The organism is Laceyella tengchongensis (assembly GCF_900182735.1).
In the GTDB taxonomy this organism is placed as follows: domain Bacteria; phylum Bacillota; class Bacilli; order Thermoactinomycetales; family Thermoactinomycetaceae; genus Laceyella; species Laceyella tengchongensis.
In genome coordinates, this window is record NZ_FXTU01000011.1 from 1 (window position 1) to 57,671 (window position 57,671).

The 57,671-nt window shown below is 50.3% G+C and carries 53 protein-coding genes and 2 rRNA genes (1 of these 55 running past the window's edge); 45 read left to right on the plus strand and 10 right to left on the minus strand.

The features are described from left to right. Positions 1 to 9 precede the first annotated feature (9 nt). The 16 genes from rrf (QQZ12_RS15405) (at position 10) to purD (ending at position 18,841) form a co-directional block, all read left to right on the plus strand. A 5S ribosomal RNA gene (gene rrf / locus QQZ12_RS15405) occupies positions 10 to 124 on the plus strand. A gap of 897 nt (positions 125 to 1,021) precedes the next feature. Beyond that, positions 1,022 to 1,137 (plus strand): 5S ribosomal RNA (gene rrf, locus QQZ12_RS15410). A gap of 2,183 nt (positions 1,138 to 3,320) precedes the next feature. Continuing rightward, positions 3,321 to 5,012, plus strand: a complete 1,692-nt coding sequence (gene ggt, locus QQZ12_RS15415) for a gamma-glutamyltransferase (protein WP_284724655.1) — start codon at positions 3,321 to 3,323, stop codon at positions 5,010 to 5,012. A 465-nt stretch (positions 5,013 to 5,477) separates the two neighbouring features. Continuing rightward, entirely contained in the window at positions 5,478 to 5,963 is a 486-nt protein-coding gene (gene purE, locus QQZ12_RS15420) for a 5-(carboxyamino)imidazole ribonucleotide mutase (protein ID WP_262983048.1), read from the plus strand. Beyond that, on the plus strand, positions 5,960 to 7,150 hold the full coding sequence (gene purK, locus QQZ12_RS15425) for a 5-(carboxyamino)imidazole ribonucleotide synthase (RefSeq protein WP_284724637.1): 1,191 nt from the start codon (positions 5,960 to 5,962) through the stop codon (positions 7,148 to 7,150). The genes purE and purK overlap by 4 nt, the downstream gene beginning before the upstream one ends. An 83-nt stretch (positions 7,151 to 7,233) precedes the next feature. Next, positions 7,234 to 8,529 (plus strand): adenylosuccinate lyase, encoded by a 1,296-nt coding sequence (purB, locus tag QQZ12_RS15430; protein ID WP_102991398.1) that lies wholly within the window; start codon positions 7,234 to 7,236, stop codon positions 8,527 to 8,529. Positions 8,530 to 8,658: 129 nt separating this feature from the next. After that, complete coding sequence (purC, locus tag QQZ12_RS15435; protein WP_102991399.1) at positions 8,659 to 9,369, plus strand: phosphoribosylaminoimidazolesuccinocarboxamide synthase; 711 nt, start codon at positions 8,659 to 8,661, stop codon at positions 9,367 to 9,369. Between the two features lies 1 nt (position 9,370). Beyond that, positions 9,371 to 9,622: a phosphoribosylformylglycinamidine synthase subunit PurS gene (purS, locus tag QQZ12_RS15440; RefSeq protein ID WP_022735629.1), complete on the plus strand. Its 252-nt coding sequence runs from the start codon at positions 9,371 to 9,373 to the stop codon at positions 9,620 to 9,622. Next, the gene (gene purQ, locus QQZ12_RS15445; protein WP_284724638.1) at positions 9,623 to 10,306 is read left to right on the plus strand and encodes a phosphoribosylformylglycinamidine synthase subunit PurQ; all 684 of its coding nucleotides are present in this window, start codon (positions 9,623 to 9,625) and stop codon (positions 10,304 to 10,306) included. Positions 10,307 to 10,349: 43 nt separating this feature from the next. Continuing rightward, a complete protein-coding gene (gene purL, locus QQZ12_RS15450; RefSeq protein WP_223248091.1) occupies positions 10,350 to 12,581 on the plus strand; it encodes a phosphoribosylformylglycinamidine synthase subunit PurL in 2,232 nt (743 codons plus the stop codon). Beyond that, positions 12,545 to 13,966, plus strand: coding sequence for an amidophosphoribosyltransferase (purF, locus tag QQZ12_RS15455; protein WP_284724639.1), 1,422 nt, complete (start codon positions 12,545 to 12,547; stop codon positions 13,964 to 13,966). Before purL ends, purF begins: the two co-directional genes overlap by 37 nt. Then, positions 13,963 to 14,985 carry a phosphoribosylformylglycinamidine cyclo-ligase gene (gene purM / locus QQZ12_RS15460; RefSeq protein ID WP_102991403.1) on the plus strand — a complete coding sequence of 341 codons (1,023 nt, stop codon included), beginning with the start codon at positions 13,963 to 13,965 and terminating at the stop codon, positions 14,983 to 14,985. Before purF ends, purM begins: the two co-directional genes overlap by 4 nt. Beyond that, positions 14,982 to 15,572: a phosphoribosylglycinamide formyltransferase gene (gene purN / locus QQZ12_RS15465; RefSeq protein ID WP_102991404.1), complete on the plus strand. Its 591-nt coding sequence runs from the start codon at positions 14,982 to 14,984 to the stop codon at positions 15,570 to 15,572. Before purM ends, purN begins: the two co-directional genes overlap by 4 nt. A 48-nt stretch (positions 15,573 to 15,620) precedes the next feature. Beyond that, positions 15,621 to 17,165 (plus strand): bifunctional phosphoribosylaminoimidazolecarboxamide formyltransferase/IMP cyclohydrolase, encoded by a 1,545-nt coding sequence (purH, locus tag QQZ12_RS15470; RefSeq protein ID WP_102991405.1) that lies wholly within the window; start codon positions 15,621 to 15,623, stop codon positions 17,163 to 17,165. Between the two features lie 75 nt (positions 17,166 to 17,240). Then, positions 17,241 to 17,519 (plus strand): hypothetical protein, encoded by a 279-nt coding sequence (locus tag QQZ12_RS15475; protein ID WP_102991406.1) that lies wholly within the window; start codon positions 17,241 to 17,243, stop codon positions 17,517 to 17,519. Between the two features lie 62 nt (positions 17,520 to 17,581). Then, positions 17,582 to 18,841 carry a phosphoribosylamine--glycine ligase gene (purD, locus tag QQZ12_RS15480; RefSeq protein WP_284724640.1) on the plus strand — a complete coding sequence of 420 codons (1,260 nt, stop codon included), beginning with the start codon at positions 17,582 to 17,584 and terminating at the stop codon, positions 18,839 to 18,841. Between the two features lie 101 nt (positions 18,842 to 18,942). Here purD and QQZ12_RS15485 read toward each other — a convergent pair whose 3' ends face one another. Both QQZ12_RS15485 and QQZ12_RS15490 read right to left on the minus strand, forming a co-directional pair. Then, positions 18,943 to 19,164 (minus strand): hypothetical protein, encoded by a 222-nt coding sequence (locus QQZ12_RS15485; protein WP_284724641.1) that lies wholly within the window; start codon positions 19,162 to 19,164, stop codon positions 18,943 to 18,945. Between the two features lie 1,015 nt (positions 19,165 to 20,179). Beyond that, a complete protein-coding gene (locus QQZ12_RS15490) occupies positions 20,180 to 20,371 on the minus strand; it encodes a YgaP family membrane protein (protein ID WP_102991408.1) in 192 nt (63 codons plus the stop codon). A 134-nt stretch (positions 20,372 to 20,505) separates the two neighbouring features. Between QQZ12_RS15490 and QQZ12_RS15495 the strand changes: the two genes are divergently transcribed. Then, positions 20,506 to 22,269, plus strand: a complete 1,764-nt coding sequence (locus tag QQZ12_RS15495) for an adenine deaminase C-terminal domain-containing protein (protein ID WP_284724642.1) — start codon at positions 20,506 to 20,508, stop codon at positions 22,267 to 22,269. Then, positions 22,270 to 22,428: a hypothetical protein gene (locus tag QQZ12_RS15500; protein WP_154987171.1), complete on the plus strand. Its 159-nt coding sequence runs from the start codon at positions 22,270 to 22,272 to the stop codon at positions 22,426 to 22,428. 47 nt (positions 22,429 to 22,475) lie between these two features. Here the strand turns inward: QQZ12_RS15500 and QQZ12_RS15505 are convergent, their stop codons facing one another. Next, positions 22,476 to 23,315 (minus strand): ABC transporter ATP-binding protein, encoded by an 840-nt coding sequence (locus tag QQZ12_RS15505; RefSeq protein ID WP_102993744.1) that lies wholly within the window; start codon positions 23,313 to 23,315, stop codon positions 22,476 to 22,478. A 392-nt stretch (positions 23,316 to 23,707) separates the two neighbouring features. Between QQZ12_RS15505 and QQZ12_RS15510 the strand changes: the two genes are divergently transcribed. From QQZ12_RS15510 to QQZ12_RS15525, 4 genes are all read left to right on the plus strand, one after another. Further along, the gene (locus QQZ12_RS15510) at positions 23,708 to 25,045 is read left to right on the plus strand and encodes an O-antigen ligase family protein (protein WP_145958357.1); all 1,338 of its coding nucleotides are present in this window, start codon (positions 23,708 to 23,710) and stop codon (positions 25,043 to 25,045) included. Positions 25,046 to 25,139: 94 nt separating this feature from the next. Next, positions 25,140 to 25,769, plus strand: a complete 630-nt coding sequence (locus QQZ12_RS15515; RefSeq protein WP_284724643.1) for a 3D domain-containing protein — start codon at positions 25,140 to 25,142, stop codon at positions 25,767 to 25,769. 350 nt (positions 25,770 to 26,119) lie between these two features. Next, positions 26,120 to 27,010, plus strand: coding sequence for a DNA-3-methyladenine glycosylase family protein (locus tag QQZ12_RS15520; RefSeq protein WP_189318954.1), 891 nt, complete (start codon positions 26,120 to 26,122; stop codon positions 27,008 to 27,010). Between the two features lie 62 nt (positions 27,011 to 27,072). Further along, the gene (locus QQZ12_RS15525) at positions 27,073 to 27,222 is read left to right on the plus strand and encodes a hypothetical protein (protein WP_189318955.1); all 150 of its coding nucleotides are present in this window, start codon (positions 27,073 to 27,075) and stop codon (positions 27,220 to 27,222) included. Between the two features lie 88 nt (positions 27,223 to 27,310). Here QQZ12_RS15525 and QQZ12_RS15530 read toward each other — a convergent pair whose 3' ends face one another. Both QQZ12_RS15530 and QQZ12_RS15535 read right to left on the minus strand, forming a co-directional pair. Further along, positions 27,311 to 28,246 (minus strand): mechanosensitive ion channel family protein, encoded by a 936-nt coding sequence (locus QQZ12_RS15530; protein ID WP_102991413.1) that lies wholly within the window; start codon positions 28,244 to 28,246, stop codon positions 27,311 to 27,313. Positions 28,247 to 28,357: 111 nt separating this feature from the next. Beyond that, complete coding sequence (locus QQZ12_RS15535) at positions 28,358 to 29,341, minus strand: metal-dependent hydrolase (protein ID WP_284724644.1); 984 nt, start codon at positions 29,339 to 29,341, stop codon at positions 28,358 to 28,360. A 366-nt stretch (positions 29,342 to 29,707) separates the two neighbouring features. Here QQZ12_RS15535 and QQZ12_RS15540 point away from each other — a divergent pair, with 366 nt between their 5' ends. The 3 genes from QQZ12_RS15540 (at position 29,708) to QQZ12_RS15550 (ending at position 33,199) form a co-directional block, all read left to right on the plus strand. Next, positions 29,708 to 30,046 carry a hypothetical protein gene (locus QQZ12_RS15540; RefSeq protein WP_284724645.1) on the plus strand — a complete coding sequence of 113 codons (339 nt, stop codon included), beginning with the start codon at positions 29,708 to 29,710 and terminating at the stop codon, positions 30,044 to 30,046. Between the two features lie 273 nt (positions 30,047 to 30,319). Beyond that, entirely contained in the window at positions 30,320 to 31,402 is a 1,083-nt protein-coding gene (gene mutY / locus QQZ12_RS15545; protein WP_223248012.1) for an A/G-specific adenine glycosylase, read from the plus strand. Between the two features lie 84 nt (positions 31,403 to 31,486). Further along, complete coding sequence (locus tag QQZ12_RS15550) at positions 31,487 to 33,199, plus strand: VanW family protein (RefSeq protein ID WP_189318956.1); 1,713 nt, start codon at positions 31,487 to 31,489, stop codon at positions 33,197 to 33,199. A 61-nt stretch (positions 33,200 to 33,260) separates the two neighbouring features. Here the strand turns inward: QQZ12_RS15550 and QQZ12_RS15555 are convergent, their stop codons facing one another. Next, positions 33,261 to 33,467: a cytosolic protein gene (locus tag QQZ12_RS15555; RefSeq protein ID WP_102991417.1), complete on the minus strand. Its 207-nt coding sequence runs from the start codon at positions 33,465 to 33,467 to the stop codon at positions 33,261 to 33,263. Between the two features lie 81 nt (positions 33,468 to 33,548). Between QQZ12_RS15555 and pabB the strand changes: the two genes are divergently transcribed. The 16 genes from pabB to QQZ12_RS15635 all read left to right on the plus strand — a co-directional run bounded on the left by pabB (position 33,549) and on the right by QQZ12_RS15635 (position 50,809). Continuing rightward, entirely contained in the window at positions 33,549 to 34,991 is a 1,443-nt protein-coding gene (gene pabB, locus QQZ12_RS15560) for an aminodeoxychorismate synthase component I (RefSeq protein ID WP_284724646.1), read from the plus strand. A 67-nt stretch (positions 34,992 to 35,058) separates the two neighbouring features. Next, on the plus strand, positions 35,059 to 36,018 hold the full coding sequence (uvsE, locus tag QQZ12_RS15565; protein ID WP_102991419.1) for a UV DNA damage repair endonuclease UvsE: 960 nt from the start codon (positions 35,059 to 35,061) through the stop codon (positions 36,016 to 36,018). A gap of 100 nt (positions 36,019 to 36,118) precedes the next feature. Continuing rightward, on the plus strand, positions 36,119 to 36,835 hold the full coding sequence (locus QQZ12_RS15570) for a hypothetical protein (RefSeq protein ID WP_102991420.1): 717 nt from the start codon (positions 36,119 to 36,121) through the stop codon (positions 36,833 to 36,835). Between the two features lie 96 nt (positions 36,836 to 36,931). Next, a complete protein-coding gene (locus tag QQZ12_RS15575; protein ID WP_102991421.1) occupies positions 36,932 to 37,378 on the plus strand; it encodes a GNAT family N-acetyltransferase in 447 nt (148 codons plus the stop codon). 716 nt (positions 37,379 to 38,094) lie between these two features. Then, positions 38,095 to 38,922, plus strand: a complete 828-nt coding sequence (proC, locus tag QQZ12_RS15580) for a pyrroline-5-carboxylate reductase (RefSeq protein ID WP_106343222.1) — start codon at positions 38,095 to 38,097, stop codon at positions 38,920 to 38,922. Positions 38,923 to 39,309: 387 nt separating this feature from the next. Beyond that, positions 39,310 to 39,693, plus strand: coding sequence for a hypothetical protein (locus QQZ12_RS15585; RefSeq protein WP_102991423.1), 384 nt, complete (start codon positions 39,310 to 39,312; stop codon positions 39,691 to 39,693). A 64-nt stretch (positions 39,694 to 39,757) separates the two neighbouring features. Beyond that, complete coding sequence (gene lepB / locus QQZ12_RS15590; RefSeq protein WP_181353097.1) at positions 39,758 to 40,282, plus strand: signal peptidase I; 525 nt, start codon at positions 39,758 to 39,760, stop codon at positions 40,280 to 40,282. A gap of 218 nt (positions 40,283 to 40,500) precedes the next feature. Next, positions 40,501 to 41,280: a GTP-sensing pleiotropic transcriptional regulator CodY gene (codY, locus tag QQZ12_RS15595; protein ID WP_022735660.1), complete on the plus strand. Its 780-nt coding sequence runs from the start codon at positions 40,501 to 40,503 to the stop codon at positions 41,278 to 41,280. A 550-nt stretch (positions 41,281 to 41,830) separates the two neighbouring features. Then, positions 41,831 to 43,639 (plus strand): ABC transporter ATP-binding protein, encoded by a 1,809-nt coding sequence (locus QQZ12_RS15600; RefSeq protein ID WP_102993746.1) that lies wholly within the window; start codon positions 41,831 to 41,833, stop codon positions 43,637 to 43,639. Continuing rightward, positions 43,632 to 44,033, plus strand: a complete 402-nt coding sequence (locus QQZ12_RS15605; RefSeq protein WP_102991427.1) for an ATP-binding protein — start codon at positions 43,632 to 43,634, stop codon at positions 44,031 to 44,033. The genes QQZ12_RS15600 and QQZ12_RS15605 overlap by 8 nt, the downstream gene beginning before the upstream one ends. A 544-nt stretch (positions 44,034 to 44,577) precedes the next feature. After that, the gene (cyoE, locus tag QQZ12_RS15610) at positions 44,578 to 45,537 is read left to right on the plus strand and encodes a heme o synthase (protein WP_054095615.1); all 960 of its coding nucleotides are present in this window, start codon (positions 44,578 to 44,580) and stop codon (positions 45,535 to 45,537) included. A 130-nt stretch (positions 45,538 to 45,667) separates the two neighbouring features. Next, positions 45,668 to 46,651: a cytochrome c oxidase subunit II gene (coxB, locus tag QQZ12_RS15615; protein WP_102991428.1), complete on the plus strand. Its 984-nt coding sequence runs from the start codon at positions 45,668 to 45,670 to the stop codon at positions 46,649 to 46,651. A gap of 69 nt (positions 46,652 to 46,720) precedes the next feature. Then, positions 46,721 to 48,640, plus strand: coding sequence for a cytochrome c oxidase subunit I (gene ctaD, locus QQZ12_RS15620; RefSeq protein WP_284724647.1), 1,920 nt, complete (start codon positions 46,721 to 46,723; stop codon positions 48,638 to 48,640). Further along, positions 48,640 to 49,263, plus strand: coding sequence for a cytochrome (ubi)quinol oxidase subunit III (locus tag QQZ12_RS15625; protein ID WP_022735667.1), 624 nt, complete (start codon positions 48,640 to 48,642; stop codon positions 49,261 to 49,263). The genes ctaD and QQZ12_RS15625 overlap by 1 nt, the downstream gene beginning before the upstream one ends. A 3-nt stretch (positions 49,264 to 49,266) precedes the next feature. Further along, a complete protein-coding gene (locus tag QQZ12_RS15630; RefSeq protein ID WP_284724648.1) occupies positions 49,267 to 49,572 on the plus strand; it encodes a cytochrome C oxidase subunit IV family protein in 306 nt (101 codons plus the stop codon). 523 nt (positions 49,573 to 50,095) lie between these two features. Continuing rightward, positions 50,096 to 50,809 carry a hypothetical protein gene (locus QQZ12_RS15635; RefSeq protein ID WP_102991431.1) on the plus strand — a complete coding sequence of 238 codons (714 nt, stop codon included), beginning with the start codon at positions 50,096 to 50,098 and terminating at the stop codon, positions 50,807 to 50,809. 50 nt (positions 50,810 to 50,859) lie between these two features. On the opposite strand, the gene QQZ12_RS15640 is transcribed toward QQZ12_RS15635, so the two are convergent. After that, on the minus strand, positions 50,860 to 51,087 hold the full coding sequence (locus tag QQZ12_RS15640) for a hypothetical protein (protein WP_102991432.1): 228 nt from the start codon (positions 51,085 to 51,087) through the stop codon (positions 50,860 to 50,862). A gap of 323 nt (positions 51,088 to 51,410) precedes the next feature. Here QQZ12_RS15640 and QQZ12_RS15645 point away from each other — a divergent pair, with 323 nt between their 5' ends. After that, the gene (locus tag QQZ12_RS15645; RefSeq protein ID WP_154987861.1) at positions 51,411 to 51,563 is read left to right on the plus strand and encodes a hypothetical protein; all 153 of its coding nucleotides are present in this window, start codon (positions 51,411 to 51,413) and stop codon (positions 51,561 to 51,563) included. 7 nt (positions 51,564 to 51,570) lie between these two features. Here the strand turns inward: QQZ12_RS15645 and QQZ12_RS15650 are convergent, their stop codons facing one another. From QQZ12_RS15650 to QQZ12_RS15660, 3 genes are all read right to left on the minus strand, one after another. Continuing rightward, positions 51,571 to 52,620: an alpha/beta fold hydrolase gene (locus QQZ12_RS15650; RefSeq protein ID WP_102991433.1), complete on the minus strand. Its 1,050-nt coding sequence runs from the start codon at positions 52,618 to 52,620 to the stop codon at positions 51,571 to 51,573. 244 nt (positions 52,621 to 52,864) lie between these two features. Continuing rightward, complete coding sequence (locus QQZ12_RS15655) at positions 52,865 to 53,248, minus strand: globin domain-containing protein (RefSeq protein WP_102991434.1); 384 nt, start codon at positions 53,246 to 53,248, stop codon at positions 52,865 to 52,867. 89 nt (positions 53,249 to 53,337) lie between these two features. Continuing rightward, positions 53,338 to 54,636: a glutamate-1-semialdehyde 2,1-aminomutase gene (locus QQZ12_RS15660; RefSeq protein ID WP_284724649.1), complete on the minus strand. Its 1,299-nt coding sequence runs from the start codon at positions 54,634 to 54,636 to the stop codon at positions 53,338 to 53,340. 199 nt (positions 54,637 to 54,835) lie between these two features. Here QQZ12_RS15660 and QQZ12_RS15665 point away from each other — a divergent pair, with 199 nt between their 5' ends. The 3 genes in view from QQZ12_RS15665 to QQZ12_RS15675 are tightly spaced (at most 57 nt apart) and all read left to right on the plus strand, a layout consistent with a single transcriptional unit that may run on beyond the window. Next, positions 54,836 to 56,686: a coiled-coil domain-containing protein gene (locus QQZ12_RS15665; protein ID WP_284724650.1), complete on the plus strand. Its 1,851-nt coding sequence runs from the start codon at positions 54,836 to 54,838 to the stop codon at positions 56,684 to 56,686. Between the two features lie 46 nt (positions 56,687 to 56,732). Next, positions 56,733 to 57,491 carry a sporulation protein gene (locus QQZ12_RS15670; protein WP_102991437.1) on the plus strand — a complete coding sequence of 253 codons (759 nt, stop codon included), beginning with the start codon at positions 56,733 to 56,735 and terminating at the stop codon, positions 57,489 to 57,491. 57 nt (positions 57,492 to 57,548) lie between these two features. Then, a protein-coding gene (locus tag QQZ12_RS15675; RefSeq protein WP_022735676.1) for a sporulation protein crosses the window boundary here: on the plus strand, positions 57,549 to 57,671 show its 5' end (the start). Its footprint extends 636 nt past the window's final position; the window shows 123 of its 759 coding nt (coding positions 1–123); the start codon lies at positions 57,549 to 57,551; its stop codon lies beyond the right edge, outside the window.

A 57,671-nucleotide genomic window follows, 5' to 3' on the forward strand; every position in this document is an offset into this window, starting at 1 on the left:
AACATAACGTCTGGTGATGATGGCGGAGGGGACCCACCCGTTCCCATACCGAACACGGAAGTTAAGCCCTCCAGCGCCGATGGTACTTGGGCTTAAGCCCTGGGAGAGTAGGTCGTTGCCAGGCCACCAACCCCCACTTCAAAATGAAGTGGGGTTTTTGCTTTGTTTTGTGTTGGTAAGTGACTTCATCAGATGGCACTGCGAGTGGCCAAGGGGCAGAGTCGTTCGGAAACAAGTTCACTCTTGCTTAGGACAGGGAAACAGAGCTCTCTCATGTACATAACTTCGTCGCATGGGTGGATGGCTCGGAGTTGTTCCGGTGTCCTCATCCAGGCGTTTAGCCAATCACTGAGGTGCCATTCATCGTAGCCGAGACCATGCAAACACACACATATTCACATCTCTTCCACATCTCATCTAAGAAACGGATCAAAAACAGATCCGTTCTAGCGAACTATACCTATAGCGCAAAAAAACAATAAGCATGACTCGTAGTGGAACGACCTATTTCTATCACTTGAATGGACATGGAAAGAAGTCGTGCTACCGACTGATAACACAGATGTAGTGTTATGACGCGTTTGGGAATCGAGTCAACCAAACGGGCACTGTCGTAATCCCTATATGTACACTGGCTTTCATTAAGGAAACAGATAGAGAGCAAGTGACAAGGTGTTTGATGCGCTTATGGCGGAAGTATAGTAAAAAATAATAAACCTTTTCGAGGTGTATGATGAGTGGTTATCATATTTTTTTCATCATCGTTGGAATAATATTAATATGCGTGGGAATCTTTATGTCACGGAAACAGATAGAAGAACTGAAAGAAACGACGGGCTTAGGCTATGATCCAACCAACTTCTTGTGGAGGTTTATTTTATATTTACTGATTGTAAAATTACCTCCTATTTTCACAAGAATTTATTTCATTTTAGCTGGGGCCAGCTTGATCATTATAGTGTTGTTTCTTGCATATTATTAAATATAAGAGTGGTTCATACCTTGAAATAACCGCATGACGTCTGGTGATGATGGCGGAGGGGATCCACCCGTTTCCCATACTGAACACGGAAGTTAAGCCCTCCAGCGCCGATGGTACTTGGGCTTAAGCCCTGGGAGAGTAGGTCGTTGCCAGGCCACCAAACCCCACTTCAGAATGAAGTGGGGTTTTTGTATAGTTTTGTATTGGCAAGTTGTTTCATCATATAGCACTACCAGTGGCTAAAGGGCAGTGCTGTTCGGGAATTGGCTCACTTTTGCTTAGGACAAAAGAAGCAGAGTGGTCTCATGTGATAACTCCAGCGCATGGGTGAGTTGCCGGAGTTGTTCCGGTGCCCACATCTAGGCGTTTAACCAATCACTAAGGTGCCAAAGCTCATCATATAGCCGAGACCATGCAAACACACACATATTCACATCTCTTCCACATCTCATCTAAGAAACGGATCAAAAACGGATCCGTTCTAGCGAACTATACCTATAGCGCAAAAAAACAATAAGCATGACTCGTAGTGGAACGACCTATTTCTATCACTTGAATGGACATGGAAAGAAGTCGTGCTACCGACTGATAACACAGATGTAGTGTTATGACGCGTTTGGGAATCGAGTCAACCAAACGGGTACTGACGTAAACCCCCTATATGTACACTAGCTTTCATTGAGGATGCAGGATGAAATTATCTACAGAGCGGATTTGATCATCTAGATCCGAAATCTTGTTGACCAAAGAACATATTAAGGAGACCCGAACAATCTACTAACACAATACAAGGAGGTTTATGTTACTAACAATCCGGTACAAAAAGTAGATTTTGACGGGTATTGAGAAATTCACTATGAAAGGGGCTACGACTATTTTGGTTACGGGTTTCATTATGAGTGCAAACGGTGGTTCAATGGCTAGAGCCATTTTGACAGCAATTGACAAGGTGTTTAATGTGCATATGGCGGACGTATAGTAAAAAATAATAAACCTTTTCGAGGTGTATGATGAGTGGTTATCATATTTTTTTCATCATCGTTGGAATGATATTAATAGGTATAGGTATATTTATGTCACGGAAACAGATAGAAGAACTGAAAGAAATGATGAGATTTGACCTTGATCCAACTAGCTTTGTGAAGATGATTGTATATGTACTGATTATAAAGTTGCCCCCTATTTTTACGAGAATTTATTTTATATTACTTGGAACCGGCTTGATCATTTTCGTTTTGTTTTTTGTTTATTATTAAAAATAAGAATGGAGATCATATCCTGTTTAAATCGCTCTGGAGTTATTTACTCACAGGGCTTTTTCATTTTGCTTTGCTCCCTATCACTCGCCGAATGATCCCTCGTCCCACTTAGGATGAGGGGATCTAGGTGATGATAGATCTTTGTCTAGATACAAAATATCTTTCTGACCAAACCTATATTGTAGTCGGACAAGGAGGTAAGAGCGGAATGATTGATATCTAGTTGTAGCAGCTTTTCTGCATCCAAAAATAACACATAGCCAGTCTAAGATGTTTGCTTTGTTCGTGGTCATGATCGGGCGGTATTGCTGATGCTAGCACAGATGATTGATGCGAGCTGTGGACAATCTAGCTAGTCATCTAGTTCAGCCAACAGATAGGGAAAGCCAGTCAAGTTGGCAGAAGAGGACGGATGTCTAGTGAGATGAGTGATGGTGAGACCAGTTCGTATAAGTGCCGGCACAGTCAATCGCTGTGGATGTTTTAAGAATGAGGAGCCATGCTTTTTTGATTGAAGTGTGGGCAACCTTTGCTTTGAGGAAGTTTTTTAGGGAGCCAAAGGGCGCGAATGCCTGCCACTTGTAAGGTTGATTAGCAACAAGGATGTTAATGAACAAATTAAAAAATCAAGAAGGAATTATTATCTGTAAATTAAGAATAAAATTTTATATCAGATGGATTGTAAGTAGGATGAACAAAAAGGCGGCGTTGTTGGCTTTCCCTTGGGTGTATCTGACAAATTAGGCTGATGGGTGGGGATGCTGAAAAAAATCTTAAACGCTGATGGGCAGGTAATACGATGAGATAACCGTTTTGGAGCAGTTGGCTCATATATCAAACACACTTTATCCCCGCTTTGTCGTCTGCACAGAAATGCGGTGATCACGCTTTTGTGTTCTTTCTTGTAAGAGGTGCTGCCAACTTGGCTGTGAATGAACGGTAGGCACGCCGTCGCTTTTTTCGTCATCCACGCGTGAACCTCTATGGTGGAGCCATCGACCAAACACGAGGAGGGGATTTATTTGCGGCTTAGGAAAGTGTGCTTTGCCATCGGGCTGAGTCTACTTCTCGTCTTGGGTATGACTGTCGAATCGCCAGCCAAGATGAAGCTGCATGGACAGGACTTAGCGGCGGGAGACGGGATAGCAACTGGCAAAACCGGAATGGTGGTGACAGCCCACCCCTTGGCGTCAAAGGTGGGGGCAGATGTGTTGCGCAATGGGGGCAATGCAGTGGACGCGGCAGTGGCCATTCAATTTGCTCTCAATGTGGTGGAGCCGATGATGTCTGGCATCGGCGGTGGCGGATTTATGATGGTTTATGATGCAGATAGGAGCCAGGTAAGCATTGTCGACAGCCGTGAACGGGCACCTATGGCGGCCCACCCCCGGATGTTTCTAGATGAAAATGGAAAGGAAATCCCCTTCTCCGTCCGTGCGCATGAAGGGTATGCTGTCGGCGTTCCCGGCACATTGAAAGGGCTTGATGTAGCGCTAAACCGATGGGGTACCCGTCCTCTGGAGGAGTTGATCGATCCGGCGATCCGATTGGCGGAAAAAGGGGTTAGGGTGAACCGAACGCTGGCTCGGTCCATCGCTGAGAATCAGGAATGGCTGTCTCGAACCGCGGCGCGCGATTTATTTGTGCCTGATGGGAAACCCCTACAAGAAGGGGATTGGTTGGTGCAACGCGACTTGGCCCGCACGTTTCGCTTGATCAAAGCGAGAGGGATTGACGCGTTTTATGGTGGGCCTATTGGAAAAGCGCTTGTTAAGGAAGTGAACAAGCGGAACGGAGCAATGGAGTTATCCGATTTGGCGCGATATGAAGTAACCATCGACAAACCGCTCTGGGGATCATTGAATGGGGTAAAAGTGGCTATCATGCCTCCCCCCAGTTCGGGAGGTGTGGCAGTTCTTCATATCTTAAAGCTGTTGGAACGCGTGGATGCCAAGGATGTGGATTTGCGTTCTGCAGAGAAGTACCATCTGTTCACCGAAGCAATGCATCTAGCTTATGCCGATCGGGCCGCTTATCTGGGGGATCCCGAATTTGTTGATGTTCCCATCAAAGGGATGCTGGATTCGCGTTATATTGCCGAGAGAGCTGCGCTAATCAACAGGGAGCAAGCTAACAAGGATGTGAAACCGGGCGACCCCTGGAAGTATGAAAAAGAAAAGGGGATGAGGTCGGATGTATGGGAGGACCAGGAAAGCGGACAGACCACCCATTTCACGGTGGCTGACCGTTGGGGGAATCTGGTGTCTTACACCACCACGATTGAACAGGAATTCGGTACGGGCATCATGGTTCCGGGATATGGTTTTTTTCTCAACAATGAGCTGACTGATTTCGACGCTAAGCCGGGAGGCCCCAACGAAGTGCGACCGAATAAACGACCGCGGAGCAGCATGACTCCCACCATTATCTTTCGAAACGGAAAACCGCTGATGACGGTGGGGTCACCTGGAGGGGCGACGATTATCGCGTCTGTCTATCAGGTGATATTTAATAAGCTGAGCAAGGGTTTAGATTTGAAGCAGGCAATTGAAGAGCCACGCATTTACAGCTCTCGTTATCCCACCATCCGTTGGGAAAAAGGGGTTCCTGATCAAGCGCGAGAAGCGCTGACGCGAATGGGTCACCGTTTTGAAAGCGAGCCAACGGAGATAGGCAATGTAAACGCGATTTGGATTGACTGGGGAAAAAAACGGTACTATGGAGCTGGAGATTCATCGCGCGATAGCACAGCCATTGGACTAAATCGGTAAAAAGATGCCCCCTCCCTCAAGTACGCTTGTGGGGAGGGGGTATCTTTTTTGGGATGCAGAGTTCCGAAAGAGACAGGTGGTTGGCCGCAAACCAGGGGGATGACTGATCATCTGATCCTCATGCAGTAACAGGAAAACCTTCAACGATCATTTTCATTTCATTAGGGAATGTTCATGAATTTATTTAGCTTACCGCTTTCATGACCGATAGACAACAGAAAATCACATATAAACACGAACGCTGATAGTTGATGATTGGTTAATGTTCGTTTTTACCGTTGACTTTTTCACGGGTTCATTGTTACACTGGAAATGTGGTTGAGGAGGAAATCTCACATCCACACATCGTCTGTAGAAAGTTGGATGAAGCTAAGCCTAAGTAGTAGACTTCTATCACTCACATCTAAGAAAGGCTGTTGATTAGGCTTGTCTTCATCAAGAATAGATAGAAGGAGACGGATCAAGGTGAAACCAAAAGTTGGAGTCATAATGGGGAGCACTTCAGATTGGCCGACGATGCAAAAGGCATGCGACGTATTAGCCGAGTTGCAAATTCCGCACGAGGCGAAAGTCGTTTCCGCTCACCGGACACCGGATGAGATGTTTCGATACGCGGAAACGGCGGAAGAGCGAGGCATTGAAGTAATTGTCGCTGGTGCAGGCGGTGCGGCGCATCTGCCAGGCATGGTCGCTTCAAAAACGGTTTTGCCGGTGATCGGAGTACCGATCAAGACATCCGCTCTAAACGGGATGGATTCGTTGCTTTCAATTGTGCAGATGCCAGGGGGTGTTCCGGTTGCAACCGTAGCCATCGGCGATGCCGGGGCGGTCAACGCCGGATTGCTCGCGGCGGAAATGCTGGGCATTCAAGACAAAGCGTTGCGCGAGCGTTTAGCCAAACGGCGTGAACAAATCCGTAGTCGCGTGCTAAAGGAAAGTGAATTGAAATGATTGAGACGATGAAGCAAAAGACAGCGGGCTTGATCAAGCCAGGCCAGACGATCGGCATTTTGGGAGGCGGGCAACTGGGGCGCATGGTGATTCTCGAGGGGCGAAAGTTGGGATACCGCTTCGTCACATTGGACCCAGCGGCTGATTGCCCCGGAGGCCAAGTATCCGACCGGCATGTAAGCGCCCCTTACGATGATCAGGAGGCGGCAGCAAGCTTGGCAGAAGCCGCTGATATGATCTTGTATGAATTTGAAAACATCGACCCTGAGATCGTTAAAAAGCTAGAACAACAAACGTTGGTTCCGCAAGGTAGCCGCTTGCTTGAATTGACGCGACATCGTCTCATGGAGAAGCAAGCGCTCACTCGGGCTGGCATTCCGGTGGCACCCTATGTCGCCGTTGAAACAGAAGCCGACTTACGGCAAGCTTTGGCTGAGCTGGGGCTTCCGGCCGTGTTGAAAACAGCGACAGGCGGATATGATGGCAAAGGCCAGTGGATGCTAAAAACAGACCAGGACGTGGCCGCATTGCCAGCTGAGCTGTTTCAGCAAGGGAAAACCTTGGTTTTGGAGCAATTCATCCCTTTCCAAAAAGAATGTTCGGTCGTGGTGGCACGAAGTGTTCATGGCGAAGTGAAAGCTTTTCCGCCCTCTGTCAATTTGCACCGTCATCATATCCTGCATATGTCGGTGGCTCCCGCACCTCTGGCTGAAGGCGTGGCTGAACGGGCTGTGCGCCTAGCTGAGCAGGTGGCTGACTCGCTTGGGGTGGTGGGATTGGTGGCTGTAGAAATGTTTGTGCTCGCGTCCGGCGAATTGCTTGTCAATGAGCTGGCGCCGCGTCCGCACAATTCCGGCCATTATACGTTTGACGCTTGCCTCACGTCCCAATTTGAGCAATTTGTACGGGCTGTTGTCGGTTTGCCGTTGGGGCCGACTACGCTTACTTCCCCGGCGGTGATGGTGAATATTCTGGGGGAGCATGGCGAAGCATTTAACCAAGCATACGGCTTGTTGCCCGGACAGGTGAAAGTGCACTGGTATGGCAAGGAAATAGCGAAAAAAGGACGCAAGATGGGGCATGTCACGGTGGTGGATGATTTGGAGAGCGCAATCGCGTGGATCGACGCGTCGGGAATCTGGCCACCTTTGACGGAACAAGAAAAAAAGGTTATTTATGATAGATAATCATTTTTGCAGTCGGTATATGTGCCGGCAGTGAAATGGTTGTTAGTATCAATGAGGTTTTCTTAAAAAGGTGGGACAAGCAAATGATCGAACGTTATTCACGCCCAGAGATGGCAAAGATCTGGACGGAGCAAAACAAATTTGAAGCTTGGTTGGAAGTGGAAATCTTGGCCTGTGAAGCGTGGGCGGAGCTCGGCGTCATCCCCAAAGAAGATGTGGCGCAGATCCGCAAGAACGCCAAGGTGAACATTGATCGGGTGCATGAGATTGAACAAGACACCCGGCATGATGTGGTCGCCTTCACCCGTGCGGTGTCAGAAACGCTCGGACCGGAATCGAAATGGGTCCACTACGGCCTGACTTCAACGGACGTTGTCGACACGGCGCTTTCTTATCTGCTCAAACAAGCCAACGAAATCCTGCTCAAAGATATTGATAACTTAATCGAAGTGATCAAAGCGAAAGCGGAAGAACACAAAACGACGGTCATGATGGGCCGGACGCACGGCGTTCACGCGGAACCGACGACTTTCGGGCTCAAGCTGGCGCTGTGGTATGCGGAGATGAAGCGCAATCGGGAGCGCTTCGTACGGGCGATGGAAACGGTGCGTGTGGGCAAAATCTCCGGCGCGGTAGGTACGTACGCCAACATTGATCCGTTTGTAGAAAAGTATGTGTGCGAGAAGCTGGGCCTTGAGGCTTCGCCGATTTCCACACAAACCCTGCAACGCGACCGTCACGCCGAATACATGGCGACCTTGGCACTGATCGCCACATCACTTGATAAGTTCGCGACGGAAATCCGGGGCTTGCAGAAGAGTGAGACCCGCGAAGTGGAAGAGCCCTTCAGAAAAGGACAAAAAGGGTCTTCGGCGATGCCGCATAAGCGAAACCCAATCGGATGCGAAAATATCAGCGGATTGGCCCGCGTGATCCGTGGACACATGGTTTCTGCTTATGAAAACGTGCCGCTGTGGCATGAACGGGATATCTCGCATTCGTCGGTTGAACGGGTGATTCTCCCTGACGCAACGATTCTGCTCAACTACCTGCTTAACCGGTTTGCCAACATCGTGCGCGACCTCACCGTCTTCCCGGAGAATATGAAGCGGAACATGGAGCGCACCTTCGGGTTGATTTATTCACAACGCGTGCTCCTCAGTCTGATTAACAAAGGGCTGAAACGGGAAGAGGCTTACGACCGTGTGCAACGCCTTGCCATGCAAGCGTGGGAAGAGCAACGACCGTTTAAACCGCTTGTTAAAAGCGATGAGTTGATTTCCAAGACGTTGTCTCCGGAAGAGATCGAACAATGCTTTGATTACAGTTACCATTTGTCGCAGGTAGATACCATTTTCGCGCGTCTGGGCTTGAAGTGACCACCTGCTCATGGTGCGGGCATAAACCCGCATGATTTACAATCAGCTCTTATCAAGGTGCATGGGGGGAAGTAGCACGCTGTGCTCTTCTCCTCACCATCCACTTTTCTACTAAAGGGGCGACCAGCTGTGAGACCAGGAGATATGCTGTACGAAGGAAAGGCGAAACAACTGTTTTTGACGGAAGACAGTGCGGTGGTGCGGGTGAAATACAAAGATTCGGCCACTGCCTTCAACAATCAGAAACGGGCCACCTTGGAAGGCAAGGGGGAGATGAACAACCGCATCAGCACGTTTTTCTTCGAATTGCTGAATAAAAAAGGGATTGCAAACCATTTTATCAAGGCAATTTCGCCACTTGAGCAATTGGTAAAAAGAGTAGAAATCATCCCAATTGAGGTGGTTGTTCGCAATATTGCGGCGGGCACCATGGCGAAACGGTTGGGTATTGCCGAAGGAACCAAACTGAAACACACGATTGTCGAATTTTATTACAAGGATGACGCGCTGGGTGATCCGTTGATCACGGAAGAGCATATCTCCGTTCTCGAGTTGGCGACGCCAGAGCAAGTGGCCCAGCTACGGGAACAGGCGCTCCGAGTAAATGAAGTGCTGTCCGCGTTTCTGTTGGAACTAAATATCATCCTCGTCGATTTCAAGCTGGAGTTTGGTGTGGATGGGGATGGAAATGTTTTGCTCGCTGACGAAATTTCTCCAGACACCTGCCGTTTTTGGGACAAGGAAACTGGCGAACGGTTGGATAAAGACCGTTTCCGCCGCGACATGGGACAAGTTGTGGAAGCTTATCACGAAATCTGGAATCGTTTGGGAGGAAAATAACATGTTTAAAGCGACGATTTATGTCACCTTGAAGGATAGCGTATTGGACCCGCAAGGGGTTGCGGTCAAAGGTTCACTACACACGCTGGGATTTGAAGGCGTGCGCGATGTGCGGATCGGCAAGCGGGTGGAAGTGCTCTTAGAATGCGAAAGCCGCGCAGAGGCGGAGAAACAAATCAAAGAGCTGAGCGAAAAAGTGCTGTCCAATCCAGTGATCGAGAATTTCACATTTGAATTGGAAGAGGTGGCGTAAGTGCGGTTTGCCGTTCCTATTTTTCCGGGTTCCAACTGTGATTATGATTGCATCCACGCCGTTGAAGACATTTTGGGTGAACCGGTGGCGCCGGTTTGGCACCATGACACTGACCTGTCCTCCTTTGACGCGGTCATCCTGCCGGGAGGGTTCTCCTATGGCGACTATCTGCGTTGCGGGGCAATCGCCCGTTTTTCTCCCGTGATGGCGGCGGTGAAGGAAGGGGCTGCGGCGGGTAAGCTGGTCATCGGGATCTGCAACGGGTTTCAAGTGTTATGTGAATCAGGGCTTCTGCCGGGCGCGCTTATGCGCAACAACCACCTGAAATTCCGTTGCGACATCCAACCGATTCGGATCGAGAACAACCAAACGCCGTTTACATGCGCTTATGAAAATGGTCAGGTGATCCGTATTCCGATCGCCCATGGCGAAGGCAACTACTACTGTGATGAAGCGACATTGGCTGAACTGAAAGCGAACAACCAAATCGTATTCCGCTATGCGGGGGAGAATCCCAATGGGTCTGTGGACGACATTGCCGGGATTTGCAACAAAGCTGGCAACGTGTTGGGCATGATGCCGCATCCGGAACGGGCCATTTTTGACTGGATGGGCTCGGACGATGGAAAGTATCTCTTCAAATCCATGCTTCAATACTGGAAGGAGAATAGCCGTGTGGTCTGAACAAACAGTAGTCGAGCGTGTGGGCTTGGAGCCTACGCCGGAGATGATTCGTGAGCAGAAGTTATATCGGGAAATGGGCTTGACTGATGCAGAATACGACCAGGTATGTGGTCATTTGAACCGCCTGCCGAACTGGACGGAAGTGGGCATCTACAGCGTAATGTGGTCGGAGCACTGTAGTTATAAGAATTCCAAACCGCTGTTGAAGAAGTTTCCGACGGAAGGGCCGCGGGTGTTGCAAGGTCCGGGCGAAGGAGCTGGCGTCATTGATATCGGTGACGGACAAGCGGTGGTCTTCAAGATCGAGAGCCACAACCATCCTTCAGCGATCGAGCCCTTCCAAGGAGCGGCTACAGGCGTCGGCGGGATTATTCGTGACGTGTTTTCCATGGGTGCGCGCCCGGTGGCTTTGTTGAATTCCTTGCGTTTTGGCGATTTGCGCAATCCGCGGGTGCGATACCTGTTTGAACAAGTCGTGGCTGGAATCGCTCATTACGGCAATTGCATCGGGATCCCCACGGTTGGCGGTGAAGTGGTTTTCGATGGAGACAGCTATGAGGGCAATCCGTTGGTCAATGCGATGTGCGTGGGTATTCTCAACCATGATGAGTTGCAAAAAGGCGTTGCGATTGGCGTAGGAAACCCTGTGATTTATGTAGGTGCAAGCACCGGTCGGGACGGGATTCATGGGGCCACGTTTGCATCAGAAGAATTAAACGAGTCATCCGAAGAGAAGCGACCAGCGGTGCAAGTGGGCGATCCCTTCATGGAGAAGCTCTTGCTGGAAGCATGTTTGGAAATGGTGCAAAAAGGGATATTGATCGGGATTCAGGACATGGGTGCGGCGGGGCTTACCTGTTCCAGCGCGGAGATGGCGCAAAAAGGTGAGCATGGCCTTGAGATGAACCTCGATTTGGTTCCGCAGCGCGAAGAGGGCATGACCCCTTACGAGATCATGCTGTCCGAGTCGCAAGAACGCATGCTCTTGGTGGTAGAAGCTGGCCGGGAGGATGAAATCAAAGCCATTTGCGACAAATGGGGCTTGCAATCGGCTGTAGTGGGTCGCGTGACCGAAGGCAACCGGTATCGCTTGTTCCATCAAGGCAGATTGGTGGCAGACATCCCAGTTAATACGCTGGTGGACGATGCGCCGGTCTATGTGCGTGAAGAACGCGTCCCCCAATATTATGAGGAAAACGCAAAACGTCGCCCTGAAGAGGAGCTGGCAGATGTTGATCCGCAAGCCGCGTTGACGAAAGTGATGTCTTCGGTCAACATCGGTTCCAAACGCTGGGTGTATGAGCAGTATGACCATATGGTTCGCACCAGCACCGCAGTTCGTCCCGGTTCGGATGCGGCGGTAGTGGTGATTCGTGGTACGGAGAAGGGATTGGCGATGTCCACGGACGGAAACGGCCGGTATGTGTATCTTGATCCGGTGCAAGGGGGGCGCATCGCTGTGGCGGAATCTGCCCGCAACGTCGTGTGTTCTGGAGCGGAGCCGCTTGGTATCACGGACTGTCTCAATTTTGGTAGCCCCGAGAAGCCAGAAGTGTATTGGCAGATTTCCAAGGCGATCGATGGCATGGCGGAAGCGTGTCGGGTATTGGAAACGCCTGTCGTCGGCGGAAACGTCAGCTTGTATAACGAAACGAAAGGCAATCCGATTTACCCCACCCCGGTTGTGGGCATGGTCGGTTTGGTACAAAAGCGTGAACACATCACCACGCAAGCATTCAAAGAAGAAGGGGATGTCATCCTGCTGTTGGGTGACACCTACGCCGAATTGGGCGGAAGTGAATTGCAACATGTCGTGACGGGGCAAATCAGCGGTCGCCCGCCTGCCTGCGATTTGCAAAAGGAATTGGCTGTGCAGCAGACGGTCTTGGTAGCGATTCGCAGCGGCTGGGTGAAATCGGCGCACGATGTTAGCGAAGGCGGTATTGCTGTGGCTCTGGCAGAAAGCTGCATCAGCGGCAACCGAGGAGCGGCGGTTAGCCTGGAAACGGATTTGGCTCCGGTTGTCCATCTCTTCAGCGAAAGCCAATCTCGCGTCATCTTGAGCGTAAAGGCGGACGCAGTGGCGGATGTGATGAAGTTGGCTGAAGCCAAAGGTGTGGCTTGCCGGCAGATTGGCACCGTGACGGAAAAGGAAGAGCTCATCATCCACATCAATGGTGAGCAGGTGATTCAACAGGATGTTGCATATTTAAGCAAACAGTGGGAGGAAGCCATTCCATGCGCGATGAAAGCATCTTCGACCTCGACGAACTGAATGAAGAGTGCGGCGTCTTTGGAATCATCGGCCATGCTGACGCCGCCCAACTCACTTATTACGGTTTGCACGCTTTGCAACATCGCGGCCAAGAGAGCGCGGGCATTGTTACGACTGACGGCCAGAAGTTTTCGGTGCAAAGGGGCACCGGCTTGGTGACGGAAGTGTTTAACAACAACAATATCAAGCAACTGCTTGGGTCCACCGGAATCGGTCACGTGCGTTATTCGACCACGGGCGGCACCGGCCTTGCCAACGCGCAACCCTTGGTGTTCAAATACGCCAAAGGGGAATTGGCGATTGCGACCAAGGGGAATTTGGTTAACGCCAAAAAGTTGCGTCGTGATTTGGAAGAGTTGGGTTCCATTTTTCAAACGACGACTGACACGGAAGTGATCGCGCACCTGATTGCTCGCTCTTCGGCTCCCAACATCGTGGAGGCGGCCAAAGAGGCGTTGAATCAGCTGGTGGGAGCCTACGCACTGATGATCATGACCAATGATACCTTGATTGTGGCGGAAGATCCCCATGGTTTGCGCCCCTTGTCGATGGCTAAGATGGGGGAGGCGACCGTTTTCTCCTCGGAGACTTGTGCGTTTGACGTGATCGGGGCAGAGTTTGTACGCGACATCGAGCCGGGTGAAATGCTGGTTTTCGACGCGGAGGGGATGAGGACGACGACCTTCGCACCGAAAGCGGAGCGGGCTATTTGCTCGTTTGAGCACGTTTATTTCGCTCGCCCGGACAGCAACGTCGGCGGTGTCAATGTTCATGCGGCTCGCAAACGCATGGGCCGAATCTTGGCTGAGGAAGCGCCAGTTGAAGCGGATGTGGTTACTGGTGTGCCCGACTCCAGCACTTCAGCGGCTATCGGTTTTGCTGAAGCGACCGGTATCCCGTATGAGTTGGGGTTGATCAAGAACCGTTATGTGGGCCGGACGTTCATTCAGCCGAGCCAAGAGTTGCGCGAGCAAGGGGTTAAGATGAAGTTAAGCGCGGTGCGCGGGGTTGTGGCCGGCAAACGCGTGGTGATGGTGGATGATTCCATCGTACGCGGAACGACCAGCCGCCGCATCGTCACCATGCTGCGTGAAGCTGGCGCAACGGAAGTACATGTGCGCATCAGCTCTCCCCCAGTCAAAAATCCGTGTTTCTATGGCATCGACACACCAGATCGGGAGCAACTGATCGCCGCCCAAAAAACGGTGGAAGAAATTCGGCAGGAGATTGGGGCCGACACCCTCACTTTTATCAGTGTGGAGGGCATGTTGCGTGCGATTGGCCGTCCGGCGAGTGAACGAAACCGTGGCCACTGCATCGCTTGCTTCACCGGGGAATACCCCACTGTCCTTGAAGATGAGTTGGTATTGGAGGGGAAACGATGAGTGAGGCGTATAAAGCGGCTGGTGTCGATATCGATGCCGGCAATGAAACCGTGGATCGCATCAAAAAGCATGTCGCCCGTACCATGAGGGATGAGGTGCTGGGAGGATTGGGCGGGTTTGGCGGCTTGTTTGCCCTCAAATCATACAAGGAGCCAGTACTCGTGGCCGCGACCGATGGTGTAGGTACCAAGTTGAAAGTGGCTTTTGCGCTCGACCGTCACGATACGATCGGGATCGATTGCGTGGCCATGTGTGTGAATGACTTGGTTGTGCAAGGCGCAGAGCCGCTCTTTTTCCTCGACTACCTGGCAACGGGAAAATTGGCTCCAGCACAAGCGGAAGCGGTGGTCAAAGGGATCGCCGACGGGTGCGTCGAAGCCGGATGCGCGCTCATCGGCGGTGAGACAGCGGAGATGCCGGGCATGTACGCCAAGGGCGAGTATGATGTGGCTGGCTTTTGCGTCGGTGTCGTCGAACGCGATCGCGTGTTGACGGGTGCTACCATTCGCCCTGGGGATGCGTTAATCGGTTTGGCATCCAATGGCTTGCACAGCAATGGCTATTCGCTGGCGCGCAAAGTGTTGTTGGATGATGGCCGCTACCCGTTTGCGACGAAGGTACCGGGAACCGAGCAAACATTGGGCGAGGCGATGCTAGCTCCGACAAGAATCTATGTGAAAACATTCCTTGAGCTGATGCAACGGTTCCAGGTCAAGGGTGGTGCCCACATCACCGGCGGCGGGTTGATAGAGAACGTGCCCCGCATGTTGCCTGAAGGATGCCAGGCGCAGCTTGACAAGTCTTCTTGGGAAGTGCCGGGGATTTTCCGTTGGATCGAGGAAGTGGGCCAAGTGTCTGAAGAAGATATGTTCCGTACCTTTAACATGGGTGTTGGCATGGTTATCGCGGTGCCAGCCGAGGAAGCGGAAGAAGCGGTACGTGTGGCGCAGGAGCTCGGTGAACGGGCATTTGTTATCGGTCGGGTGGCAGAGGGCCCGCAGGAAGTGATCTGGGCATGAGCATCGCCGTGTTCGCTTCCGGTAGCGGAAGTAACTTTGAGAGACTGGTGGAGGCTTCGCGAGACCAAAAGTGGCCGGTGCCCATCCGGTTGTTGGTATGCGACAAGCCGGGGGCGAAGGTGTTGGAGCGGGCCGAGCGGCTGGGCATTCCCGCTGTTTGCGTCAGTCCCAAGACATTTGCTGATAAAGCGGCTTATGAAACGTTTGTACTCGCTGAACTGCGCAAGCATGGCATCGAGTGGATTGTGTTGGCGGGTTACATGCGGTTGATCGGTTCCACTTTGCTTGATGCGTATCCATGGCGAATTGTGAATATCCATCCATCTCTGTTGCCGGCCTTTCCTGGCAAGGATGCGATCGGGCAGGCGTTTGCTTACGGAGTGAAGGTCTCAGGCGTAAGTGTCCATTTGGTCGATGCGGGGATGGACACTGGACCGCTTCTGGCGCAGGTTCCTGTGTTGCTGGAAGAGGATGATGATTTGGAGAGTTTTACCACTAAGATTCATCAGGCTGAGCACCGCCTTTACCCGGAAGTGGTTTACCGATGGATTACCGGCGCCATCAAAACGCCGGACATGGAAGGCTAACGGCCATTTCAAAGACCCTCTGGTATGAGGGATGGGGAGGATTTGCAGGTGAGTATTCGTCGCGCGTTGATCAGCGTTTCAGATAAAACCGGGATTGTCTCATTCGCCAAACAGTTGGCTGAATTGGGGATCGAAATCATCTCCACCGGAGGTACGCACCGGGTGCTGGAAGAGGCGGGCGTTCCGGTTACGGGCATTTCGGAAGTGACTCATTTTCCGGAGATCATGGATGGGCGGGTCAAAACGTTGCATCCGAAAATTCATGGCGGACTCTTGGCGATCCGTGATTTGCCTTCGCATACCTCTGCGATGGAGGAAAACGGGATTGAAGCGATTGACCTCGTTGTGGTCAATCTATATCCATTCCAGCAGACGATTCAAAAGCCGGGCGTCACAGTGGAAGAAGCCATTGAAAATATTGATATCGGCGGTCCATCCATGGTTCGTTCCGCCGCCAAGAACCATCAATATGTCACCGTCGTGGTCGATCCCGCGGATTACGAAGAAGTGATCGCGCAATTGCAAAAGGATGGAAGTACGAGCTTGGAGACACGCCGCCAGTTGGCTGCTAAGGCATTTGGGCACACGGCGGCATACGATGCGTTGATTGCTAATTATTTCAATGAATTGCTCGGCATCACCTTCCCAGAGCAATTGACTGTCACCTACAACAAACAGCAGGCGTTGCGGTATGGTGAAAATCCGCATCAGCAAGCCGCTTTTTACCGCGAACCGCGGGCGGCAGCAGGCACCATCGCCTCCGCCAAGCAATTGCACGGCAAAGAGTTGTCTTATAACAATATCAATGATGCCAACGCAGCTTTGGAATTGGTGCGCGAATTCAGCGAACCGGCTGTGGTGGCGGTGAAGCACATGAACCCATGTGGAGTAGGTATCGGCGAGACCATCTCGGCCGCTTACCAAAAAGCGTATGAAGCCGATCCGGTGTCGATTTTCGGGGGCATTGTGGCGGCTAACCGTCCCATCGACAAAGAGACGGCGGAACAAATGAAAGGAATTTTCCTTGAAATCATCCTTGCTCCTTCTTTCACACCAGAGGCACTTGAGCTGTTAAGCACGAAAAAGAATTTGCGGTTGCTGGAATGGGGTGACAGCTCGCTGACTGAACCGGCGGCTGGCCTCAAAGTGCAGACGGTGGGCGGGGGCGCCTTGGTGCAAGAAGCCGATCTGGGGCAAGTGACGCAGAAACAGTGTGAGACAGTAACCGAGCGTGCGCCGAGTGAAGAAGAGTGGAAGCAGCTGCTCTTCGCTTGGAAAGTGGTTAAACACGTGAAATCCAATGCAATTGTGGTCGCCAAAGATTCCCGCACCTTGGGAGTGGGCGCAGGGCAGATGAATCGTGTCGGTTCGGCAGTGATCGCGCTCAACCAAGCTGGTGACGAGGCAAAAGGTGCCGTGCTGGCGTCCGATGCCTTTTTCCCGATGAAAGACACGGTAGAACAAGCCGCCAAAGCGGGGATCACGGCGATCATCCAGCCGGGTGGTTCGATTCGGGATCAAGAGTCGATCGATGAAGCGAACAAACACGGCATCGCCATGGTTTTCACCGGCATGCGCCATTTCAAACACTAAGAACCTTCTTGCCATGTATCGAGGGACCCTTCTGATGCGTATACTAAGACAAAAACGCTGACGGAGGGTTACCCTATGCGGATATTTGCTTGGGCCATTGGTTGGATGGTTATCGCCGTATGTTTGACGGGCATCACATCGTATTTGACATACGACTTTAATCTTCAGATTTGGCAAGCGCATCTGCGCACAGCCAGCGGCATTTTCTTTATGATCGCGCTGATCGTTGGCGGGGTGTTGACCACTGATGCGGCCTACCGCAGTCGAAAACGGTTTTTTTACCGGGAAGAGTGGTCCTTCATCTGTTTGCTGGTGACAGTGGGATTGTTCGGATTAAGTTTGATCTTGTCCTGATGCGTTCCCGGCTTTAGATGCGGGGTTCGGGGTTATAAAAGAGAAATGGGAGGGGACAAGCAATGCGAATCCTGGTGATCGGCAATGGCGGACGGGAGCACGCCATTGTATGGAAGTTGAAGCAGAGTCCCAAAGTGACGGAGATTTATTGTGCACCGGGCAATGGAGGCATTGCCGGACTGGCCACATGCGTGCCGATTGCAGTGGAAGATGTGGACGGCTTGGTCGCTTTCGCGCATGAAAAGCAGGTGGATTTGACAGTCGTAGGGCCTGAAGTGCCTCTGTTGCTAGGTGTGGTCGATCGGTTTGAACAGGAAGGTCTCAAAGTGTTCGGCCCACGCAAGCAAGCCGCGTTGATCGAGGGGAGCAAACGGTTTGCGAAAGAATTGATGCAAAAATACCACATTCCCACAGCCGCATTCGCTTCATTCACTGATGAAGAGAAAGCGAAGGCTTATGTGCGTAAGCAAGGTGCTCCCATCGTGATCAAAGCCGATGGCTTGGCTGCGGGCAAAGGGGTTGTCGTAGCGCAGACGGTGGCCGAGGCAGAACAGGCGATTGCCGATACGATGGAAGAGAAGGTGTTTGGTGAAGCGGGCAACGAAGTGGTCATTGAGGAGTTTTTAAGCGGGCAGGAAGTTTCGCTGATGGCTTTCTTAGACGGGAAGACGGTTAAGCCGATGGTGGTCGCGCAAGATCACAAGCCGGTGTATGACCATGACCAAGGGCCGAACACCGGAGGCATGGGCACGTATTCACCTGTTCCACAAATCCCGGAAAAAGTGGTGCAACAAGCAATTGACACCATTATTTGGCCGATGCACGAAGCTTTTCGTAATGAAGGGATAGAGTATAAAGGGGTATTGTATGCTGGTCTGATGATCACCGCGGATGGGCCCAAAGTCATAGAATTCAACGCCCGATTTGGTGATCCGGAAACCCAAGTTGTGTTGCCGCGGCTTAAGACCGACTTGGTTGAGGTGATGGAAGCGGTCATCGCTGGTAGATTGGACGAGCTATCCCTACAATGGAGTGAGCAGGCTGCCGTCTGTGTGATTTTGGCAGCGGGTGGCTATCCCAGCTCATATGAAAAAGGGTTGCCGATTACCGGTTTGGATGAGGTGGAGGAAGACACGATGGTGTTCCACGCCGGAACCAAACAGCAAGAAGATAGAGTCGTTACTGCTGGCGGACGCGTGCTGGGCGTGACCGCGACAGGAGCCGATATTGGGAAAGCACGGGAAAAAGCTTATCAGGAGTTGGCCAAAATTTCTTTCAAGGATATGCATTATCGCACTGATATTGCGGCCAAAGCGTTATAATAAAAAGCCGATCACGGATGTGGTCGGCTTCTTTTGAAACGGCTTATAAAAAAACGAGCCTAGTCATCCTCTTGGGCTCGTTGTTCTTCATCGGTTTTGAGTCAACCGATTTTCGTTGTCTCTTTTTCACCTTGAATGCTGATGCCATTGACGGGGATTTTAAACCACCAACCACCTTGTGATTTCTTTATTGGTTGGTACCCAGCTTTTTTCAAGGAACGAGCAACTGTCCAGCTAGCAGTGTAAACAGTAGCAAGGTTTGTGGATTCGTCAAATTGAATCACGGTTTCTTTTTCCATTTCGCTAAGAGATATTGCACTCACGCTCCTTAATGGTGTTGTGTCGTTCTTATGTGCCGATCATATGTTCGCATCCTCTTGCAATCATTTTATCATGATCCATTGCATTTGCCACTACTCTCTTCAGGAAAATCTGTAATTCTTTTTTTCGACGCCATGTTACATGATGTCCTGCTTTTTTCGATAAAAAATGACGAATTTTGTATGCAAGATTGTTAATATTCGATTTTTGTCGATTCAATACGCTAACTTGAAGAGACGGTGTCTGAGCAAATATGTTGCAGTTTGCGCTTGTTCAATCAATTGGGCTAAAATTTCATCTAGGGTATAGCGAATCGTTGCAAGAAAAAGGTGAACAACTCTTTCAGTTAAGTAAATTTCTAAGTTTGATTCTAAGGCATAGACGAAATTTAATCAACAACCAACTGCACATTGCGGGTTGACAGATGGTAAATTGGCTTGAAGTTGTCACCTTTTGGCTCATTTTGCGTGCGGCCTTAGCCGTGAACGACGAACGGCGAATCGGGACTAGATCCCGCACCCCCTCCGACTAATTGGTTTCATGGCATCCGCCAGCGTAATAACTTTTGGCAGTGACTTAAGCGCATCGGCGTGTATTGCCTTGTGCACCTATTTGACGTTATGAAACGGCCATCCGGGTGATGGGCATTGCATGAGGTTTAATCGGATGGCACGGGAGTGTTGTCTTTAGTCAGTGCTGGTTCATGGTGTTTGGAGCACAAGTCCATTCCTCCACTACGATTTGTGCGAAATATGGGAGGGAGGAGAAGATGGATGTCGAAAGTAATCCAATAATCTGAAAATATCTAGATCTGAACCAACTTTCTACGTGGTATTCTTGGAAACTATTATACAAAAAAGTCTGAATATAGGCAAGGGATTTGTATTCGTTTTTTTATATTTTTATTCTACTTGTATATTGAATGCTTGTGTCAAGGCGGTTTGACAGGGAAATCGTTGCTTCACAAATAAATGTTTGTCGATCTCCCTGTGCGCAAACTTCGACAAGTGAGCGATTTTACGTTGTTCGTTTGTTTAACATATCTAACATCGGACAATAGCGGGTGATTCCTTCTGCTACTTTTAGCGCTGATATAAGCGCGATCATGTAGGGGAAGTTTCGCCGGCCCTTGACCGCGCACCAAGTTAGTCCGAGCAGCCCGCAGGTGATGCGGATAATGGCGTCAATGGTGCCCACGTTTTGCTTCATCAACCGACTTCCTCCTTTCGCTTTTCCGTAGCTTGGGAGTTAGTTTGCTACCTTGCCGATGTTTCTATGCGACTGGGGATTGCCATGTTTTGACTGGATGGGGACGGATTTGCACATCAAAGGAGGTTATCATTGTGATCACAAGAACAATGGCCGAGCATCAAAACCTGTTGGATGTGGTGATGGGCCGCAAAGCCCCTTCTCGCATTATTCGCGGGGGCCAAATTCTCAATGTGCATACGGGAAGGCTGGAGGAGAAAGACATTGCCTTGGCCGGACGCTGGATTGCATATGTCGGGCAACTGGAAGAAAGCGGGCTGTTGTTGGAGGGAGCGGGTTGCGAAGATGATGTGTCAGGCTGCGTGTTGGTTCCGGGGTATATAGAGCCGCACGCTCATCCGTGCCAGATTTATCAGCCGTTGACGTTGGCGTCCCATGTTGTCCAACGCGGGACGACGACGATGGTTTGTGATACGCTTCCTTTCTTCATGCAATTAGAAGCGTTTGAGTTGTTAACTTTGTTTGATGGGTTGCAATCTTCTCCGGTAAAACTCTTGTGGTGGGGACGGCTCGATTCGCAAACCCACCTGAGCGAGGCGGAATCGGCAAAGCTGTTCTCCATGGAGCGGATGCAGTCGATCTTGCGTTTACCTCATGTTGCACAAGCAGGGGAGTTGTCGGATTGGATGCCGCTGTTGGCTGGGGACAAAGAGAAAAACGCATGTCTGCTTGACGCTTGGGGTCGGGGTAAGCGTATCGAAGGGCATGCGCCGGGTGCTTCAACCCGTACGCTTTCCCGCTTAGCCGCGTTGGGGGTGACAGGTGATCATGAAAGCATCACCCCCGAGGAGGTTTGGCGCCGGCTGGAATTAGGATACATGGTTACTTTGCGCCACAGTTCCATTCGGCCCGACCTGCCTGAGTTGCTGGCGGGCTTGTTGGCGCATGGCGACGTTCCTTGGCACCGGTTGATGATGACTACGGATGGAGCTACCCCGCCCTATTTGGCTGAAGGGTTCACTGATTATCTGCTAAAGTTGGCTTTGGAGCAAGGTGTTGATCCTGTTCAAGCGTACAGAATGGTCACTGTCAACCCGGCTGTGTATTACCGTCTGGACGAACGGTTGGGCAGTATCTCCCCAGGACGCTTGGCGGATATCAATGTGCTCGCCTCTTTGGACGTGCCGACACCGATCAAGGTGTTAAACGAAGGGGAGTGGGTGGATTCGTCATTCCCACTGGGAACTGAGCCACCGGTGCTTCCAGCGGGCTACCGCGCATGGGGAGGGCGGTTTCAGTTGACGCCGGATGAGTGGCGGGTTCCGCACACAGAAGAGGGAACGGTTCCTGTCATAAACTTGCTTAATGCCGTGATAACCAAATTAACGATGGAGGCAGCCCCTTCTCCCGTCGGCTCCCGCTTGGTTCCTGAAGAGGATGACCGGTTGGCCGTATTCTTGGTTGATCGCAATGGAAATTGGAAGACTGGCGCCTATTTACGCGGGTTTGCGCAAGGGATTGACGGACTTGCTTCCAGCTACACCTGCACTCACGACTTGCTAGTGATCGGCCAGGATGCCGAAGCGATGGCGCAGGCGGCCAATTATGTGATAGCGCAAAACGGGGGCATTTATTGGCTGCAAGGGGGAGAAGAACGGTTTTATTTGCCGTTGCCCATTTTGGGGACGATGAGCGATCTTGACTTGGAAGAGCTGATCCCACAGTGCCAAGCATTGGCAGAACGGCTTCGGGAGGCCGGCTATACCCACCTCGACCCCATCTACACCCTGCAATTCCTCACATCTACCCATCTGCCCCAAGTGCGTTTAACGAACGCGGGCGTAATGAGCGTGAAGAAAAACAAAATCATCACCCCCTCGCTTGGGAGGAATGAGTAAATGCGGCGCGCAAGGCAGATTATTGCCATGGGTGGAGGCGGGTTCTCCATGGAGCCGAGGAATCCTTTGTTAGACCGGGTGGAACGAGTTGATGGGGAAGTAAGGGAAACGGTGGTGGTGCCCCGTTTTTTGGGAAGTGGAGGAGACTCCGCCAGTTAACGGAGTCTGGCTGATCGATAAGCTACGGCGGCGCCATGTTAGGCGGATTAATTGGTCAGTACCAAGGAGGGGGTGGCGGACAATTCCCTGCCTTTGCCATACGGAATACAGTGGGGGGTGCCGGCGATCGGGTCGGTCATCACTTTGCACCGCAAATGGAAGACGTCTTGCACCAACTTTTCTGTTACAATTTGTTCAGGCGCCCCTTGCGCATAAACTTGTTTATTCTGGACAGCGATCATGTGGTGCGCATAACGGCAAGAAAGATTGAGGTCGTGCAACACCATGACGATGGTCCGATTCTCTTTTTCGTTCAATTCATACAGCAAATCGAGGATTTCAATTTGATGGGTCAAATCCAGATATGTGGTTGGTTCATCCAATAAGATGATGTCCGTATCTTGTGCTAGCGTCATCGCGATCCATGCGCGTTGGCGTTGTCCACCAGACAGGTCGTCCACCGAACGATGGGCGAGGGATGTGAGTTGTGTCTTCTCAAGTGCCCAGTTCACTTTGGCTTCATCTTCTTTTGACCATTGCCGGGCCCATGATTGATACGGGTAGCGTCCCTGCTTGACCAATTGGTGGACGGTTAGCCCTTCCGGTGCTTCAGGGCCTTGCGGCAGAATCGCCAGTTGTTTGGCGACCTCTCTGGTGGATAACATGTGAATCTCTTTTCCGTTTAAGAGGATGTGTCCGGCCCGTGGTTTGAGTAGCCGCGCCAACGAACGGAGCAAGGTGGATTTGCCGCAACCGTTGCTGCCGACGAGCACAGTGATTTTGCCATGGGGAATGGTGAGATCCAGATCGTTGATGATGATGGATGAACCATAAGACAGTGTTAAATTTTGGGTTTTCAATCCTTGGGACAACAGGATCGCCTCCATTTCAAAAAATAGCCGAAACCGTGCAGATATTTCTGTTTCCATTCTATGAGAATGTTTTTCAATCGTCAATGAAAATGAAATTTCTTTTCAATTAAAGGGTATTTCCATCCGCCCGATTTGACCCCTGTCGGCGCATTGGTTATATTAGACTCTATGGTAGGGTGATACAGGTTTCGTATTTTGTCCCAGTACCCCTGCCTTTTCTATGGGCATTTCCTTTTTTTGTAGAAAAAAGAGGGAAAGAAAAAGGATGGAATCGAATTTGAATAAAATAGGTTTACCTTTCCCCGCGCCCAAGGAATAAGAAGGATGGAGCGGAGAACAATAGGGTGAGGTTGGGGTTTCAACGGGGTGAAAACTTCTGAACAAGGGAGTTTATACTTTTGAAGGTGATGAATAGAACGACAATAAACGGATTGATGATGGGGTTGTTTTTATCCATTGTCTTGTCCACGTACTTGCCGCCGGTCATGCTGGCGGTCGTGGGGATATTGATGGTGTTCGTCTACCGGGACAGGTGGACGGCGAATGAATGGCCAGAGAAGACGTTCCTTGGCTTTATCATTCTCTCCTGCATCAGCTGGGTTTACAATCCATCTTGGTTTTATTGGGTGCCGATCGGCATTATTCCCATTGTCATGTTTGGCCTTTATTATTCTCTATCATTGTGGGTTCGTCATGTTGTGAAATGGTCTTGGCCGGAGGTGCAACGGGCGTACCTGTTTTTCTGGTTGGCCGGTCTTTATGTGGCCCTGATAGTCATCATCCAACAGATTGATTGGCATGTGATCAACAATTCGTTGGGGCCGCTGATGGATTTTTACCGTGAACATCGGTGGGAGTCGGAGCATTCGGTGCGGAGTGTAGGTACATCGGGGAATTCCAACCTGGCCGCGGCGTTGTTGATTTGTTTTGCCCTCATGAGCATTTATGCAATGTCCGTACTAAAGAAGCCGTGGCAAAAAGTTGGCGCTTTTGCGGTGTTTATCCTGTATTGCGCGGCAATATGGTGCACCGGATCGCGCGGAGCATGGGTGGGTCTAGTGATCGGCATGATCGTCCAACTGTGGATGACGGGGCATCGCAAACGGACGGTATCCATCACATTGGCTATCCTGTTATTTGTCTATTTGTGTCCGCAATTTATCCCCCGGAAAGAATCTCTTTACGCCACGATTGAAGTCCGTCTAAAAGTATGGTCAACCGCGTTTGAAATTTTCAAGGAAAATTGGTTGTTTGGCGTTTTGCCCCTGCATTTTGGGCAGCTGTTTGCCAAAATGGCCGGATTTTACGTTTGGCATGCCCATAATATCTTCCTGGGGATAGCCAGCGAATATGGGATCATAGGGTTGGGCCTGTTTTTGATCCTTATTTTCATGACGATTCGCCGGGCCCGCCGCTGGCGCAAACAAGCCAACCAAAAAGAAGAAAAGCGGTTGGCGGGGATGTTGCTTTCTTTGATTATTGCCTTGCTGGGCCACGGCATGTATGATTATCCGATCATCGCGCCTCAAGTCGGGCTGATGTTCATGTTGAGCGTCATCATGATTCATACGCAATATGAACGTCGTTGCCTGTGCAAGCCAGTTTGGGATGAAGGAAGCAAAGCACAGGTGTCGGAATGGGCGATGCTGAAGAAGGTGATCACCGCCGCGGTGGTGTGGTTAAAAAGCGGCCCCTTGAGGGTGTTGATCAATTTGGCCACAGGGGGTTATCGAAAGCGGGCTTAACGGCCTGCTTTTTTTTGTATAAAACCGACAGGTTCCGTCCACACTGGATACCAACTCTAGCAATCTATGAAAGCGAGAGGGGGTATCTTTACGTATGCAGAAGTCTTTAAAAGTTACTAGCGGGTTAGCCTTGTGTTTGCTCATGGCCGTGTTGCCATGGATGGCAGGGCCACGGGCAGAAGCCGCCAATTCGTTCATCGAAGTCACAGTGAAGCGAGGTGACACGCTGACCAAATTGGCGAAAAAACACGGGGTGGAGGTTGCTGCCATTCAACGCGCCAATCGCTTGGCGAACCCTGATTTGATTCGAATTGGCCAAGTGTTGCGCATTCCGGGAACACCCCGCACGGTGTCTGAACGCCCACAGAATGAAGAAAAGGCCCCTGTCCCAGACGTGCCGGTGCTGATGCGGGGCCAAGGGTTAGGTTCATTTATGATCACCGCTTACACAGCGGGACCGGAGTCAACAGGAAAACATGTAGGCGAGCCTGGATACGGGATTACTTCCAGTGGCCAACCCGTCAATGAAGGTGTGACGATTGCGGTGGACCCGGAAGTCATCCCGATCGGCTCACGTGTATACATTGAAGGGATTGGTTACCGGATCGCGCAGGATACCGGTTCTAAGATCAAAGGCAAGCGGATTGATTTATATATGAACAGCGTGGCTGAAGCGCGGGCGTTTGGTGTCAAGCGGAATGTCCGTGTCGAATTGGTCGAGTGACGGAAGGCTTGACTGGTCAATCGATGATGCAACTTCAGCGTCCGCTGTGGATTTGGTGCGTAGCCTGGAGCCGTCCAGGCTGTTATTTATGAGAAAATTATAGCGCGCATCTCCCGGTTGGAAAGGGGCGTGTTCTGAACAATAAGTGACGATGATTTTGAAATCATGTGAAAATGGGTAAATGGATGGGGCACAAGCAAAAGGTATGGATGAGTCCGGTAGACGGAGATCGGCCCGCCAGATAGATGGAGGCTGGGCTGAGCCGTGATGGCGAATGCCGTGCATATCGGATAAGCGATTTTATCGCACTGTGGCGGGGCCGATTCAGTGTGGGAAAGGGGTTATTCCTAATGCAATTCCAATTGCCATTGATCTATCCCTATTCTTTCGAACTGACCACTAAGCGGTTGCGCACGTTTGAGAAGACTAGTTTCGTAGCCGACGGGGATAAGTTGTCCCGCACCATCCACGGCTCGCGAGGCCCGCTCCTGTGCACGGTGGGGCCGCCTGCTGGGGAAAAAGCGCTACGGGTGGAAATCGAGGGGAATCTTGCTGAAGGAGAAGCGGAAGAATTAAAGCGTAAGGTGGCCCGGATGTTCAGCACCCAAGTCGATTTGACGCCGTTTTACGAGCAGATGAGGGATCACCCTGTCTTGGCTCCCGTCATCGCCGAGCGGGAAGGGTTGCACTTTGTGTTGGAGCCTAGCCTGTATGAGTGCGTGGTCAAAACGATTATCGGCCAGCAACTCAATGTCTCTTTTGCGGCGACGCTGATCCAGCGGTTTCAGGAACTGGCCGGCAGCAAAGCGGTGTTCCGCGGGCGGGAGTGGGTGTTATTTCCGACACCGGAACAAGTGGCCCGCTTGGAATATGAGGAGTTGCAAGCGTTGCAATTCAATCGGCGCAAAGCGGAATATATCATTGATTTTTCCCGCAAAGTGGTAAATGGGGAATTGCCGCTAGAAGCATTGTGGTCCCTCAGTGACAAAGAGGTTTTGCACACCCTGTTGCCGATTAGGGGAATCGGGCGGTGGACGGTGGAATGTGTTTTGTTGTTCGGGTTGGGCCGGCCCGATTTGTTACCGGCAGCCGATATTGGTTTGCGCAATGCATTGAAGCGCGTTTACGGCCTCGATCATCAACCGGGGGAAGAAGAAGTGCGGCAATGGGGGGAAAGCTGGGCACCTTATCGGAGTTATGTGACATTTTATTTGTGGGATTCGTTGGATAATGTGAAGTAGGGTTGAACAAAATGTGATAGAATCATCATGAATGAATGCAGATGAAAAGGAGGCGCTCCCGGTTGGCCAAGAAGAGAGTCAAAGAAAAACGGGTTGCCGCGGTGGATGAGCATGGCGTGCTGATGCGCGATCTCAAATCCACGGCCTTGTGGATCATGATCTCTGTGGGTGTCGTCGCGGTGCTGGCGCTCATGGAGCGGACATTATTTTAATGCACATTTGAAAACCCCGGTCGGGTTTCTCGACCGGGGTTTTGTCGTGTCAATCGTTGCCGCCTGCCCCGATCAAGCCGGGAGAAGGTCAACTATTCACTTTGGCGGGGACTTGTGCCTGCATTTGCTGTTCGGGGCTGTAGACCACGCTACGCGGATAGGCGATTGAAATCCCTTGCTGATGAAGGCTGATCACCGCTTCTTTGCGCATTTCCCGCTCAAGGGACCAGTGTTGTTCTGGTTCGCTCAGCGCGGTGACGGTGAATTCCACCCCGGTCTGGTCAATACGCGTGATGCCCATGATCTCGGGTGGTTGGATCAGATGGGACGCGTAGCGCTCGGCGATGGTACTGCACATTTTCTCCAAGGCCTGGTTGACCGCGGCCAAATCTGATTCATATGGCACCGTGACTGCCACTATGGCCCGCATCTGCTCGCGGTTGTAGTTGGTCACTTGCGTGATGTTTCCATTGGCGATGTAATGGAGACGCTGGTTGAATTCGCGGACTTTGGTCACTCTTAAGCCCACTTCTTCGACCCTGCCGCTGATTTGGCCGTTGATCTCTACGAAATCCCCGACTTCCAACTGGCTTTCGAAAATGAGGAAAAATCCGGTGATGATGTCGCGTACCAGATTTTGGGCACCGAATCCGATGGCCAAGCCCAAGATTCCGGCACCCGCCAACACCGGCAGGGGATCAAAGCCGAGATTGATTAAAAGCGTCAGAGCGGACATGAAATAGATGCCGTACCGCGCGATCGATTTGATCAATTTGCGCAAGGTATCAGCTTTTTTGCTCTCAATGCGGCTTAATTCAAACACTTTGTCGATCAGTCGATCGATAAAGCGCAAAGCAACGATCGTGAGTACGATGATTAGTGTGATTTCCCCAACAGGCAGCAGGATGTATTGCACAGGATCTTCAATAATTTTGGTGAACAGGGTTTTCGTCTCCGCGGCGAGGTTGCTCACGGTTGAGACTTTTTGCTCCAAGGCTGTTGAGGTTGCTTGTTCCCAAATCAAAAGAGTTGCACCTCCGATGATGGTATGCCAAGGGTTTGGGGCGCTTTTATTTTCCTCCGTCCCTTCCGCGGCAAGGGGGGCGGCAAACCGCCCCAGCCCGTCGGACACGCCTCAACTAGACGGCAAGGATTGTTTAACTTTTTTGTCTAACTGCTCTTGATTAATCCACCCCACAAAAGAGTAAATAATGTTATACTCGTGGTCAAGCAAAGCGACGGCCAAGAAAGGAAAATGTTTTTTGGAGTGGTAACGAACATCTAGCCATCTCACCTCATATCCATAAGCGCGTTTGCGAACTTCGGGATAGCCATATGAAGTGAAATCCAAAAAGGCTGCGATTGGTTCTGCTTTTTTCGAATGGAGGGTTGCCGGATGCTGCAAACCCTTGGTGGAGATCCTGCCGGTCCATAACAATTGTTGGTCGCGGATTTCCCCCAGATGGACTTCCTCCGCAAACTCAGCGATCACCTTCCAGTGAAACCAATTGCCGGTGGGAATCAGCGTGTAGCGCCCGTTGCGGTTGAGATCGCGCCGCACAGCACTGGCCAATCTTCGGCGGATCCATATCCGGATGGCGATATAGACCGCGATCGCCGCATAGATGGCGAGAAAGAGAAAGCCGACTTGGTTTGGAAACAGCCACCACAAAAGAAAACCGACCAAGTGGATGGCAAAAATGAAGGGATCGAAAATAGCCAATGTATGAAAAGCGATCCACTTATTTGTGAAAGGCAGCCCTGCTTGTGTGCCGTATGAGTTGAACAGGTCGATAAATATATGGATGAAAACAGCCAGGAACGTCCACCACCACAGGTGAACCATATCGGCGTTGGGCCAAAACAAATGCAGGCCGGCGGTGATGAAACTGGGCCAGATGGATAGCATCGGGAGCGAGTGGCTGAAGCCGCGATGCTGGCGAATGTAGGTGGCGTTGCCTCGGAAGCGGAAGATCGTGTCGGAGTCAGGCATTTGCGAGCCGATGACAGTTCCAAAGAGAACCGCTTGCGAGGTGTCTGGATTAGCGCCGATGGCGGGATCGAGGTGGGCCAAGCCAAAGAGGCCGATACCCATGACAAAGTGCGTAACCGTATCCATTCACCATCCCCCTTTTAGAAAATGGATTGACATGCTGTCGTCGGGAACAGCAACCCTTTCTCATTGAAAAAGGTTGCGGCTTGCATCCTTGACGGGTTGATCAGGAAGCGATGGGAACGGATGGAGCCAGGTGCCATGCCATTCCTTTTGACATGCCCGGTCCGCTCGCTTTGGTCCGGTTCCCGCTTGATAGGCTGTTCCCGGTAAGGAAGCTTTCACCCTTGGGTTTGTTGATGCTGGAAAACCGTTTGGTGCGCAATGGCTGGGCATGGAGGATCGTCAGAATGACTGACAGAGACTTCTACAAAAGTCTAACAGATTTTACGAGTCAATGGGTGAAAACTTCCTTGAAAAGGAGTGAAGTTGTTGTATATCGTTTTTGTCGAATATGCCGTTGATAAACAGGCCATGGACGAAGTGTCCCAAGCGTTGTGCATCCTGCGTGAAGAGATGAAGGACCAGATTCCAATTGCGTCATACCACGGAGGGGAAAGTTGTGATCAGCCGGGCCTCATTGTTGAAATGATCCAAGTGCTCACATGGGAACAGGCCAACCTTGTCAAGCGCATGCGCACTGCGCTAGAACATGGCTGGGGCCATGCGATGGACCCCTGGATTAAAGGTGGGCGCGGCAAAGTCCGCTCGTGGATTTTCCGCCTGTTTGATGATCGTTCGCTCTCCGCATCTCCTCGCCAAGACGTCTAACCCCGGCGGCTGGCAATCCCAAAATGAAGCTACCTCTTCATGCGACGGAGGCGGGTCTTTTCCCCGTTGGAACCTCATTCAACCTGTCTCCTGTCGCCCGTTTCCCCTTTTCTTTTCGATAAGCCCGTTATCATGAGCAATGTTTAAAATCTGTCTATATCCTTTGGTTGGAATAACAGTGTATGATGTATATAACCAATCTTTTAAATAAGAGATTGACGCTTACACTTCCTTAGACTTTGCCGGTGAACAAGTATTAAGGAGGCAAAGGTATTGGTAAAAAAAGATGTTTTCACCATAGATGGGGAAGTGGTTCAGATTATTGGGCGGGAGCTTCTTGATTGGTACAACCGCAATCGGAGGGATCTGCCATGGAGGAAGGATCAGGATCCATATAAGATTTGGGTTTCTGAAATCATGCTCCAACAAACTCGTGTCGATACAGTTATCCCCTATTTTCAGCGTTTTATTGAACAGTTCCCGACGCTGGACGATTTGGCTAAAGCACCGGAAGAGCAGGTGATCAAAGCCTGGGAAGGGTTGGGGTATTACTCGCGCGTGAAAAATTTGCATGCGGCGGTGAAGGAAGTATCCGCCCATTATGGAAGCCGTGTGCCCGATGATCTGGAGACCATTTCCAAACTGAAGGGAATTGGCCCTTATACTGCCGGTGCCGTGTTGAGCATCGCCTACAATAAAAAAGCGGCGGCGGTAGACGGCAACGTCATGCGCGTGTTTTCTCGCTTGTTTGCGTTGACAGACGATATCGCGCTAGCTTCTACCCGCAAAAAAATGGAGCACATTGCCTTGCAACTGATTCCGGAAGATGCTCCCGGCGACTTCAACCAAGCCTTGATGGAATTGGGAGCGCTCATTTGCACGCCGTCTTCGCCACAATGTCTATTCTGCCCCCTGCAGTCTGTCTGTAATGCATATGCAGAGGGAATCGAGGAAGAACTGCCGCGCAAGAAGAAAGCCAAACCGCCTAAGCGAATGGACATGGTGATGTTGTGGTTGGCGCAGGATCAGCGAGCCCTGGTTGAGAAACGGCCGGATGAAGGACTGCTTGCGGGCATGTGGGGATTGCCAACCATTCACTTAGCCGAAGCGAAGGATCCCTTTGGTGAAGCCCGCCGGTTTTGTGACAAAAATGGTCTGGACGTTACGAATGTAACGATAGCGGGGAAGTTTGAGCACATCTTCAGCCATCAGCATTGGAAGGTGACAGTGTTACGCGGAGATGTGAAGCGAGCAAATGATATCGCGTCCCCGGCGCTTACATGGATGTCAGCTCAACAGATCAAAGATAAACCTTTTTCAAACGTTTACCGTAAAGCATTGCAATTATTCATATGATTTCCAAATGAATGGGCAACAGTTTGGCGCCTCAAAACGATGTTTCTTATATTGATTTACACATCAGATAGGGAGAGAGTGTCTGTGGAAGGTAAAAAACCGATCGAAGAGCAGTTGCCTGAGGGAAAGAAGGACGCGGCAGAAGAATTGCAATCGCCGGCAGGTCAAGAAAGTGACGAGCGAAAAGCCGCATCTCCCGAATGTGATGCGGAAGTGAAACAGACGACGCCGAAGGATGACGCGGCAGAGCAAACACCCGAGGTGACAGGGGACGAAACCGCTTTCCAGCCCGCCGCCAAAGATGAGGCAGAACCGGCAGAAACCAAAGAGATTGACCGCGACCGTGCCTTTGACACGATGGAGCTCAAGATTTTTGGCCAGTGGGACACGGAGAACAAGGCAACGCCGATATTGGAGCAAAATCAGGAAAGTGCACCTGAGGCACAAGAAACAAAGCCTGATCAACCGGAGCAAGCAGCGCAAGTGGTGACGGCGGAGGAGCCCACGCAACCCGTAGGGGAAGTGAAGCCGGATAACGACGCTCCGGTAGCGGAAGCACCCAAGGCCGAAATCGCTCCTAAGCAGGAACCGCATCCCCTGGCGTCCATGATGGTGGACTTCAGTGAGGAAGTCGCCAATCTGGAGAAAGAAGAGTCGAAAAAGGCCGAAGTGCAGCGCCAACCTGAACCCGCTCCAGCTGATGCAACTGCCGCTGTGACGGACGACACAGGCGTGTTCAAATCGGTGAAGCGTGAAATTCGTACCACACCGCGACCCAAGAAATTGTTGGTAATGGGCATCGTTTCCTCGATGGTGATCGCCGGAGTAGTTGGTTTTAGCGCTTTCGCCTACGAACAGCAGACTTCTGCGGGAACCAATAACCCCAAAGCGGAACAGCCGATTCAAAAGCCCAATTACTTCGAATTAACTTTGGATGGGCAATCGTTTAAGCTTGATTTGAACACCATTGGCTATGACGGCAAAAATGAAAACACGATCGATCAGCATCAATTGCGGACGTGGCTGGACTCGGTTCAGAAAAAAGTAAATGTGGAGCCGAAAAACGCCAAAGCTAGCCGGATTGGGGGCAAGATCACACCAGAGCAAGACGGGCGCAAGGTCGATGTGAAAAAGGTGGAAGAGTGGCTAAAGAATCTGAAACCTTTGATCAACAAGCCGCAGCCTATTCCCATGATCACCCTTAAGCCGCTGGTGACAACACAGGACATTAAAAATGTCGACAAAAAATTGATCGGCAAATATGGGACGAAGTTTGATCCCGGAAATGTGAACCGGACGATCAATATGCGACTCGCTTCCAAAGCGATTAGCGGCATTATCCTCATGCCTGGTGAGAAGTTTTCCTTCAACCAAGTCGTCGGTGAGCGCACAACTGCGCGCGGCTACAAAACCGCCGGCGTCATCGTAAAGGGCGAATTCACAGAAGGGATTGGGGGCGGCATTTGTCAAGTGTCATCCACCTTGTACAACAGCGTGGATGAGGCGGGATTGAAGATGTTGCAAGTGAACCACCACAGCGCTGAAGTCACCTATGTACCTAAAGGCCGGGATGCGACCGTTTCTTGGGGAGGACCCGACTTCAAATTCAGAAACAATCTCAACAAGCCCGTGATGATCAAGATCAAAATGGCTGGTCCTTATCTGACCGTTTACACTTACACAGCACCGGGAGCGAAGGTAACCAAGAAGAAAGTGCAAGCTCCCCCGGAAACATTTACACAAGTGAAAGTGAACCCGACCCAACAGACCGAACCATTGTCTAAAACGGGAAACTGATCGCCCTTTTACTTTGCTTTCATGTGAAACACCCGGTCAATCCGGGTGTTTTTTCATGCGTTCATGCGTGAGGGTCTTCCGGTTGAATCGCGGCCAGACCTCCGCGTTGCTCGATCTCCCCGATGAGATCATGGTGTAGGCTGGTTCCTTGGACATTCATCAACGGGGACAGCTGGGACATCACGAAATGGTGGTAGGTCAATTCTTCCATCGTCCATTGCGACAGCGGAACCATGCTTAATTCGTCAAACGTTCTACCATAATACACAGGGTATCACCTCCCGTTTAGTATGGGAGGGAAAACGCAAAACATACGCAGAAGACTGTGCAGAAAGGCGTGTGAAATGAAATGAACTGGCTGATGGAGGAAATTCCTTTTCCGATTGATTTGGAGCAAGTCTTCACAAAAATGTATCGAGATGAGCCGTATGCGTTTTGGCTGGACAGTTCCCGATTAGTTGATGGACTGAGCCGTTATTCCATGATGGGGGGGCGCCCGCGCCAAATTCTCTCCACTGTGGATGGACAAACCGAATGGCGTCATGCGGAGGGAGAGGAACAGTTTAGCGAGGAGTCACCCTTTGCCACGTTGCGGCGCGTCTTGGAGAACCAAAGCGCCCTTAAGATGGATTGCCCCTTCCCTTTTGTCGGCGGTTGGGTTGGGTATGTGGGCTATGAGTGCAACCGCTATGTGGAGCGGGTGCCCGTTCATCAATATGATCCCACTCAAGCGCCAGAGATGTTTTGGATGTTTGTCGACCAAGTGCTTATATACGATCATCTAGAGAAAAAAGCGGTGGTTAGTCACCTGTATGAAGGGGACCCAGCTGCGGCCAAGCGCAGGGTGATGGCGTGGGTTGCCAAATTGCGCGAAATAATGCAGGAGCCGTTTCATCCCCTGACCGTACCCGAAACGGCCAATGGTGGGCAGATGGGGGCGTTTCGTAGTGCGGTCACACCGGTGGCATATCGTGAACGGATTCGGAAGATCAAGGAGTATATTGGGCGTGGCGAAATATACCAAGCATGTTATACCTATCAATGGGAAACGGATTTATCAGGAGATCCATACCACCTTTACACCTTCTTGCGTAGGGTTAATCCCGCTCCGTTTTCTGCTTATTTGCGTTTGGGGGAATGGGCGGTAGTCTCTTCATCGCCGGAGCGCTTCTTGCGAATGGATGAGCGGCGGGTTGTGGAAAGCAGGCCGATCAAAGGTACCCGCCCACGCGCAGGAAACATTGAAGAAGACCAGAAGTTGGTTCGTGATCTAGCGACCCATCCCAAAGACCGCGCCGAAAATGTGATGATCGTCGACTTGGTGCGCAATGACTTAGGGCGCGTCTGTGAGACGGGATCGGTTTGCGTCCCCAAGTTGCTACAAGTGGAGTCATATGCCACCGTGCATCAGCTGGTGTCAACCGTTGAGGGCATCTTGCCGGCTGGACGTTCGCCCGTCGATGTGATTGAAGCGGCTTTTCCTGGCGGCTCAATGACGGGGGCGCCCAAAATCAGAGCCATGGAGATCCTGTTCGAATTGGAAACGGGAGCACGCGGCATATATTCCGGGGGGCTTGGCTATCTGGATGTGCGGGGGACATTTGATCTGAGCATGGTGATCCGAACCATCGTATGCCATCAGGGAAAGGCTTATTTTCATGTGGGCGGGGGCATCGTCGCCGATTCTGATCCGGACAGCGAATACCAAGAGACATTGGACAAAGCGTTTGCGCTGAAAAAAGCATTATCTTTAGCGAACGCCGCAGCGCCGGTTGCCACCCATCCCAGTTAAGGCCTGTTTCATCGTCCCGGCGCGTGGCAAGCGGGCGGAAGGGACATACTATGACGGGTGATGGCAAATGATTGTGCGATTTGGCTTTGTGGCCATGAGTAGTCGGGTGAAAAACGCTTCACCTTCCAAAACCATGACGGTGAAGGCATTTCAGCAGATAGGGCAGCCGCAATTGGCGATGAAGAAAATCATTCGCATTGCCAAAGAGAACCTTGCCAACACGAAGCGGATTTTGTATCACGCCTTGGCGCATGACATCTCGTTTTACCGATTTTCGTCCCGCTTGATTCCGCTGGCAGGGCATGCGTTAGTCGGAGGGCAGGACTTTGTTCGGGCGCTCTTGCCGGAGTTGAAAGAGATCGGGCAATTGGTGCAGGACCATCAGATGCGGGTCGGATTCCATCCCGAACACTACACTGTCCTCAACACACCAAACAATGAGGTGTTTGCCGCTTCATACAAGGATTTGATCCGCCATGTTAAGATGCTGGCAGCGATGGGTTTACATAGCGGGCACAAATGCAACATCCATGTGGGGGGAGTGTATGGAAACAAGGAGGATTCAATGGAGCGGTTTCTCGGCAACTTCAAGCGGTTGGAAGCGAGGATCCAAGCGCACCTCTGTTTGGAGAATGATGACACGACTTACACGGCGGCAGAGACGCTGCATCTCGCTGAAACAGTGGGTGTGCCCATGGTGCTGGACCTTCACCACCACCGCCTCAACCATCATGGGGAAAAAGAGGAAGACTTGTGGCCGAGGATTGTGGCCACTTGGGCCAAAGAGCCATTTCCCCCCAAGATCCACATTTCCAGCCCCAAAAGCGAGACCGATGCACGCGGACATGCTGATTATGTGGAAGTAGATGATTTGTATCCTTTTCTGAAGGCAGCCGCAACGCACACGGATCGGCTGGATGTTATGATTGAAGCAAAACAGAAAGATGGTGCCCTGTTTCAGTTGATGGAACAATTAAGGCAAAAAGAGGGCGTTTCCGTGATAAATCAAGCCACTATCCGAATCTAAAAAATGAAAAAATTTAGGGTGAAATGATTAAACGTTCGTAGGTGTAGGTTAAAATAAAAAAAGAGGATAGGCCTTGGTAGGGGTGAGGAGGGGGGAATACATGGCAGGGCGACTCCCACAGATGAATAGTGTGCTGGCGGCAACTTCCCAAAACGCAAGGCGCATGTGGTTTGCTTGGGTGTTGAGAAGTTCGGCCTGCTTGCATGGTCTGGCAGGGTTGTTCATGTTGTTTGTGCTGGTTCACGCTTTGCGTGGCGATTGGCTCATGCGTACCCAGTTTGTTGTGCAAAATGAATGGCTAGTGACAGTCTCTTGGTCCAGCATGCTGTTGTCTAGCTTGGGTTTGGTTTGTTCTTTCGGCATTTTGACTTTCGCGTTGAACAAACAATTTCGCTTCATTCTACATTGGGCTTGGTTGATACAGTTGATCGGCAGTTCGGCACTTGCGCTCCATTATGTGATTCAGATGGTGTTGTATCCCGCATTGATGAAGTATTTCGTTCACATGCCGACCTCCGCGTTGTTAAGCCATATCAATAAGTGGGACGACTTGCTCTCGCACCTTGCCACCGTGTTTGCCCCATCATGCTTGGCCATTGGCGGGTTTATCTATACCGCTGCCATGTTTTACACCCCGGGCTTTTCCCGTTGGTTGAGTTGGTGGTCTCTGTTGGTATGGAGTTTGCTTTTGGCTGGTTCGGTTGTCGTTCACTGGTCATTGTCGACATTTTCAGTCTTATTGGGTTTGACTTTGGCATGTTATGTTCCCTGGCTGTGGAAGGCGGCCAAAGAGCTGATGCTGTCATGCTCTAGATAATCCTTCCATCTAGGCTCGGATTGAAAAGGAAATCAATCTTGAGTTAAAATAGAAAAGCCAAACAGATGTATAATTCCCCATTGGAGGAGAAACTTTATGCGCCTACGGTCTTTTCAACTTGCCGATGCCCATGATGTCTCTCAAATCTGGCAAATGACCGCATCTCATGAACAAGAAAAAGACACGTTGCAAGTGTTGACTGAGCAATTGGGTTATGACCGAGATTTGGTCATCGTAGCGGAAGCGCCGGATGGAAGAGTAGTAGGAGCCATAGTGGGCACTATCGATGGTCATACGGGGTTCTTTTATTGCCTGGCGGTTCATCCCGATTACCAAAAGCGCAGAGTTGGCACCATGTTGGTGCGCGAATTGGAACAACGCTTTTTGCAAAAAGGTGTTAAAAGGATTTGGATCACGGTGGATGAAGGAACGGAAAAGTTATTTCCATTTTACCAGCACCTTGGTTACACCAATGGCTGTTCTACACGTTTGGAAAAGGAACTTTACGCGGTTTCATCCTATTCACATGGACAAACGGGTTAATTTTCTTTTTTTATTATCGTCTGCCTACCAGCATAGGCAGATTTTTTTTGATCCAAACCCTTTCACATTTTAATGATACCTATATAGGATTAAGAATACTACACTTTGAATGCGCTTTCAATTTAAAATTCATTAAACATCCGATTTTTTATTTTATATGAAACCGTGTCTAGTTTGTAAATTAGCCCATTTCAGCCTTTGGTGGATAAAAAGTGATATAAAATTTTACCGCGGGGCGGAAGGGATTCATCGATAAAAATGATGAGGTCATTTCTTGCCGATGGCAACCGGATGTGTGAAAATAGAAGGTAAACGAAGAACCGATTGCATGGATTATCCGCGCAGTTGCATGATTATTCGGGGTTCGGTATACCAAGGTTTTGCTTGACTTTCAGCGGACCATTTCGCATAATATTAAAAAATTACTTCGGTTAAACGCGATGACGAGGACCAGTAGAGCAGATCCGGCTGCACAGAGAGCGAGGCCCTCCGGTTGAAAGGCCTTGCCAGTCCGGTTGTTCGAACCCATCCTCCGATGCTGCCGGTGAAGAGCCGGATCGGGAGCCATCCCGTTATCAGGATGCGATGTGAATCGCAGGAGTTGGGCGCATTTATGGAAGCCGTGCGCCAACAAAGGTGGTACCGCGGAAGAACAACCCTCTTTCGTCCTTTGGGGACATAAGAGGGTTGTTTATTTTTTTAAAGGAGGGGCCGAGATGTTAAAAGAATGTGCAATCGGGTTTATTGGAGCGGGAGCGATGGCAGAGGCGATTTTGGAGGGATTGCTTAAACGACGTGAAATCACCAGCAGCCAAGTTTCCATGGTTAATCGCGGTGATCGCGATCGCATGTCAACGTTGGTAAAGCGGTACGGATTGGAGGCAGCGAAGCAAACCATAGATCATGTGGCACTTGCGGACGTTGTGATCTTGGCGGTGAAACCGAAAGATGCGGAGGAGGCGCTAACCTTTTGGCAGAATCGCCTTCGCCCGGGGCAGTTGTTAATCTCGGTTGTTGCCGGAATTACGACGCAAACCATTGAGGAATTTGTTCATAACGGGGTTGCTGTCGTCAGGGCCATGCCGAACACTTCCTGTGCGGTGGGCCTGTCCGCCACGGCTCTTTGTGGGGGGCAAGCGGTGACTGAACAGCAATTCGCCATGGCTGAGCGCATATTTATGAGTGTCGGTTCCGTGGTGCGGGTGGATGAAAGCGCTATGGATGCTGTCACTGGCCTATCCGGGAGCGGACCGGCTTATATTTACTATATGGCCGAAGCTCTCCAGACAGCGGGGATGCACGCTGGCTTGCCGGCTGAAACAGCCCGTCAGCTGACGGTGCAAACCCTGCTGGGGGCAGCCCATATGTTGATGGAAAGCGGCAAAGAAGCCGAGCAGTTGCGCCGTGAAGTCACTTCACCGGGTGGAACGACGATGGCGGGGCTAGAAGTGTTGCGCCGATTTGATGTGGCTGAAGCGATGAAGATGGCGGTATTGCGGGCGAAAGAGCGCGCCGGAGAAATGGGGAAGCGAGGCGGTTGTTGACCGTTTGCGACTAGGGTATGATTGGTAAATTATGATAATAGGGAGAAGTGGCGGAAAAAACTTTTCCAGGTAAGCCACGGCACGCGTGAAGCGAATGAGAGTGCGGTTTAGGTAGACTTTTTCCTGAAACAGTCGGGCCTAGAAATTGATAGGGTCTAAGCCTGCCATACACACAATTGTCACAAAAAACCGGGCAACGATCCCGGTTTTCTTTTTCTTTTCGGTGCGGATTATGATACCTTTAGAAAAACCCTTGTATGCACTCAATGATAAATTCTGAGTTTTGGGTGTTTTATCTTTTTCTTTTTTTGGAAATAAAGAAAAATAGGAGTGCAAATTGTGGGTCAAACCACACCGCATGTTGGTGATGCCATTGTGTGAAGCGTGATGGCGCGGGAGTTGAATGGAAAAGTTAGGCAAAAATCCGTCATTTTGCCGAAAGTTGTACCACGCATACTTGCCAACTATCATACAGAAGTGGTAGAAAAAGATGGGGATGTGTGGAAGACGTCTGGATCAGCAGTTTGTCACTTTTCCAAACTTGATTGGTTCCATGCGGTTGGTTTGGGCGGGAGCGTCACTGTCCCTGACACGCTGCATGCGATGAAAAATCGCGATTGGAACCGAAAGGGTCGCTTCCGCGGGCTGGTGAAGGGCAGTTTTCTCAACGGCCCACGCATCATGATCCTGCAACAAGTGTGGAACAGGTGGCCAGAGCGAAGGAACATTCGAAAAATGCAGTTCATCGCCGTGCGGAACCATTTACTCTAGCATTCGCTCCATATGGTGTCACCACTACCTGACTCTTCAGATGAAGGTTGATGGAGTGAATGAAATGTTGCAAGTGAGACGGCTATACAGTTGGGCGATGGTGTTGATATATGCCTGCCTATTTGCTTGGACCGTCAATCACTACGGAATTGCGCTCTCCGTGGTGAGCGGAACGTCCATGCAGCCGACTTTGCACGATGGGGATCATTTGTTGATCAACAAATTCCAATTTTTATTGGAAAAGCCGACGGTAGGTGACGTCATCACCTTCCGTGATCCGTCCGATCCAGATCGGTATCTGGTGAAACGAGTGATTGGGAAGCCGGGAGACATCATTGAGATACGCGACGGCCTTTTGTACCGCAACGGGAAACGGGTGCAAGAACCGTATATCGACAGCATGATCGAGGATGGGGATTTTGGCCCGGTCAAGGTAAGGCAGGAGACCGTATTTGTCATGGGGGACAACCGTCACCGCTATGCGTCTAGGGACAGCCGGTACAGCGGCGTGGGGATGGTTCCATATGCCTTGATTGACGGAAAAGTGGAATTGATTTTGTGGCGCCCTTCATTGGCTGCATCGCTGTAATCACAAGATGAAGGGAATAATTTAAAATAGGTATAAAAGTCAAAAATTGTTCACAAAAATCAAATTGCGTTCCAAATGAAATGGCGCATAATAGGTAAGTGTTGTTATGCTTTTCCTAACGAATCCCTAACAAGATCGTCCTGGAGCCCAATCGGACGTTAATGTGGACGGCTCAATAAACATACAAAGTGTATCAAATTTCTAGGAGGCATTTAGCAATGGATCTGTTAACGAAAACACGCCGCATCTCGAAAATTCTTCAAAGAAACGTAGGTCATCACTTGGTAGATTTCGATGAAGTCGCTCAAGCCTTGTGCGACATCATCGGCGCAAACACCTTCATCGTCAGCCCGGAAGGGAAAATGTTGGGTCTGGCCATCAACCATGAGGTAGAAAGCGAACGGATCACGCAGTACATCAAAACCCGCGAATTCCCAACCGATTATGCTAGACTGCTGATGGAAGTGGACAAAACGATGCCGAACGTGGGTGTTGATAGCCCTTACACCGCTTACCCAACAGAAATGAGCGACTTTTTCCGCCAAGGGTACACCACTTTGGTGCCCATCATCGGTGGTGGGGATCACTTGGGCACATTGGTGCTGTCCCGCCTGAACACGGAGTTTGGCGAAGATGATCTCATTCTGGGTGAATACGGCGCGACGGTCGTCGGGATGGAAATCCTGCGCGAACGTGCCGGGAAAGTGGAAGAGGAAGCACGCAGCCGTGCGGTGGTGCAATTGGCTATCAACTCCCTTTCCTTCAGTGAGTTGGAAGCAGCTGAGCACATCTTCAATGAATTGGATGGTCTGGAAGGGCTCCTGGTTGCGAGCAAAATTGCCGATCGCGTGGGTATTACCCGTTCGGTGATCGTAAACGCTCTGCGTAAATTAGAATCCGCTGGTGTCGTGGAATCCCGCTCTTTGGGGATGAAAGGTACCTATATCAAAATTCTCAACCCCAAATTGCTCCCGGCGCTGGAAAAAGCCCGTCACTGAAAGAAAGGCCCGAGCTCAATTTAGAGCTTTGGGCCTTTCTTTTTTGAATGAAAATTCAGGAATGTTGCGGTATAATGTGAGTAATTGTAGGGAAAGGGAAAGCGTCTTCAGGCCGTTTATACGGTCTTAAGGCGAGGGGGAGTCAAGCGACGGAATGAAGCCAAAAGAGATAGGGCGGATGGGGATCGCGATGGTTTTAATCGCGCTGTCCGTCGTGCTCGCATGTAAACGCATTGGCGGCCCAGCCGGGCACGAAAGTCATTATTGGTGATGTTTTTTGCATCGCTGAGAAGGATGGGTGGACAACCGCTCTTCATGCGGCGGAAGACTTTCTAACATCGGGACCGCTACGCGCGCCAGCCACGGTGCCAATCACTGAAAAAAGGCGAAGGCATTGTTTGTCGATTTGTCACAAAATGGTCAATGACCTTGCGCGACACGGACAAGTTCATACAGAGGAGTAGGCATTCCCGCCATTGTTCACATGCACGACCATTCCTTTGTTATAATGAGTACCGAGTCCATGTTCATTGTGCGGGAGTTGAATCAGATGGAGAGTATGCGGCGCTATCTCCAGTTTGTCAAGCCATATTGGAAAGAGATTGCGCTTACCATGGTGATCGGGATGATCAAGTTCGGCATCCCGTTGTTGATGCCGTTGCTTTTGAAATACGTGGTGGATGATCTGCTGCTTTCTCATTTGTCCAATCAAGACAAGTTGGAAAAACTCGCCTGGGTCATCGCCGGGGCCTTCTTTTTGTTTACCGTTGTGCGCGTACCGGTCGAGTATTATCGGCAATATTTCGCCCAGTGGACGGCGAGCAGGGTGTTGTATGACATCCGCAATCAACTATTTGACCATATTCAAAAGCTTTCATTGCGGTATTACCAAAACCAAAAAGTGGGCCAAATTATATCACGCGTGATCAATGATGTGGAGCAGACCAAAGAGTTTGTGATCACGGGAATGATGAATATCTGGCTCGATTCGGCGACCCTTTTGATCGCGATCGGGATGATGCTGTACATGGATCCCTTGATGACAGTGATCTCCCTCGTCATTTTTCCGTTTTATGGGGTGGCCGTGAAATATTTTTTCCAGAATTTGCGCCGGTTTACAAAAGAGCGTTCCCAAGCGCTGGCTGACTTGCAAGGCCATTTGCATGAGCGGCTACAAGGTGTTTCCGTGATTCGGGCCTTTCATTTGGAAGAGTACGAACAGGGGCAGTTTGAAAAAAGGAACAGGCATTTTCTCGACAAGGCGATGACGCACACGAAATGGGTGGCCAAAACGTTTGCCTCCATCAACACCTTGACGGATTTGGCGCCGATTGTTGTGATTGCGCTGTCCGCTTATTTTGTGGTTCAAGGAACGATGACGATTGGAGAAATGACCGCTTTTTATGGATATATGGGGCTGATTTATAATCCGATTCGGCGCCTTGTCAATTCATCAACCACATTGACACAAGCTTTCGCCTCGATGGACCGTGTATTTGAATTCATGGATGAACCCTATGAAATCACAGATCAACCGGGAGCGAAACCGATCTCTAGGGTGAAGGGGAGAATTGAGTTTCGCGGGGTGCGGTTTCGATATCACAAAGAACAGGATTGGATTTTAGATGGGATCGATTTGACGATCGAACCCGGACAGACAGTGGCGCTCGTCGGGCCAAGTGGGGGTGGGAAATCTTCCCTCATCTCGCTGATTCCTCGGTTTTATGACACCGCGGAGGGCGAGATTCGCATTGACGGCCACAATATCCGCGAAGTCACTTTAAAAAGTTTGCGGGGGCAAATAGGGTTGGTGTTGCAGGAGAACATTTTGTTTAGTGGTTCCGTCGCTGAAAACATCCGCATGGGCAACATCGACGCCACGGAGGAGGAAATTCGGGCCGCCGCCCGCGCCGCCAATGCCCATGAATTTATAGAGGGGTTGCCTGAAGGGTACCAGACGGAGATTGGCGAACGCGGCGTGAAGTTATCTGGGGGGCAAAAACAACGGATCGCCTTGGCAAGGGTCTTTTTAAAGAATCCTGCCATCCTGATTCTCGACGAAGCGACATCGGCCCTTGATTTGCAATCTGAACACCTCGTGCAGGAGTCACTAGATCGACTGGTAAAAGATCGAACAACCATCATTGTGGCTCATCGCCTCTCAACCATTACCCACGCCGACCAGATTCTGGTTGTCGATCAAGGGCGTGTGGTCGAACGGGGGACGCATGAAGAACTACTGAGAGAAAACGGCCTCTATGCCCAGCTGTTCAATGTGCAGCATTTGGGAAACAAACCGGAGGAGAATGGCAATGCAGAACAGGACGTAAGCGGTTTGATGGAGGGAAAACATGCGTAAAACATTCCAGATCAATTATGAGTGGGATATTGTGCACATTCGTAGCGAAGTGCGAGAAATGGCACGTGAAATGGGTTTTGATGAATTGGATCAAGCGCGCATCGTCCAATCGGTTTCGGAGCTGGCGCGCAATGTGATTCAATATGCCGACCATGGCAATATTTTGGTTGAGGCTGTAGAAGAGGAAGAGCTACGGGGGATCAAGGTGCAGGTGCAGGACGCGGGGCCCGGTATCGCCAACTTCGATGAAATCACTAAAGGGAAGAAGCAAACCTTCGGTGAGACATCGGGGTTGCAACATGTGGGCATGCTGATGGATGAAATGAAGCAGATTCCCGTAGATTCAGGCACTTGTGTGGAAGTGATCAAATGGCTGAATACATGCAAGCATTAAAATGAAAAATAGATGTATCCAGGCTGCTTTCTTTGATGGAGAGCAGCTTTTTTCACCAAATGGACTGGCTTAACTTGGCTGAATTTGAAAAAAATGGGTCGAGATCGGCAGTGAAAGGCGGGTTCCACCCCCGATTGACTGCTTCTCAAAAATTGTTCACATATATGTCAACTTTCTACCGGGAGCTTCGATTAGACTATTGAATAAGGAAGTTTGTGAAGAGAATCGCAAGAAGAAGGCAATAATACTGGTAAATATTGATTTGTTGCCTTCAACGCGTTGTTACCCACGCTTGCATCCCACTTTGCGATCAACTAAAATGATGATGGTATCAAGCATGGCTATTGACATTTCTCAAACCCAATAATTGAGAAATGGAATGTAATATCATAGGGTCGATAAGCCTATGGGGTTACATTTTTTTGTGTGTTAAAGCCAATTATATTCTGCACGAACAACATGGAGTGGTGCGCTTGAACCATTTTTGTCCGTGTGAAAACGTTTAACTTGGCTTCGAGGTTTCTTGGTTGGAAAGGAGGTCTGTATGGTGGAACGATCTGTGCCTCAGCAATCAGCTGCTGAACCGATTCTCGAATCGATCGAAGCGGCTTCAAGGGCAACTTGGCGCGACTTTGTGCAAGTGACCAAACCGGGCATCAATAAAAGCAATTTGTTTGCTACCTTTGCCGGGTATTTGCTAGCGGCGAGGTTTGCGTTGTTCGACTGGAGCACGCTGGTGTTCACCCTCTTGGGCACGGCATTGGTCATAGCGGGCGGATGCGCGATCAATAACTATTATGACCGTGACATCGACCCATTAATGGAGCGTACCAAGTCTAGGCCCGTACCGGATGGAAGGCTAAAACCGAAGACGGTCCTGTGGTATGGAACCCTATTAACTGTGTTAGGGACGCTCGCGCTCGCCTTTGGGGTGAATCTCTTAAGCGCTGCCTTGGCATTGGTCGGGTTTGGGGTTTATGTATTCATTTACACCATGTGGTTGAAGCGCACAAGCACGTGGAATACAGTCATTGGCGGTGTGTGCGGCTCCGTCCCTCCGATGCTAGGTTGGGTCGCAGTGACCAATTCGCTTGATTTGAATGCCTGGGCGCTCTTTTTGATTCTGTTTATGTGGCAGCCTCCGCACTTTTATGCGCTGGCGATACTGAAAGAAGATGACTATCGCCGAGCGGGCATTCCGATGCTTCCTGTTGTTAAAGGGTTGAAGGAGACCAAGAAACAGACGTTGATCTTTACGCTATTATTGATCCCATCATCCGTATTGCTCTTTATGACCGGTGCCGGCAGTTGGTTCTATCTGATCTGTGCCCTGGTGCTGGGTGGTGTGTATGTCGCTTTGGCTATCAAGGGGTTTTATACAGATGATCAAGTAAAATGGTCAAAGCAGATGTTTTTCTACTCCTTGATTTATTTGACAACGATTCTCTTGGTCATGATGTTGGATGTGGTCATTACAGAAGGCATCGCAATGCTAACAAAATAGAAACAGTGCTTATAAATAGCTTGATATAGATTTCTTTTGCACTGTGAATTCAGTGATCCGTCCCGCTGTTTACGTTGGGGCGGGTCAAGTTAACAGAAAGTGAGGTTTGATCGTGGTGAGTCGACAAGGAATGTGGCGAGTATTGACAGTGCTGTTGCTCGCGACTTTGGTCCTCTCTGGATGCCAAGGCCATGACAGTTTAAACGTTTTGGACCCATCCGGTTCTGCGGGACAAAAGCAACTTGACCTCATCAAGTGGAGTTTCTTCCTCATGTGTGGGGTTTTTGCAGTGGTAATTACGATCTTTATCTATGTTCTTATCCGCTTTAGAAAACGCAAAGGCATAGATGTGATGCCGGAACAGACTCATGGTAGCAACACTCTTGAGATCATTTGGACTGTCATACCGATCATCTTGTTGGCGGTGTTGGCAGTGCCAACGGTGACATACACCTTTGATTTGGCGGATATGCCTCGCGAAGAAGATTCCATCAAGGTAAAAGTGACTGGCTATCAATATTGGTGGGAGTTCCAATATGAAGGAATGAACATCAAAACCGCTCAGGAATTACATATTCCTGTAGGCAAAAAAGTTCATTTAGAAATTCATGGTAAAGATGTATTGCACTCTTTCTGGGTGCCCGCACTTGGCGGTAAAACGGACGTAATTCCCGGTCGTGTTAACACGATGTGGCTGGACGCGAAAAAACCGGGCGTATACCAAGGGAAATGTGCGGAGTTGTGTGGTGCAGGACATGCTCTGATGGATTTCAAAGTCATCGCTGAAGAACAGGCTGACTTCGACAAATGGGTAGCGCAAATGCAAAAGCCTGCCGTAGCGCAAACGGCATCCCAAAAAGAAGGCGAAAAGATCTTCATGCAAAACTGTTTGGGTTGCCATGCTGGCACCAACCCACGCATTATTGGCCCGGACTTGAACAAGTTTGGTACACGCACGACCATTGCTGGTATTTTGCCGCATGATGAGCAGAACTTGAAAAAATGGCTCAAAGATCCAACAAGTGTCAAACCTGGCACACTCATGCCGAAAATTGACTACTTGGAGCCGAAAGAAATGGACGCGTTGGTTGATTACCTGATGAACCGTAAGTAATTTTTTGACTTACGGCCCTGACTGACAACAAATCATTTTGAACATCTCGTTTAAGAAGGAGGGAACACCATGGGGACGCTTATCGTGCTAATCGTCTTTGCTTTGTTCATCACGGCGATTTTAACGGGTGGCTATAACAAGGAGGCCATCGAAAAATTCAAGAAGAGCAAAGCATGGGATTGGCTCACCACGGTGGACCATAAAAAGATTGGGATAATGTATTTCATCTCGGGTTTCTTGTTCTTCCTCATCGGTGGTATCGAAGCAATCTTCATGCGGATGCAGTTGATTGTTCCGCATAACGACCTGTTTGTGGGAGATACCTTTAACCAACTGTTGACCATGCACGGCACGACAATGATCTTCTTGGCAGCGATGCCGTTGCTTTTCGGTCTGATGAATGCCGTGATTCCGTTGCAAATCGGGGCGCGCGACGTTGCGTTTCCGTTTTTGAACGCACTTGGTTTCTGGCTGTTTACAGCAGGGGGACTTCTTCTCAACCTGAGCTGGATCTTTGGCGGAGCGCCTGATGCAGGGTGGACGTCTTATACCACGCTCGCATTGAATGATTATAGCCCAGGACCTGGGGTAGACTATTATGTGTTGGGCTTGCAGATTTCCGGTATCGGTACGTTGATCGGTGGTTTGAACTTCATTGTCACCGTCATCAACATGCGTGCTCCGGGCATGACTTTCTTGAGAATGCCGATGTTCACATGGACTTCGTTTATTGCTTCAGCACTGATCCTGTTCTCCTTCCCGGCGCTGACGGTAGGTCTGTTGCTGTTGATGTTCGACCGGTTGTTCGGAGCCAACTTCTTTGACCACGTCATGGGCGGTAGCTCCGTGATCTGGCAGCACTTGTTCTGGATCTTCGGTCACCCGGAAGTGTATATCGTGATTTTGCCGGCTTTCGGTATCATGTCGGAAGTTATCAGCACGTTCTCCAAAAAGCGTTTGTTCGGTTACACCTCCATGGTGTTCGCAACCGTGGTAATCGGCTTCTTGGGCTTCATGGTTTGGGTACACCATATGTTCACTGTGGGCTTGGGTCCATGGTCCAACTCGGTGTTCGCGGTGGCGACGATGACCATCGCCGTGCCAACCGGGATCAAGGTGTTCAACTGGCTATTTACTATGTGGGGCGGGCAAATCCGGTTTAAGACAGCTATGCTGTTTGCCGTAGGTTTTATCCCCACCTTCGTGATGGGTGGGATGACAGGGGTCATGCTGGCGTTGCCACCTGCTGACTTCCAGTATCAAGACAGTTACTTCGTTGTTGCGCACTTCCACTACGTGCTTGTTGGTGGTACGGTCATGGGTATCTTTGCAGGTGCCTATTACTGGTGGCCGAAAATGTTCGGTAAGATGCTGAATGAGACGTTGGGTAAAATCCATTTCTGGACGTTCCTGATTGGTTTCCATCTCACCTTCTTCCCGCAACATTTCTTGGGATTGTTCGGGATGCCACGTCGGGTGTTCACTTACCAAGCCAATGTGGGCCTGGAACAGTTGAACCTGCTCAGCACCATCGGGACGATCGGTATGGTGATCGGTACGTTGGCGTTCGTTTTCAACATTGTGATCACCTTCAAGAAAGGTGCGAAGGCTCCGGCCGATCCATGGGACGGACGTACGTTGGAATGGTCGATCTCTTCACCAGCTCCAGAGTACAACTTTGCACAATTGCCATTGGTTCGTGGTTATGACGCATGGTTTATGGAGAAGCAAGCGGGCAATAAAGAAATGCCGGCGGCTGAACCACTCGGTTCGATTCATATGCCATCTCCATCTTTCATTCCGCTATTGATGTCGATCGGATTCTTCGTCTCTGGGTTTGGTTTCGTGGCCCGCGGCGACTATTCGATGGGGATTCTGGGCTTGATCATTGTGTTCATCGCTATGTTTATGCGCTCGTTTGATCAAGATCACGGCTATCATATCGAACCGCATGAAATCGAAGAAGCGAATAAGGGGGTTAAGGCATAATGGCAGCACAAACCGAAGTGAAGGCAAACCCCAATATGCCTAACCATCTGGAAACGGCAACCTTGGACGGTAAGAATAAAGTGCTTGGTTTCTGGCTCTTCTTGGGAGCAGAGACGGTGTTGTTCGCTTGCTTGTTCGGGACATATCTCGCCCTGCGCAATCAAACGATGGGCGGCCCGGACGGACAAGAGTTGTTTGACTTGAAATTGGTTGCCGCAGCAACGGCCATCCTGCTGACCAGTAGCTTGACCAGCGTATTGGCCATGATGAAGATGAACCAGCTGAATTACAAAGCGATGCAATTGTGGTTGGGCATTACCGTGTTGCTCGGTGCTTCGTTCTTGGGTCTGGAGATTTACGAGTTCATTCACTATGTCCATGAAGGGCACACGTTTATGAGCAGCGCGTTCGGTTCTTCGTTCTATGCGCTGGTCGGCACGCACGGCGCGCACGTTACATTCGGGATCATTTGGATCTCCACGCTGATGATTCAAGCGGCTAAACGGGGTATCACCAAGGAGACGGCTCCCAAGCTGTTTGTATCCAGCCTTTATTGGCACTTTATCGACGTAGTCTGGGTCTTCATTTTCAGTTTGGTATACTTGCTCGGAAAGGTGGGTTAAGCGGTGGCACAGCAACCTAACACATCCAACCATGCTCCATCGGGTAGTCCTGAGAGCGCGACAAAACACGTCTTGTCGTTTTTGCTGATGATTGCCCTGACGGTAGTAGCGTTTGCTCTTGTGATGTATGATATTGTTCCGACGAACATGATTCTGCCGCTGATCCTTGTCTTGGCTACGATTCAAGTGTTCTTGCAACTTTTCACCTTTATGCATTTGAATCAAAAAGGGACCGCGTTTTACACGATCTTTATGGTTGCAGGCATTGTGATTGCGGTGGTTTCTGCTGTGGGAATCATCCTGATGTAGCGATCAAGGCCCTTCCGTCCAAAGCGGACGAGAAGGGCTTTTTGTTTTGATTGCCGCATCCGTCGGTGTTTTTCGTGTCACTCCGTTTATCTTGGGTGACGGGATGGAGGGACGCGGCTTAGGGAGTGTCTGATGAATAGGACAGCGGCTCCAAAACCATTTTCTCATTCGCTTCACTTGTGCATCGGCACTCCTCGAGAAAAGGTTTTTCCGCCGTCGCTTCTTCCCCACCAACTTGATTTGCCAGACACACCCTAGCCGTTTTAGCATCTGCTACTTTAAATCGATTTGGCTTGTCAAAACAGCCCTTGCGTTACGCATTCTTGATATGAGGTTGTGTGTGTGTCGTTAGTCCAGTGATCACCCATCCTGCGTCTTTTTTGAGTATAGGTATAGGAATGCTTAGGTTTTAAAAAATAATTGCGATCTGTTTTGTACGAATCTCGTTTATTTTGCATGATTTAAACGTTATCATAAATGGTGAATCTTATCACTTTGAACCAACAATTGAGGGATGTACACCATGTTGTCAACTTGGTTTGGAAAGAGAGAGCTAAATGACGTTTCCGTGGTGAGAAGGTTTGAGTTGTCTGAAGGTCTGGGGCTGGGTGCGGTGACCGGATTGGGATACTTCGCAGCTTATTTGTCGGAAAGTGCCTACAAAGCTTATTTCGGTTTACCTTCGCTTTATGCCGACATCAGTTTGAATGCCATTGTTTTAGCGATGTCTTGCATTGTGGTAGTGGGTTTGTTGTTTTGGGTGTTCACGCAACATGATCATTTGCGACGAACGGGCCAGTATTTGTTGCCGGTATTGCTACCGCTTTCGGTCGGGTTCATGTTGGGATTAAAACTAGATTTTCGAGTGGAGCAATCTTTGTTGCTGATTGTTTTTTATCTGCTCTTGTTCATTCTTTTTATGGCGGCGTTGTTTATCTTAGCAGTGTACAAACAGTGGGTTTCGGCAGGGGCTTTATTCATTGTGATCATGATGTCCGTCTCCAGCGCCAGCGGATATTTGGTGGCTTCCAACCAAGTGGAATATTTGGTTGTGCGGAAAGGAAACGCCACCTATGCAGTGGTGGATGTGTATAAAGAGTCGCTGGTGTTGATGCCTGTTGATCTCAAAAAACGCACCGTCAAGCCGGAGTATCTCTTTGTCGATCACAAGACAGAGATACAATCGGCCATGCAGTTGCAAAAGAAGAGAATTGGTCCATTGACGCTCGAGCAATGAAAAAATACAGCGCACAGCCTAGATTTGCGCGAAATCGGCTGTCCGCTGTTTTATTTGGTTTCAGGGAAAAAAGCCGAGCTTTCGATGGTTCGGTATTTGCGCGACACTTGGGTGTCTACATATTGCTTCCACATCCGCTTGGCGCAGTCGGTCGAACAGATCGGCGATTCAAAGCTGATTTCCACATACCGTGCTTCGTTGCCACAGATGGAACAAGGAGCGGTCTCGACTGCAGGGACGAGCAAGTCTTCTGTTTGCAAAGATTTGGTTGGTTTCAAATCATTCTCTCCTTTCCAGTATGGTGGTGCAGTTATCCATAATCTGCAAAAGAGGAGAAACGTGATTCACGTTCATGTTTCTACTAACTATTTTCTCATAAAATCTTGAATTTCTAAAGTCTATTTCCATCTGATTATGCATTGTTTTAAAAAAATGGCGGTATAGATGTTGAAATGGCGGGGATTTGCGCTGTTTTTTTCCATATTTACCCTTTTGGGTGAATACCCAGAACCAGAACCATCTCTGGCACCTTCTTGAGATGTGATTGCGATGATGAAACATGGTTTTCAGTCATAAAAATAGAATCATACGGGGAGGATGTTTGGATGAGGTGATAGCCAAGTGGAAGCGTTGCGCAGAGAGCTTGATGGGGAAATCGTGGGATGATGGGATTTTCGGGGTGGTGTTCGAGCCGTTTCACCAGGCTCGCCGCAATGATATGAATATTCCATCTATTGCGGCGAGCGAATATTGAAACGGGGTTAACCTGACTGGGCGATGCCAAGGGGACTTTTCAGCCGCAACAGATCCTTTTGCTTATGGATAAGCAATTCTTCCTTGATTCGCAACATCGTGATCAAAAAAGACGATGGTTCCTCCAGATGGGGGCAGTGAGCTGAGTTTTCAAACCAAATTAAGTCCTTGGCAGGCGCGGATAGATGGTCGAAAAAACGCTGTTGTAATTCATGGGGAGAGAGATAGTCATATTTGCCCACGCATAAATAGACAGGGATTGAAAGCGTTTGCACGTCGTCAAAGAGGTTGGTGCGCATAATCTCTCGACCGATACTGCGCATGTGCAGGCGCATCCCCTTATAATAGCGCCACCAATCGAGAAGTGTGTATTCCGTGGAAAAGAAGCCGCGCAACAAGAAACGGAAAATGCTCCCTTTTCTCACATCTCCTCCGAAGCGGGAGACCCATTTGTGGTGTGCGTACAGGTCGCGTGTGCGCTTGTAAGGGGGGTACCCCAGCCGTTGCAATGCGGATATGGCCCGCCGTTTTTCCAATTGCCGCGCGTGGATCAGCACATGCTGGTAGGAGATGAGTTCCCCTTTTTCCACATTGCTCAACTGGCCAATGCCGATATAGGCGTGAAGAAGCTCTGGATGTTTTTGGGCGAAAAGTATCCCGAGGATGCTTCCCCAGGAATGGCCAGCCAAAAAGACGCGTTTCTGGTTGAAGCGAGTCAGCAAGTATTGAATCAATTCATATATATCGTCAATATGTTGCTGAATGGTCATGTCCGCTTTTAACAGCCGTGGGGAGAATGATTTCCCTGTGCCGCGCATGTCCCAGTTCACAACCAAAAAATGTTTTTCCAGCTCTTGTTGATAATGGCGGGCAAAACCAATTTGGGCAAAACCGGGTCCCCCATGCAGAAACAACAGCAACGGATGGCTTTGATCCCGTCCGCGAACCATGATGGTCTGCTCCTGCCCACCCAGTATGATTTTTTCAATTGTAGCAACACTGCCCTCAATTTTTCTTTTCTTCAAGTCGAAAAATTGGGGGGTTCTACTCTTAAACATGAAATTCCCACCTTTTTGAGCGATTTTGCAGAAGTTTGGTTTGGGGATAAAATATTCTCTGTTTTCTACTTATTTCCTTCAAGAACTGGATAAATTTTGTCTCCTTGCCGAGAAATGTGCGAAAGGCAATAGCGCAGAGGAAAGGTGAAAGGAGAAAAATCGTCCATGGTGGTGTGCCAGCGCCGAACAGCGGGAAAATAAAAAGAGAACACGCCGCGGATGGTTGCGGGCGTGTCCCCAAGGGTTATTGATCTTCTGTATTGACCATATGGTGCGCCGCCATAACTAGCCGCGCCCACAGTGAATCGCGGACTTCTCCCTGAACCCCAGCCTCGTTCAATGCTTCGCTCATGCAAGCTAACCATGCTTCTGCGCGGGCGGGGGTGATAGGGAAGGGGAGATGCCGCGCCCTAAGCATCGGATGGCCGTATTTCTCCGAATACAGGGGAGGGCCACCCAAAAATTGCGTGAGAAACAACCTCTGTTTTTCCATCACAGGTGTGATGTCCTCAGGAAAAATCGGCTTCAGCAAGGGATGCGCCTGCACTCGTGGGTAGAAAGCCTCCACGATCGCGCGTACCGTTTTTGCGCCGCCGATGGCTTCGTAGGGTGTTTTCGTTTGATCCATTATGTACACCTCCTAACAGGGCGACCAGAGCAGGCCCTAATCCTATGTTGCCTTATATGCTAGCGCTTTTTGCGTCACCGCAACTCCTCTCAGTGAGAGGGTTTCATCTTTTTGAACGCTCGTTCTACGGCGCGCACAGTGAATTGGATGTCTTCTTCGCTATGGGCGGTGGTGAGGAACCAAGCTTCATATTTGGATGGGGCCAAATAGACGCCTTCTTCAAGCATCAAACGGAAAAACTGGCCGAACAGCTCACCGTCAGCTCGCTTCGCGCCTTCATAATCCGTCACCTGCTCTTCGGTGAAGTAGACGGTGAACGCTCCTCCTACCCGGTTCAGGCTGATCGTGATGCCATGTTTCTTAGCCAAGCGCTTAATCTCGTCTGCCAAGGTTTTGCCCATTTGATCCAGCCGTTCGTAAGTCCCGGGTTGTTTGAGGGTTTCAACACAGGCGATTCCGGCGGCGATGGAGAGAGGATTGCCAGCCATGGTTCCGGCTTGGTACATCGGTCCCATCGGTGAGACTTTTTCCATGATGTGCCGTTTGCCACCATAGGCGCCGATGGGCAGGCCGCCGCCGATGATTTTGCCGAGGGCGGTCAAATCGGGCTCGACACCGTACATGGTTTGGACGCCGCCGTAGTGGAAGCGGAAGCCGGTGATCACTTCATCATAGATCACAAGCGCGCCCGCTTCATGAGCCAGCTTGTTTACTGTTTGCAGAAAGCCAGGGTTAGGCGGAACGATGCCGAAGTTGCCAACCAAAGGTTCCACCAAGACCGCCGCGATCTCATCGCCCCAATGGTCGAGCGCTTCTTGCAAGGTGTCGATCCGGTTGTACGGGACTGTGATCACTTCTTGCGCGATGCTGGCGGGAACCCCTGCGCTGTCGGGCGTGCCGAGTGTGGAAGGCCCAGAACCGGCGGCGACTAGCACCAAGTCGGAGTGCCCGTGATAGCAACCGGCGAATTTTAGTATCTTGTTGCGGCCGGTGTAGGCGCGGGCCAAGCGGATGGTGGTCATCACCGCTTCGGTGCCACTATTGACGAAGCGAATCTGTTCCATGGTCGGGATCGCTTCACGGAGCATAGTGGCGAACTGCACTTCTTTTTGCGTAGGTGTGCCATACAACACGCCGGCAGAAGCCGTTTCGATGATGGCGGCAGTCACGACAGGATGAGCGTGACCCAAGATGATGGGGCCGAATGCGGCCAAATAATCGATGTATCGGTTTCCGTCCTCATCCCAGAAGTATGGTCCTTGCGCTTTTTTCATAAAAATGGGCGTGCCGTTGCCCACAGCACGAAAAGACCGTGATGGACTGTTCACACCGCCCACGATCACATCGCACGCTTCATTATATAATTGAATAGAACGGTCGATTTTCAATAGCACTTCCTCCTTTATTCCATCTTTGTCAATTGTAACGCTGTTTTTCCATACTGCCTAGGCTTCGAGGCGCAAGACTTGTTGTTGTCTCAACGTTTACACCTGTGATATTCTCAGATTGGGAAAATATACGGTTTTTACGGATTGTAAGAATATAACTTGGTTGTTGGAATTGGGAAGAAATGTTTGGAGGCGAAGAATGTTGTCGTTTTTTGGAGTGGGTGAAATATACCGAAATGGTTATCGGGTAGAACATGTCGTAAAATTTTTTGATGGGGAACTCGCGGTGGCTCGCAAAGACGACCAACGGTTTTATTTGCAATCCGCAATGTTACAGAAGCAAGCCCCTTCGCGGGCGATTCAGCAATACCGCACTTTGCACCATCCGCTTGTGCTTCCGTATGACGAAGTATATACAGAAGAGCGCTCCATCGTATTCATTCGACCTTATGAGGCGATTCACCCGCTGCGTGAAGTAATTTCTTCGCGGGAGGTTGATGAAGATCAAGTGGTCGAGTGGGGGCGTCAGCTACTTTCTTTGGAAATCGAGTTGAAGTCCAAGCCCATGCCCATGTATTTGTTGTTGGATCCGCGCAACATTGGGCTAAACGACCGGGATGAATTACGTGTACTTTTTTGCGGATTGGAACAGATTACGGCCCAATCGCGCACATTGGATTGGGGTTCGTTTTTTTTCAGCCTGCTTTCAGGTCAGTACTTGGAGGAGCCGTTGGACAAAATGCCAGCCGACTTTCCTTGTTCCAAGCCCATGTCCAGGCTGATCCAGCGTAGCTTGAAAAAACAATCGCCTGAGTCGGTGCTGTCCCAGATTGATGCGTACAAGAAAAAGCAGAAGCAGGGCGGGGGGTTTTTCGATTTCTTGTTCGGCTCGACAAAAGAGGAAACCAAACCGCGACCGAAAAAAGTGGAAGCGCAAGCCGCTAAAGAACAGCCGGTGCCGAAGCAACAGAAGGATGAGGAACCGTCCCCGGTTACCGAAACGCCCGCGGCCCCCGCGGACAACAGAGAAGAACAGGAACAGCTCTATCGCAAGTTGGAAGAAGAGCGCCTAGAGCAGTTGCGCTTGGAGTTTGAGCGGCGCCAAGAGGAGCTGTTGCGGAAACAACGGGAAGAATTGGAGCGCAAACAACAGGAGCTCTTGGAAAAGCAACGTCAGGAGTTTGAACAAAAAGAGCGGGAGCTTTTGGCCAAGCAGAAAGAAGAGTTTAAGCAACGCATCACTGAACCAGAAGAACAAGAAAGCTGGGAACGTGAGCAAGAAGAGAAAGAGCGGCTCGAGCAAGAGAAAAAAGAACAAGAGAGACTAGAACAAGAGCGCCTCGAGCAGGAGATAAAAGAGCAAGAGCGGTTGGAGGAAGAAAAGCGCAAGCGTGAGGAGGCGGAGCGCGCCCGGCAGGAAGAAGAGCGCCGTGCCTGGGAGCAGCGTGAACGCGAACGGATTGAGAAAGAGCAAGAGGACCGTGTGCAAGCCGAATTAGAAAAGCTGAAGCAGGAACGACTGGAGTGGGAGAAGAAGCGGCAGGAGCTGGAACGCAAAGAGGAGGAGCTCAAGGAGCGCTTGCAAAAGGAATTTGAAGTGTTGGCGCAAAAGCTCTTGGAAAAACAAGAAGAAGAATTCCGGCGGCGCCAAGAAGAGATGCTCAAAGCCCAACGGGAACTCCTGGAGAGCAAGACCAAGGAACGATTGGAGAAACAGCGGGAGGAGCTTGAACAGACATCCAAGCGTTACCTGATCACTCCGCAACACACCAAACCGCGCGCAAGCCTGTTTGATTTATTGCCCAAGGATCATCAGTTAAAGGGCAAGCCACAGAGCGAAGCGGAGCCAACGCCGCCGGCGGAGGAACAACCAGAACAGGTTGATCCGCAACCACCGGTAGCCGAAGCCAAGCAGGAAAAAGAAAAGCGAGGCAGCGAGGAGAAAGCCAGCTTGCGCCAGGAGAAGTTGGAGCGTGAAAGCCAGGAGCAAGATCAGTTGGCATTGCAGTTTGAAGAATATATGAAGCAGATGATGGGCGATGAGTCTTAAGCCGCCCAGTCTCTCCCTTTTTTACCATGTGAAGGAGTGACAGTGCATGATGCCGATTTTCAAATCGTTGGCGAGTATCGGGATTGGGTCAGCGACCGTTGATACGCGCCTTGAATCAAAACAATTTCATCCGGGTGACACCGTCAAAGGCGAGGTGTTGGTCAAAGGGGGGCAGGCACCACAGGATATCACCACCATCTATCTCTATTTGGTTGCCGATGTTTCCAAGGGTGACAAGAAAACGCAAGTGACTATTGAAAAGTACCAACTATCCCAACCATTTACCATCCAAGCGGAAGAGCGGAAGCTGATTCCGTTCCAGATCAAGCTTCCGATGTCCACGCCCATGTCGACAGGTAATTATCCTGTCTATTTTAAAACAGGCTTGGATATAAAAATGGCCATTGATCCAACAGATTTAGATAAAATTGAAGTGTTTCCTACTCCGCTGGTGCAAAAGTTGCTCAAACAAGTGGAGGACGCTGGTTTTATCTTGTACCGGATCCACAATGAACATGATACGACGGCCAAACCGCACCCGTTTTTTCAGATGTTTCAATTCAAGCCGACGGGTCGCTACCACGGCTACGTTGATGAATTGAATATTATCTTTTTTGTCTCTGAAGTCAGCATTCATATGGAAATCGAAATGATCCGTTCGGGACGGGTACTTAACAGCTCGTTTGCGTGGGAATATCATGATCCTAACGGCACCTTGTTTATCAATGGTCAGCAAGTCGCCGACGATCCATTGTTGAAGATTCAGGAGATGTTGAACCGCAAGCCGGGCAATACCATGGCCTAAAGGTGCAGGATGCATGGTAAAAAATAAATTCACTTAGAAGAGAGGGAGCTTGAGTATATGTCGTTTTTTGGTAAAGCGTTAGCAAGCATCGGTGTAGGCTCCGCCAAAGTGGACACCCGCTTGGAAAAAGCCACATATCGACAGGGGGATATCATTCGCGGGGAGGTATTCGTGCAAGGA

Excerpts from the sequence above, each read along its gene's own strand:
- proC (WP_106343222.1), top strand. The coding sequence starts at position 38,095 with ATGTTAAAAGAATGTGCAATCGGGTTTATTGGAGCGGGAGCGATGGCA.
- QQZ12_RS15665 (WP_284724650.1), top strand. The coding sequence starts at position 54,836 with ATGTTGTCGTTTTTTGGAGTGGGTGAAATATACCGAAATGGTTATCGG.
- QQZ12_RS15635 (WP_102991431.1), top strand. The coding sequence starts at position 50,096 with ATGTTGTCAACTTGGTTTGGAAAGAGAGAGCTAAATGACGTTTCCGTG.
- QQZ12_RS15515 (WP_284724643.1), top strand. The coding sequence starts at position 25,140 with ATGCAGAAGTCTTTAAAAGTTACTAGCGGGTTAGCCTTGTGTTTGCTC.
- purD (WP_284724640.1), top strand. The coding sequence starts at position 17,582 with ATGCGAATCCTGGTGATCGGCAATGGCGGACGGGAGCACGCCATTGTA.
- purM (WP_102991403.1), top strand. The coding sequence starts at position 13,963 with ATGAGTGAGGCGTATAAAGCGGCTGGTGTCGATATCGATGCCGGCAAT.
- QQZ12_RS15585 (WP_102991423.1), top strand. The coding sequence starts at position 39,310 with ATGGCGCGGGAGTTGAATGGAAAAGTTAGGCAAAAATCCGTCATTTTG.
- QQZ12_RS15510 (WP_145958357.1), top strand. The coding sequence starts at position 23,708 with ATGAATAGAACGACAATAAACGGATTGATGATGGGGTTGTTTTTATCC.
- QQZ12_RS15535 (WP_284724644.1), bottom strand. The coding sequence starts at position 29,341 with ATGGATACGGTTACGCACTTTGTCATGGGTATCGGCCTCTTTGGCTTG.
- purS (WP_022735629.1), top strand. The coding sequence starts at position 9,371 with ATGTTTAAAGCGACGATTTATGTCACCTTGAAGGATAGCGTATTGGAC.
- QQZ12_RS15605 (WP_102991427.1), top strand. The coding sequence starts at position 43,632 with ATGCGTAAAACATTCCAGATCAATTATGAGTGGGATATTGTGCACATT.
- purF (WP_284724639.1), top strand. The coding sequence starts at position 12,545 with ATGCGCGATGAAAGCATCTTCGACCTCGACGAACTGAATGAAGAGTGC.
- coxB (WP_102991428.1), top strand. The coding sequence starts at position 45,668 with ATGTGGCGAGTATTGACAGTGCTGTTGCTCGCGACTTTGGTCCTCTCT.
- QQZ12_RS15655 (WP_102991434.1), bottom strand. The coding sequence starts at position 53,248 with ATGGATCAAACGAAAACACCCTACGAAGCCATCGGCGGCGCAAAAACG.
- ggt (WP_284724655.1), top strand. The coding sequence starts at position 3,321 with ATGACTGTCGAATCGCCAGCCAAGATGAAGCTGCATGGACAGGACTTA.
- purK (WP_284724637.1), top strand. The coding sequence starts at position 5,960 with ATGATTGAGACGATGAAGCAAAAGACAGCGGGCTTGATCAAGCCAGGC.
- purL (WP_223248091.1), top strand. The coding sequence starts at position 10,350 with ATGATTCGTGAGCAGAAGTTATATCGGGAAATGGGCTTGACTGATGCA.
- uvsE (WP_102991419.1), top strand. The coding sequence starts at position 35,059 with ATGATTGTGCGATTTGGCTTTGTGGCCATGAGTAGTCGGGTGAAAAAC.
- purN (WP_102991404.1), top strand. The coding sequence starts at position 14,982 with ATGAGCATCGCCGTGTTCGCTTCCGGTAGCGGAAGTAACTTTGAGAGA.
- purB (WP_102991398.1), top strand. The coding sequence starts at position 7,234 with ATGATCGAACGTTATTCACGCCCAGAGATGGCAAAGATCTGGACGGAG.
- QQZ12_RS15670 (WP_102991437.1), top strand. The coding sequence starts at position 56,733 with ATGATGCCGATTTTCAAATCGTTGGCGAGTATCGGGATTGGGTCAGCG.
- QQZ12_RS15570 (WP_102991420.1), top strand. The coding sequence starts at position 36,119 with ATGGCAGGGCGACTCCCACAGATGAATAGTGTGCTGGCGGCAACTTCC.
- lepB (WP_181353097.1), top strand. The coding sequence starts at position 39,758 with ATGTTGCAAGTGAGACGGCTATACAGTTGGGCGATGGTGTTGATATAT.
- ctaD (WP_284724647.1), top strand. The coding sequence starts at position 46,721 with ATGGGGACGCTTATCGTGCTAATCGTCTTTGCTTTGTTCATCACGGCG.
- QQZ12_RS15475 (WP_102991406.1), top strand. The coding sequence starts at position 17,241 with ATGCGGATATTTGCTTGGGCCATTGGTTGGATGGTTATCGCCGTATGT.
- cyoE (WP_054095615.1), top strand. The coding sequence starts at position 44,578 with ATGGTGGAACGATCTGTGCCTCAGCAATCAGCTGCTGAACCGATTCTC.
- codY (WP_022735660.1), top strand. The coding sequence starts at position 40,501 with ATGGATCTGTTAACGAAAACACGCCGCATCTCGAAAATTCTTCAAAGA.
- QQZ12_RS15490 (WP_102991408.1), bottom strand. The coding sequence starts at position 20,371 with ATGAAGCAAAACGTGGGCACCATTGACGCCATTATCCGCATCACCTGC.
- QQZ12_RS15625 (WP_022735667.1), top strand. The coding sequence starts at position 48,640 with ATGGCAGCACAAACCGAAGTGAAGGCAAACCCCAATATGCCTAACCAT.
- QQZ12_RS15500 (WP_154987171.1), top strand. The coding sequence starts at position 22,270 with ATGCGGCGCGCAAGGCAGATTATTGCCATGGGTGGAGGCGGGTTCTCC.
- QQZ12_RS15650 (WP_102991433.1), bottom strand. The coding sequence starts at position 52,620 with ATGTTTAAGAGTAGAACCCCCCAATTTTTCGACTTGAAGAAAAGAAAA.
- QQZ12_RS15505 (WP_102993744.1), bottom strand. The coding sequence starts at position 23,315 with ATGGAGGCGATCCTGTTGTCCCAAGGATTGAAAACCCAAAATTTAACA.
- QQZ12_RS15520 (WP_189318954.1), top strand. The coding sequence starts at position 26,120 with ATGCAATTCCAATTGCCATTGATCTATCCCTATTCTTTCGAACTGACC.
- QQZ12_RS15575 (WP_102991421.1), top strand. The coding sequence starts at position 36,932 with ATGCGCCTACGGTCTTTTCAACTTGCCGATGCCCATGATGTCTCTCAA.
- QQZ12_RS15600 (WP_102993746.1), top strand. The coding sequence starts at position 41,831 with ATGGAGAGTATGCGGCGCTATCTCCAGTTTGTCAAGCCATATTGGAAA.
- pabB (WP_284724646.1), top strand. The coding sequence starts at position 33,549 with ATGAACTGGCTGATGGAGGAAATTCCTTTTCCGATTGATTTGGAGCAA.